Here is a 56,092-nt window from a genome sequence, read left to right as displayed (position 1 = left end):
ACGATGACCGGGGCGCCGGCCGCGCGGATCACCGCCACCACCAGCTCGGGGTCGATCGTGCCGCCGTCGAGGTTGTCGTGCCGGTCCTGCCCCGAGTTGAAGGCGCCCTTGGAGTTGTTCGCGTGCACCAGGTCGATCCGGCCGGTGATCGCCTTGACCCGGTCGACCAGCCCCAGCAGGTCCTCGCCGCCGGCGTGGGCGTGGCAGGTGTCCAGGCAGAAGCCCACCTCGTAGTCGCCGAGGGCGTCCCAGAGCCGGGCCAGCGCGTCGAGGTGCCGCGCGCAGGCGTTGTCGCCGCCGGCGGTGTTCTCGATCAGGACCGGGAGCGGGAAGCCGCCGGAGTCGGCCGCGTACGCGAAGGTCTTGCGCCAGTTGTCGAAGCCGACGGCCAGGTCGTCACCGGCGTTGACGTGGCCGCCGTGCACGATCAGCCCCTTCGCGCCGATGGCCGCCGCCGCCGTGGCGTGGCCGAGCAGCAGCTTCCGGCTCGGGATCCGGATCCGGTTGTTGAGCGTGGCCACGTTCACGACGTACGGCGCGTGGACGTACAGGTCGACGTCCGCGTCGCGGAGCCGCTCGGCGTCATCCCGGGCCTTCGGGGCCTTCCACCCCTGTGGATCGGCGAGGAAGAACTGCACGGCCTCGGCGTCCCGGGCGGCGGCCTCGGCCAGCGGGTCGGTCGGATCGACGTGGGCTCCGATTCGCATGCAGGGGAGCCTACGTCGCGCCCCCGACGTGCGGGGTGACGGCGGCGGCGGTGTCCCGGCTCCGGATCGGCTCGGCGCCGGGCCGGGCGCGGCGACCGGATGCGTCACCCGGCGGGCGGGCGGTCGTTGTGCGAGGTGGGATCGATGGTCGACGCTCCACCCGGCTGCAATCCACCCGCGGCCCGGGAGACCCCCGGAAACGGCTCGCCCCGCCGTGCGGCCCGGCACGGCGGGGCGGGATCCGACTCGCGCCACCCGACGACCGATCGGCGGAGCGGTTGGGGCAAATTCCTCATTTCCCCCAACAGGTGACGAGAGCCGTTGTATGGTCAGATCAGCCGACAACACGATAAAGCTCCGCGGGGCGTCCTCGATCCAACCTCATCGGTGTGGTCGTTCCTCCCCAGGTCCCACCCAAGGAATGCGGACGGGACGCCCCGCGGCCCCGTGGACAGGGGTCCACCTCCGGTGCTCGACGCCGGCGGTGGGCCCCTGTCACCGCGCCCGGCCGGTCCCGCCGACCGGCCCGGGCATGATCGTCCGGACCGGGTATCCTGGTCCGGTTGTCCGCGTTCGGCCGGGTCCCCCCGGTACCGGAGCGGGCCACGACGCAGACCTCCTGCCACGGAAGGACCGTGGCCGCATAGCCCACAGGAGGTGAGCACGTCTTGCGTCATTACGAGATCATGGTGATCCTCGACCCCAGCCTCGAGGAACGCACCGTCGCCCCGTCGCTCGACACGTACCTGAACGTGATCCGGACCGCGGGTGGCTCGGTCGAGAAGACCGACGTGTGGGGCCGCCGGCGCCTCGCGTACGAGATCAGCAAGAAGGCCGAGGGCATCTACGCCGTCATCGACCTGCAGGCCACGCCTGCGGCCGTGGCCGAGCTGGACCGTCAGCTGCGGCTCAACGAGTCCGTGCTGCGCACCAAGGTCATCCGGCCGGAGATGCGCTAAGCATTCAACCCCGGTTCGCCCGGATCAGCCTCATCGGCTCTGTCGTACGGCTCTGAGAGCCTGTACGGCGGGATCTGATGAGTGCGCGAGGAGATGGTCATGGCAGGAGACACCACCATCACGGTCATCGGCAACCTGACCGATGACCCCGAGTTGCGGTTCACCCCGTCGGGTGCGGCGGTCGCCAAGTTCCGGGTCGCTTCGACGCCCCGGTTCATGGACAAGACCACCAACGAATGGAAGGACGGCGAGCCGCTCTTCCTGGCCTGCACGGTGTGGCGGCAGGCGGCGGAGCACGTCGCCGAGTCGCTGCAGCGGGGCGCCCGCGTGATCGTCTCGGGTCGACTGCGTCAGCGGTCGTACGAGACGCGCGAGGGTGAGAAGCGCACCGTCATCGAGCTCGAGGTCGACGAGATCGGCCCGTCGCTGCGCTACGCCACGGCGAAGGTGCAGAAGATGTCGCGCTCCGGTGGTGGTGGCGGCGGTGGCTTCGGCTCCGGTGGTGGCGGTGGCCAGGGCGGCGGAGGCAACTTCGACGACCCCTGGGCCTCGGCTGCCCCGGCTCCCTCGCGCGGTGGTTCGGGCGGCAACTTCGACGAGGAGCCTCCGTTCTAATGGCGCCGAGCGCCCGCGATCGCAAACCAGGAGCACGTGCAATGGCCAAGGCTGCGGCACTTCGCAAGCCGAAGAAGAAGGTGAACCCGCTCGACAAGGACGGGATCACCTACATCGACTACAAGGACACCGCGCTGCTGCGCAAGTTCATCTCCGACCGCGGCAAGATCCGCGCTCGACGGGTGACCGGCGTGACCTCGCAGCAGCAGCGGCAGATCGCCCGCGCGGTCAAGAACGCCCGCGAGATGGCGCTCCTGCCGTACACGGCCACGACCCGCTGAGAGGAGGCACCGACATGAAGATCATCCTGACTCAGGAGGTGTCCGGCCTCGGTGCCCCGGGCGACATCGTCGAGGTGAAGAACGGCTACGGCCGTAACTTCCTGCTCCCGCAGGGCTTCGCGATCGCCTGGACCAAGGGCGCGGAGAAGCAGGTCACGGTCATCAAGCGGGCCCGCTCGGCCCGGGAGATCCGCGACCTGGACCACGCCAACGAGGTCAAGGCCCAGCTCGAGGGTCTCAAGGTCAGCCTGAAGGCCCGCGCCGGCGAGGGCGGCCGGCTCTTCGGTTCGGTCACCCCGGCCGAGATCGTCGACGCCGTCAAGGCGGCCGGCGGCCCGGTCCTGGACCGTCGTCGGCTGGAGGTGCCCGGTCACATCAAGTCGACCGGCACCTACCCGGTGCGCGTCAAGCTGCACCCCGAGGTGTCCGCCAAGTTCGACCTCAACGTCGTCCAGGGCTGACACCCGCCAGCACCACGCAAGGGCCCGCACCGGAACCGGTGCGGGCCCTCGCGCATGCGGACGCCGCGCGGGTATGGCGGCGCCGCGATCGCGCCGGGCCGCGCCGGGGCCGGACCGTCGCCAGGGCGGGGCCGGGGCCCGGCGGGGCGGTGGTCAGGCCGGGCCTGGGCGCGGTCAGCCGATCGGCTGACCGGTCACCGCGCTGATCATCACCGTGGAGAGACCGCCACCGACCACCGCCGCCGCCAGCGCCACCGTCGCCGACCGCCAGGTCGTCCCGACCCGGCGCAGCAGCACCGCGACGACCAGGCTGCTCACCAGCGCCAACCCGAACCGCGGCGCCCCCGCGATCAGCGAGGCGAAGGCGTGCGCCCGCGGCGAGTCACACCCCCCGCCGGTGATGTCGGTGACGCAGCCCGGCGGTGCCTGCCCGTCGAGCGTCAACAGCCAGAGGAAGACCAGCACCGCGGGGACCAGATAACAGGCGGCCGTGTAGACCAGCGGCCGGATCGGCCCGCTCGGATCCGGGTCCAGCAGGTCGTCCTCGAGCGGACGGCCCCACGACCCACCGCCGATCGTCTCCATCCGCCGCCGGATCGAGGCCCCGCCGGCACCTACCGGTTCCACCCCGCGTCGGGGCACCGCCCGCGGGCGCGGCGCGGTGTAGGCGACCACCGGTGACCGCGGCGCGGAGGGCGGCGCGGCCATCCAGCGCGGATCGTCGCCGGCCAGCCGGGTCCCGGACCAGAAACCCTCGGCCTGTTCCGCCGACGACCATCCGTCGGCCCCCCGGTCCCGCAGCCGAGTGGGTGGCACCGTCCGGTCCCATTCGTCCGTCTCCCCGTACCGGTCCCACTGGCCGGTGTCGGTGAACCGGTCCCACTCACCGGTGTGGTCGGACCGGTCCCAGCGCCCGGCGCCGTCCGCCTGGTCCCACCGCCCGCCGGTCGCCGAGCGGTCCCAGGCGTGCACCCCGGAGGCGTCCCACGGGTCTACCGCCGGCTGCTCGGCGGGATCCGGCTCGGCGGAACGGCCCCGCTCCCAGGAATCCGTCGCCGGTCGCGACCAGGAATCCGCCGCCGCCCGTCGGCTGCGCCGGCCCGGCCGCCCGGTGTCCCGTCGGTCGCGCTCCCCCTCCGTCGGGGTCTCCTCCTCCACACCCGACCAGATCACCTGCGGGCGACGGGACGGGGCGCGACGCGGCCGGCTCCGCGGGGCGGCACTGGAGACCGGCTGGTCCTCGGCGGACTCGGCGCGCCGGCTACCGACATACCCCTGGTCCTGCGGCACGTCGAGGGTCCACTCGGCGGTGTGCTCGCCGGCCGGTCCGACGCCGGTGGCCTGCGGCTCGCGCTCCCGGCGCCAGTCGCCGTCGGTGGACGTACGCCATCCGCCGTCCGACCGCGGGCGGTCGAGGTCGTCGTCGTCCGGGGCGGCGTGCCGGCCCCCGCCGTCCGCGCGGCTGACCCCCGACTCGAGAGCCCAGCGGGGCAGGTAGGCGTCGACCGGCTCCTGCTGGCCCCGCTCGCTGGCGCGGCGACGACTGGGGGTGCGGTAGCGCTCGGACGCGTACGCGTCGACCGGGAACGGCTCGGCGGGATCGTCCCAGGGGGCGATCGGCTGGCGCTCTCGCGGGCTGCCCTCCCCGCTTCCCCAGTCCCGGTAACTCACGGCCGGAGCGTGACCCTTCTCAACCGAAAGTGCAATCCGCTGTCCAGGTGTAGCCGTTCGCTGAGATAGTACGGGACGAACGGCCTCAAGGCTCGACCCGAAATCTTCCATCCACAGGGTGGGGATTGCAAAACCGCAGGTCAGAGCGATTTCGGCCGGAATTCCCCAGCTCTTGTCCACATGCTGTGCACACCCTGCGCACATGCCTGTGCACCGGCGTCCACAGGTTGTCCCGAGGCTCGTCCACCGGCGTTGTTGAGTGGCTCAGCTCGGGTTCCGTATCGTTGGCCCCCGACCGTCCGGCCGGTGGCCCCCGATCGACCGGAGGGTCGGCGGAAGTTGTCACACGCCGGCGGTAGACCTGGACCGGATCCGAACGCAGTGAGGGGGGACCCGTGTCGGTCACCGACGACATGCGGACGGAGCGCTCCGGTGGGCAGCAGCCCGCGCCGGCCCCGCGCGACGGGCACTTCGAGAAGACCCCGCCCCAGGACGTGGCCGCCGAGCAGTGCGTCCTCGGCGGCATGCTGCTCTCCAAGGACGCCATCGCCGACGTCGTCGAGATCCTGAAGTCCAACGACTTCTACCGCCCGGTGCACGCGACCATCTTCGACGCGATCCTCGACATCTACGGCCGGGGCGAGCCGGCCGACCCGATCACCGTCGCGGCCGCGCTCGCCGACTCGGGCGACCTGGCCCGGATCGGTGGCGCCCCCTACCTGCACACGCTGATCGCCAGTGTGCCCACGGCCGCGAACGCCGCGTACTACGCGCGGATCGTCGGCGAGCGTGCCGTGCTCCGCCGGCTGGTCGAGGCCGGCACCAAGATCGTCCAGCTCGGGTACGGCACCGGTCAGGGCGGCAGCCGGGATGTGGACGACATCGTCGACCTGGCCCAGCAGGCCGTCTACGACATCACCGAGCGGCGGGTCAACGAGGACTTCGCGGTGCTCGCCGACATGCTCCAGCCGACTCTCGACGAGATCGAGGCGGTGGGTGCCCAGGGCGGGGTGATGAGCGGGGTGCCGACCGGTTTCAGCGACCTCGACCGGCTCCTCAACGGCCTCCACCCGGGCCAGCTCATCATCGTGGCAGGCAGGCCGGGTCTCGGAAAGGCGCTCGCGCTCGACACCCCGCTGCCGACCCCCGACGGCTGGACCACCATGGGCGAGGTGGCCGTCGGCGACCGGCTGCTCGCGGCGGATGGCACCCCGACCACCGTCACCGCCGCATTCGAGGTGATGCACGACCGCCCCTGCTACGAGGTCGAGTTCTCGGACGGCTCGGTGATCGTGGCGGACGCCGAGCACCTGTGGAAGACGACCACCCGGGCCAGCCGTCGGCAGCCCGAGGCGCGCGCACGGCACTACTGGTCGGAGCCTTCGCTGGCCAAGGTGCGGGCGGCCGAGGCGACGGCCGGCGCCGAGCCGCGGCGCCTGGTCACCCTCGCGCAGACCCTCGAGCAGGTCGGTCCCGAGTTCCGAAACGTGCTGCACAGCGTCGCACGGCAGATCGGTGCCTACGGTCGGGTCGCCCGACCGGCGGCTCGGGCAGGCAAGGTGCGGAACTGGACCGCGCCCGGCTACCCCGCCGGGCCGCTCCTGAGCGGCCTGCGCGAGCGGGGCGAGCGCCAGGTCAACGCCGGCGCCCGGGTAGGCCACGACGGGGTCGTGACGACCGCCGAGATCGCCGCTACCCTGCGTACCGACACGGCCGACCGCCGACTGAACCACGCGGTCGAGAACTGCCGGCCGCTGCAGTTGCCCCCACGGGACCTGGTCGTCCCCCCGTACACCCTCGGCGTCTGGCTCGGCGAGGGGCACACCGGGGCGAGCCGCTTCACCACGGCAGACCCCGAAATGACGGACCTGGTCGCGCGGGACGGCTTCGTCGTACGTCCCAGTGGGCCGATGGTCTACACCATCGTGCTGCCTGTCCCCACCGCCACGGCTGACCGCACCTGTGCCGACTGCGGCTGCTCGACCCGGGCCCTGCGGGAGAATCCGACGATCCGGCGCTGCGCCGCGTGTCACGAGCGGAACGGTTCCTTCCTGGCACTGTTGCGCCGGATCGGGGTCGCGGCGGAAAAGCACATCCCGCCGGACTACCTCCGCGCCTCGGAGGCCCAGCGCCGGGCGCTGCTGGCCGGCCTGATGGACACCGACGGGACGGTGGCGGCGGCGGGCAACCTCCAGTACACCTCGACCTCTAAGCGGTTGGCCGAGGACGTCAGGGAGCTCGTGGCGAGCCTCGGCTACCGGTGCACGGTCGACACGAAGCGGGTGGCGGGCCGGACCGAGGCCTCGTCGACCGCGTACACCCTGAACTTCTCCACGCCCGACACGGTCTTTCAGCTGGACAGAAAGCGTACGGCGCACGCGGCCCGGCGGCTGACGTCGTCGGACGTCCGGACGACCTCCCGCTTCATCGTGGACGTCCGGCCGGTGGCGAGCGTGCCGGTCCGCTGCGTCACGGTGGACAACCCCGACCACCTCTACCTGGCCGGTCGGGCGATGATCCCCACGCACAACAGCACCGCGTCGATGGATTTCGCCAGGAACGCGGCCATCCGCGCCAATCAGGCGGCCGCGATCTTCTCGCTGGAAATGAGCAAGGTCGAGATCGTCATGCGACTCCTCTCGGCCGAGGCCCGGGTGCCGCTGCACGTGCTGCGCAGCGGGCAGCTCTCCGACGACGACTGGACCAAGCTGGCCCGCTGCATGGGCGAGATCAGCGAGGCGCCGCTCTTCGTCGACGACACGCCGAGCATGAACCTGATGGAGATCCGGGCCAAGGCGCGGCGGCTGAAGCAGAAGCACGACCTCAAGCTGATCGTGGTCGACTACCTCCAGCTGATGACCTCGCCGAAGCGCACCGAGAGCCGGCAGCAGGAGGTCGCCGACCTCTCCCGTGGCCTCAAGCTGCTGGCCAAGGAGGTCGAGTGCCCGGTCATCGCGGTGAGTCAGTTGAACCGTGGCCCGGAACAGCGGACCGACAAGCGTCCGCAATTGTCTGATTTGCGTGAGTCTGGCTCGATTGAGCAAGATGCGGATGTTGTCATCTTGCTGCACCGCGACGACTACTACGACAAGGAGTCGCCGCGCGCCGGCGAGGCCGATTTCATTATTGCTAAGCATCGGAATGGGCCTACAGATACAGTCACGGTAGCCGCGCAGTTGCACCTCTCGCGTTTTGTGGATATGGCTATAGTGTGACCATGTCGCCTACTCGGCTGTCCAACTTGCAACGGGAAGAAATCGTTGGTCTGGCGGCTGGTGGTGAAACCCTAACCAAGTTGGCCGAAACCTATGGAGTCACCCGCCAGGCGGTGCGTGGAATACTCCGTCGTCGAGGGGTGCCAGCCAGAAGCAGCGGGAAACTCACTGAGTTGCAACGTGCGGAAGTGGTCCAGCAATATTTGCGCGGTGCGGCCATGGCGGAACTCGCGGCTGCATACGATGTAACCGAGCCGTCCGTCCGCGGGCTTTTGGTTCGGCGTGGTGTCGTCCTTCGCAGAACCATCCACACGCTGCGAGATGACGCCTTTGATCATCTCACGCCTATTGCTTGCTACTGGATCGGTTTTCTTTTTGCAGATGGATCTGTCAGTTATCGTCAAGGCTATATGCCTCAGGTCTCCGTAGGCTTGGCCCAACGTGATCGTGACCACCTGGTGGCTCTGCGTGCCTTCCTAGGCTCGACGAGCAGCATCTCGGAGCCGAGCATCACTCGCGCGGCATGTCAGTTCTCGGTCCGGTCGGTTCGATTGGCTGGACGACTCATTGAGTTGGGCCGGTACGAGGGCGCTGTTGATCACCGGCTCGTGACATCTCGCGACTTCTGGCGGGGGGTGGTTGACGGAGACGGTTCGATAGGGAGATACAAGAGGTCTCAGAACAGTGCCCGGTCATTCTCTCAATTCAGGCTGGTCGGAAAATCTCGAATGCTCGAGCCATTTGCCGACTTCCTCGTCACCCAAGGTTTGGGTCGACTCTCTGTCCGACCCCACAAAACGATCTATAACATCGGAACGACGTGCAGGCCGGCCGAGAGGATCATCGCGCTGCTCTACGAGAACGCTGTGATGGCGCTGAGTCGCAAGGCAGAGGTGGCAGCGCAAATATTGGATGCCGCGAACCTAGATAGGTAGGGTTCGTGGCAGCCCGTAATGCAGGCAGACCGTGACGTTCGCCCAGCTGAACGGTCGCGCTTCGTCCACATGGCGATCGTCTGACCCTGGGGCCTGGCGATGAGTTTTCCGCCCCGTCGCCGTCACACCGGATGACAGCGCCGGTCCGCACCGACCGGCACGACCGGTGGCAGGCTGGGGGACATGGTGGACGGCGGCATCAGCACGATGCGTACCGAGGGCGACGCCGCGACCGCCGGCGACGAGCGGGCCGTCGCCCGCGTGACCGAACGGCACCGTGGTGAGCGGCGGGGTCAGCCGATCAGCGGGAACCAGCCGGCGGCCTCGCCCAGCTCCAGGCGGTCCCGGTCGGTCAGCGGCAGCCGCCCGGCCGCGCGGAGCAGGTAGTCCCGGTCGTCCCAGCCGGCCGGGCGGACGGCCTCGTCGCTGAGCAGGCCGTCCATGGTGGCCACCGCGACCCGGGTGGGCAGTTCGGCCGGGGGCGGCGCGTCGGGCAGCCCCACCACCAGGTCGAGGTGGTGGATCACCGCCTCGGTGGTCAGGGTGGCGAGCAGGTCGGGGACCCGCAGTACGTGCCCCTGGGTGGTGACGAACCCGTCCGGGTCGGCGGCGGCGGCCGCCCGCACGGCGGCGGGCGCGGTGTCCGACCAGATCCGCACCACTCCGCTGGGCCGGTCGAAGGCGGCCGCCGACCGGCGGGCCCACCACGCGTGTTTCGCGCTGACGTCGTCGCCGCCGCTGGGGAACGCGCGCCAGTAGCTGACGTCGTCCACGTCGGCCGGGCCGTCGGCGGGGCTGGCCAGCGCGACCAGCGCCCGCCGCGCGTCGCACAGGACGTGGAAGAGCAGGTCCGCGACCAGCCAGCCGCGGCAGCGGGTCGGCGTCTGGAGTGCCGTGTCGTCCAGCCCGGTGACCACGGCGGTGATCCCGTCGTACGCCTGCCGCAGCGCCTCGTGCTGCCGGATGGCCGTCATGTGGTGCAGCGTGCCACGACCGCGGCCGGTCGGCACGACGCCCCTGACGGGGAACGGCCGGGTCGGGGGCGTGCCGACCCGGCCGCGGCGGCCTCAGTCGAAGAGTTCGCCGAGGAAGCCGCCGTGGTGCTTCTTCCGCTTGTAGTGGCCGTGGTAGCCGTAGTGCTGCCCGTGGCCGTACGCGGGCTGCGCGTAGCCGTGGCCGGGCGGTGGCGGTGGCGGGGGGACGGCGCCGTACCCGGGCTGGTGCGGGGCGGGTGCGGGCGGCGGGGGCGGCGGAGGGTACCCGCCGGCCGGCTGGTTGGCCTGCGCGGGGGCAGTGTTCTGCCGGTTCCAGTTCGCCTCGGCCTCGAAGAGCTTCTCGAGTTCGCCGCGGTCGAGGAAGATGCCGCGGCACTCGCCGCACTGGTCGATGACGACGCCGCTGCGCTCGTACTGGCGCATGTCTCCGTGACACTTGGGGCAGGTGAGCTGCATGACACCGAAGGTACCCGGTGGGATCACGCGGTGGCGGTGAGCGCCTGCACCACCTCGTCGTCGGAGATCTCGCGGAAGTCGTCGTAGTACGCGCCGACCGCACCGAAGTCCGGCGGGGTGTCGGGGCAGACCACCTCGTCGGCCTCGGCGGCCAGCATCTCGTACGCCTGCTCGGAGCCGACCGGGACGGCGACGATCACCCGGGCGGCGCCCAGGTGCCGGGCCACCTGCACGGCGGCGCGGGCGGTGGCCCCGGTGGCCAGGCCGTCGTCGACGATGACCGCGGTGCGCCCGTTCAGGTCCAGCGGGGGTCGACCGGCCCGGTAGCGGCTCTCCCGCCGGTCCAGTTCGGCCTGCTCCCGCCGCCGCACCTCGGCCCGGTCGCTCTCGCTCAGCCCGCCGGCGATCTGCTCGTTGAGCACCTCCACCCCGTCGGGGCCGAGCGCGCCGTAGGCGAGCTCGGGCGCCCAGGGCATGCCGAGCTTGCGGACGACCAGCACGTCCAGCGGTGCGCCGAGCCGCTCGGCGACGATCCGGGCCACCGGGACACCGCCGCGGACCAGCCCGAGGACGACGACGTCCGGCTGTCCGGCGAGTTCGCTGAGTCGGTCGGCGAGCACCTGGCCGGCGTCGGTCCGGTCGCGATAGGTGGTCATGCCCTCAGGTTTACGCCCTGTCGCCGGGCTCCGCCCGGCACTTGCCGGGAAAGCCGGTCAGCCGGTGGTCACCGGGGCTTCGGCGGCCCGGGTCGGGGCGAGCGTGAGCGCGGGTGCCCAGACCAGCAGGGCCAGCGGGTAGAGCAGGTAGCCGAAGCGGGTCGAGGGCATCAGCAGGATCGCCGCGAGCAGCCCGTACCCGCAGATCAGCGCGGTGGCGGCGGCGGTGCGCGGCGGACGGCGGACGAGCCGGACGGCGATCGCCAGCCCGACCGCCACCAGCACCGCGGCGGCGAGCACCCGGCCGGCGGGCAGCAGCGTGGCGATCAGGTGGCCGGGGAACGGGGACTGCGCCGGACTGGTCACCAGCCCGTGCCCGAGCGGGAAGCGCAGCACGTTCTCGACCAGGGCGTCCCGGTCGACCAGCAGGGTGGGCACGAGCGCGGCCACCGGCAGCCCGACCGCGCCGAGGGCGGTGCGGACGCCGGCCCGGCGGGTGGCCGCCCAGCAGATCAGGACGATCGCGACCGGCCAGGCGAAGAGCTTCAACGCGCCGGCCACCCCCACCGCGATGCCGGCCCGGCCGGGCCGGTCGGCGGCGGCGAGCGTGAGGGCCAGCAGGCAGAGCGCGAGTACGGGCAGGTCGTCGCCGCCGGTGGCCAGGGTCAGCGCGCAGACCGGCAGCACGGTGGCGGCCTGTACGCCCCGCAGCACGGCGGCGTCCGGGCGGCCCGGCGCCGGCGCGGACCGGGCGCGCAGGGTGCCCACGGCCAGGGCGAGCACCAGCGCGGTGGCCAGGGCGAACCAGACCCGGGAGTCGGTCCACCAGGCGTCGACGGCGGCCCGGGGCAGCCCGAACAGCGCCATCCCCGGCTGGTAGGGGGTGTAGCCGAGCAACTGCTCGGCGGGGGGCAGCGCGGCGATCGCGTCGTGTCCCAGGTAGGGGCTGCCCTGTTCGGCGAGCCGGGCGCCGGCGTGCTCGACCACCAGCACCTCCTCCTGCGCCCGGTCGGTGCGCCCCGCCGCCCGCTGGATGCTCAGCACCGCCAACGGCAGCAGCGTCGCGCCGGCCCAGGCGAGGGCGGTCACCGCCACGCGGGCGGAGAGTCCGGCGGCGTCCGGCCGGCGCCACCGGAGCAGGAGCTGGCCGGTCACCGCGAGCGCCGCCGCCAGATAGCCCACGGCGGCGATCGCCCCCCAGGCGCGGTGTGGCGGGAGGGTGGAGGTGGCCGCAGTGACCGCGGCGAAGAGCGCCGACACCGCGTACAGGCCGAGGTCGAGGGCGAGGCCGCCGGCGGCGGAGTCCAGCGCCTGCCAGCGCCGGCGGCTGCGGGTCGTCCGGTGGGGGGTGGCGGTCACGCCGGCCAGTCTCGCAGACCGGGACCGCCGTACCGTCCGGCGCTCGGGGCGTCGGCCCCGGGGGCCCGGTCAGCGCCGCCGGGGCTCGTCGGCGGTCTGACCGGCGCTGGGCGGGGAGCCGCCCGTTCGCCCACGACCGCCCTGGCGACGGCCGGGCAGGCGGATCACCGCGCCCGCGTCGTGCAGCGGAGGCGCCAGCATGCCCGGGCGCCCGCCCGCGCCGCGCTGCAGGGCGGCGAGCAGCGACCCGGCGGGCAGCGGCCGGGCGAAGAGATGGCCCTGGCCGGCGACGCAGCCCAGCTCCCACAACGCCCGCCGCTGCGGCTCGCTCTCCACACCCTCGGCGACCACGGCCAGGTCGAGGCTGCGGCCGAGGTCCAGGGTGGAGCGGATCACCGCGGCGGCCTCGGCGGAGGTCTCCATCGCGGTCACGAAGCTGCGGTCGATCTTCAGCTCGTGCACCGGGATGCGGGAGAGCAGGGAGAGCGAGGAGTAGCCGGTGCCGAAGTCGTCGAGGGCGAGCCGGACGCCCGAGTCGCGCAGCCGGCTGAGCACGCGGTCGACCACGTCGAGCTGGCTGAGTGTCAGCGTCTCGGTCAGCTCCAGCACCAGCCGGTCGGGCGGCAGGTCGTGCGCCCGCAGGCGGGCCAGCACCGCCCCGGGGAAGCGGGCGTCGAGCAGGCTGCGCGGTGAGACGTTCACCGACACCGGCAGGTCGAAGCCGGCGGCGCGCCAACTGCCGGCCGCGATCAGCGCCTGGTCGAGGATCGCCTCCGCGAACGCGGGCAGCAGGCCGGAGCGTTCCACCGCCTCCAGGAAGCGCAGCGGGTCGATGATGCCGTGCGTCGGGTGGTGCCAGCGGGCCAGCGCCTCCGCGCCGGTGACCTCGCCGCTGCCCAGGTCCACGATCGGCTGGAAGTTGACGGTGAACTCGTGGTCGGCCACCGCCCGGGGCAGCTCGCCGTTCAGGGTGAGCCGGCCGAGGTCGGCGGTGTCCCGGGCCGGCGCGTACGTGGAGATCCGCTGGCCGGCCCGCTTGGCCTGGTACATCGCCACGTCGGCGCGGCGCAGCAGTTCGGTCATCCCGCCGGTGGCCGGCGCGACGGCGATGCCGCCGCTGGCCTCCACGCTGATCCGCATGCCGTCCAGGTGGAGCGGCTCGTGCAGGGCGGCCAGCAGGGCGTCCGCCCGGTGCGCGGCGACCGCCGGGGCCGGCAGCCTCCGCAGCAGTACGGCGAACTCGTCCCCGCCGAGCCGGGCCACCAGGTCGCCGGGGCGGGTCGCGCCGCGCAGCCGGTCGGCGACCTGCATCAGCACCCGGTCCCCGGCGCCGTGCCCGAGCGTGTCGTTGACCTCCTTGAAGTGGTTGAGGTCGATCAGCACCAGCGCGCTCACCCCGTCGGCGTGCCGGTCGGTGAGCTGCCGGGTGCCCTCGTCCAGCAGTTGGCGCCGGTTGGCCAGCCCGGTCAGGGCGTCGTGCGCGGCGGCGTGCGCGTGCTCCTCGGCGACCCGGGCCAGCTCGGCGTACGCCTGCGCGTTGCGCACGGCCGTGCAGAGGGCGGAGGCGAACGGCCGCAGCGTGTACCGCTCCCGCTCGGAGAGCTCGACCGGCCCGGCGAAGCGCAACCGCAGCACGCCGAGGTCGACGGCCCGGTCGTGCCCCTCCAGCGCCGCCGGGATGACGGTCCCGCCGACCGCGCTCGGCTCGGCGTCGCCGCCGTCGTGCCGGATGCCGGCGGTGGTGCCGCGCACGGTACGGCCGCCCTCGCGCAGCTCGATCTCGACCTCGTCGGCGGAGAAGAGCTCGGCGGCCTGGGTGACGGCGGTGGTCAGCACCTGGTCCAGGTCGACCACGTTGAGCGCGTCGGTGGTCCGCGCGAGCCGCTGCCAGGCCTGCTGTTCGGTGCGGGTCCGGATCCGGGTGGAGTACGCGAGGTGGAGGCTGAGCACCAGCGGTGGCACGGCGAGCAGCAGCCGCGGGTCGGCGCGGAGGATGAGCAGGGTGCAGACGGCCACGACGAAGCGGACGGCGAACCCGCCGATCCGGAGGTCGAGGTTGCTGCGGAACTGGCGTGAGATCCTGGTGCCCGAAGCGAGGGCGATGACGGGGATCGCGAGGAGGTCGTCCAGGAGGGCGGCGACCAGATAGGCGACGCCCAGCATCCCGATGACGTGTGTTGTCTTCGTCGGCGGCCCCCAGGGCAGGACCGCCAGCGTGGCACCGGCGCCGAAGGCCACGATGATGTTCTTGCTGACGCCGAAGAGCAGCTTTATCCGGGGCAGCCGCCACGAGGCGAGGGCGACGCCGACGCCGGTGCAGAGCACCACCCAGGACGTCGGTGCGATCGCCACGCCGAGGACGATCGCCGTTTCGTTCCAGCTGATGAGGTGCGTCGTGGATCGGATGCGGATCCGCGCCTTGACCAGTGTGCCCAGCGCGATCATGAGCGGCAGCGTCACCAGCGTCGCCACGTCAGCGGACGAGCGGGGTGGCGTGGACACCGAGACGGTCCAGAGTGCCGTGAGGGTCACGCCGGCGGCGAGCACGACGACGAGACCGACGAGCAGCCGGAGCCGCCGATCGGTCTCAATCTCGCGTCGCCTGGTAAGAGTCACACCACTCCCGGCTGACTACTTCACCTCTGGCCGCAGCCTAACGTGCGAGGGCCGCAGGCCCCACGTCGGATTTCAGCCCCAGTCGCTGCCGCGCATGTCCTGCCTCCTTCGACCCCCGACCCTGGGCAATTGTCAGCCCTGCGTCACTTGGTTAGTGAATGGAAGCTTAAGCCAGGAACATCAGCTTTAGGAGGGATATATGTGACATTATTCAATATTAGTCAACAGAGCAGCTATTCATAACTTTCCGTCCATCGCAGCTGTGCGGAGAGCGCCCGCCGCTTTCCTTTCCGTGTCCGATCGACTGCGGAACGCTGTCGTTCTCACCGTGGGTCCCGACGTGCTTTGTTGCCTGCTGTCAGTGTGCTGCGGAGAGGGCGGGGACTCATCCACGCTTCAGTTCGAGTGTCGGAACGGATCAGGGGAAGTGCCGGGGAGCGCCCCGTCCCCGTGCCCGCTTCCGGTGGCCACGGGACGTGAGTCGGCACGGTGAATTCTTCATGATCGACGAGCGTCGAGAAGGTGGCTGCCCGGGCACGCCGGGAAATCGGAGCCGGCGCGCCCGCGGAATGGTCCTCGGCCGACGTCGGGGTGCACATTGCTGCGTGGGTCCTGCCACTCGGAACCACCGAACAACACATTGTGCCGGCGATGTCGTGAGCGCTATCCGGGAACCGGCCGGCCGCCGCCGTGGGACGAGAGCGGCGGCACGCGTCGTACCCGACCGATAGGCTCGCGCCGTGACCGAACCCGCGCAGCTCACCCACGTCGACCGGGCCGGCGCGGCCCGGATGGTCGACGTCTCCGCCAAGCCGGTCTCCGGCCGGCTCGCCGTGGCCGCCGGCCGGCTCCGCACCACCCCCGAGGTGGTCGACCTGCTGCGCCGCGACGGCCTGCCCAAGGGTGACGCGCTCGCCGTCGGGCGGCTGGCCGGGATCATGGGCGCCAAGCGCACTCCCGATTTGATCCCGCTCTGCCACCCGATCGCCCTGCACGGGGTCAGCGTCGACCTGCGACTCACCGGGGACACGGTGGAGATCACCGCCACCGCGCGGACGGCCGACCGGACCGGCGTCGAGATGGAGGCGCTGACCGCGGTGGCCGTCGCCGGCCTCGCCCTGGTCGACATGGTCAAGGCCGTCGACCCGGCGGCCAGCGTGGACGCGGTCCGGGTGCTCCGCAAGGAGGGCGGCAAGACCGGCGAGTGGGTCCGGCCGGAGGACCGGCCGTGATCCGGGCCCGGGTGGTGGTCGCCTCCAACCGGGCGGCCGCCGGCGTCTACGCCGACACCAGCGGTCCGCTGCTCGTCGCCGGCCTGCGCGAGCTGGGCTGCCAGGTCGACGAGCCGGTCGTGGTGCCGGACGGCGACCCGGTCGGCGAGGCGCTGCGCACGGCCCGCGCCGACGGGGTCGACGTCGTGCTGACCAGCGGCGGGACCGGCATCACCCCGACCGACCGGACGCCGGACGTGACCCTGGCGCTGCTCGACTACGAGATCCCCGGCATCGCCGAGGCGATCCGGGCGCACAGCCGGGACCGGGTCCCCACCTCCGCGCTGTCCCGCGGGGTGGCCGGGGTGGCGGGCCGGATGCTGGTGGTCAACCTGCCCGGGTCGACCGGCGGCGCGAAGGACGGGCTGGCCGTGCTGCGGCCCATCCTCACCCACGCCGTCGACCAGCTCCGCGGCGGCGACCACTGACCGGGCGCGCCCGCCGGGCCGGCGATAGGCTCGCCGGATGAGCACGGAAACCGCAGCCGCGGCGGCCCAGGTCGCCGCGCCGCCGCCGGCCGGCTGGGAGGAGGCCCGCTCCCGGGTGTACGCCGTCGGCCTCGCCGCCGCGCTTCCCGCCCTCGACCGGCCGCTCGCCGACACCGACGGCCACACCCTCGCCGAGCCGTTGACCACCCGGACGAACCTGCCCGCGTTCCCCACCTCCAGCGTGGACGGCTGGGCGGTGCGCGGCGACGGCCCGTGGGAGGTGGTGGGGCGGGTGCTCGCGGGGAACAGCCCGCCGCCGCTGACCGCCGACGGCACCACCGTCGAGATCGCCACCGGCGCGATGGTCCCCGAGGGGACCGCCGCCATTCTGCGGATCGAGGAGTCCACCCGGACCGCCGACGGCCGGGTCGCCGGCACGCCCCGGCCGGGGCCGGAGTGGCGCGAGCCGGGTGAGGAGGCGTACGCCGGGGAGGAACTGCTTCCCGCCGGCACCCCGGTCGACCCGGCGCTGATCGGGCTGGCCGCCTCCTGCGGTCACGACACCCTGCGGGTCCGCCGGCAGCCCCGTGCCGCGCTGCTGGTCTTCGGCGACGAGCTGCTGACCTCCGGCCCGCCGGCCGCCGGCCGGGTCCGGGACGCCCTCGGCCCGGCGGTGCCCGCCTGGCTGCGCCGGTACGGCTGCCAGATCCGTCCGGCCGACGTGGTCGGCCCGGTGGCGGACACCCTCCCCGCCCACGTGGCCGCCCTGCGCGCGGCGCTCGCCGACGCCGACCTGGTCTGCACCACCGGCGGCACCATGCACGGGCCGGTCGACCACCTGCACCCGACGCTGGCGGCGCTCGGCGCCGACTACGTCGTCAACACCGTCGCGGTCCGCCCCGGCTTCCCGATGCTGCTGGCCCGGCTGGTCGACGCCGACGGCCGGGTCCGGTTCGTCGCCGGCCTGCCCGGCAACCCGCAGTCCGCCATCGTCGCGCTGGTCTCGCTGGTCGCGCCGCTGCTCGCCGGCCTGCAGGGGCGACCGATGCCGGCGCTGCCGCTGGCCACCCTCGCCGAGCCGGTGCCCGGCCGGGGCGACTACACCCATCTCGCCCTGGTCCGGCTGGACCGGGCCGCCGGCACCGCCCATCCGGTACGCCACGTCGGCTCGGCGATGCTCCGCGGCCTGGCCGGTGCGGACGGCTTCGCGGTCATCCGCCCCGGCACCAACGGCGAGGCCGGGGCGCGGGTGCCGGTCGTGCCGCTGCCGCTGGCCCCCGGGGAGCGGACGTGGTGAGCCCCGCCGGGACGCTGGCCCACGGCACGGTCACCGACCAGCCACTCGACCTCGCCGCCCACGAGGCGGCGGTGGCCGACCGGCGGGCCGGCGCGGTGGTCTCCTTCCAGGGCGTGGTCCGCGACCACGACCACGGCCGTCCGGTGACCAGCCTCGAGTACGAGGGCCACCCGAGCGCCGAGGCCGTGCTGCGGGAGGTCGCCGCCGAGATCGCCGCGGATCCGGATGTGTACGCGGTGGCCGTCTCGCACCGGATCGGCCCGCTGGCGATCGGCGACGTGGCCCTCGTGGCGGCGGTCAGCACCGCCCACCGGGCCGCCGCGTTCGCGGCCTGCGCCCGCCTCGTCGACGAGGTGAAGGCGCGGCTGCCGATCTGGAAGCAGCAGGTCTTCGCCGACGGCACCGAGGAGTGGGTGAACTGCCCGTGATCCGCCGACCGTCCCGGGCCGGGACGGTCAGCGGCGCCCGGTGAGCTGGGCGGCGCGGAGCGGCCGGTCGTGGTAGAACGCCGGCTCGGCACCCGGCCGCCAGGGCAGCGCCGCGACCAGCACGATCAGCGCGATCGCCAGCGAGTTCTCCATCAGCGCGCCGAACAGGCCGTCCTGGTAGTGCGACACCTCGGGCAGCTGGTGCTCGTACGGCCAGATGGGCGAGATCAGGAAGAGCAGGTAGAGCCCGATCGCGGCCACGGCGTGCCGCAGGCCGGTGAGCGTCGGGTACCAGATCGGCGGGCGCAGCGCGTTGACCCCCGGCACCCCGCCGGCCGTCGACGCCGTGCTGAGCCGGGGCAGCAGGCCGCGGCTCGCCTCGTGCCGGCGTACCGCGGCGTCGGCCAGCACGATGATCGCCGGGATGACCCAGACCAGGTGGTGCGACCAGGAGATCGGGCTGATCACGTTGGCGGTGAGCCCGACCAGGGTGAACGCGGTCAGTTCATCGCCGTCGGCCCGGGCCGCGGCGGCCCGGGACAGCCCGAGCGCCAGGACCAGCACCGAGAAGGCCAGCCAGAGCAGGCCGGGCGTCTCGATCGAGTCGTAGAGGCGCGCCAGCAGGCCCGCCAGCGACTGGTTGGGGGTCATGTCCGCCGCGCCGACCCGCTCGGTCTGCCACAGCACGCTGCTGAAGTACGTCCGCGACTCCTCGCCGACCAGCGCGAACGTCCCGAGGGTGACGCCGATCGTGGTGCCGACCGCGGTCAGCGCGGCCCGCCACTGGCGGGTGATCATCAGGTACGCGATGAAGAGCGCGGGCGTCAGCTTGACCGCGGTGGCCAGGCCGATCCCGGCGCCGGCCCAGGCGCCGCTGTAGACGAAGCGGGCCAGCGCCGAGTTGGCGGTGTCGTGATGGGTGCCCCGCTTCGCCCGCCAGCGCAGCCCGACCAGGTCCGCCATGACCAGGGCGAAGAGCAGCAGGTTGACCTGCCCGTAGCCGAGGCTCTCCCGGGCCGGCTCGATGGCGACGGCCATCGGCGTGGCGATGCCCACGGTGAACCAGAGGGGCCAGCCCAGCCGGTCCACGATCGGGCGCAGCAGCGCGGCCAGGACGACCGCGAGCGCGGCGATGCTGGCCAGCGCGTTGAGCCAGGCGGCGGCGTCCACCGGCAGCCAGGACATCGGCAGCATGACCAGGCCGGCGAAGGGCGGGTAGGTGAATCCCAGCGTCGTCGAGGGTGCGATGAAGTCGTAGAGCTCGTTGCCGCTCGCCCACCACACCACGGCGCCGTGGTAGATCTTCATGTCGAAGAAGTTGTACGGCCGCCCGAACGCGCCGATGGCGAGCCATGCGGCGTAGGCGACGGCGGCCACGATGCCGGTCCGTACGACTGTCCTGCGATCGATCCCACGCGTCACGCGGTGGACTGGAGCGAGGCGGTCCAGCCGTCTACCGACGGTCGCCGGCATGGCGGTGCCACCCCCGTACCAAGATCGTCCTGCCCGTCCAGGTCCTGCACGGAGCCTAGAACGGCGCCTCACGTCGTTGCCTCCCGCGTTATGCGACCGTGTCCGATCCCACACATGTTTTTGACATTTCCACCGCGTTAACGGGTGTCGGGTGGTTCAGGTAATTCGCGGCCTTGCGGGGGGAGGCGGCCGTATCGATGCAGGTCAGCCCGGGAGTCGACGGGCGGTGGCCGCCGATCGTACGGCGATCTTCGTCTCCCGGCGGGCGGTCCGGACGGCTCGCTGCATCGACCGTCGGGAGTGGCCGATCCGGTGGCCGGCGCGCCAGCGCAGCCCGGGCTTGCCCTCGGTGTCGGCGGCGGCGAGCAGTAGCCCGCCGAAGAGCCCGAGGTTCTTCAGGAAGTGGATCTGGTTGTTGCTCCGCATCGCCGGGTCGTCGTTCTTCCAGAAGGGATGGCCGGCCACGGTCGCCGGCACCAGGCTCCCGGCGAGGACCAGCGCGGTCGGGCGGGTGAACTTGCCGGTGGCGAGCATCAGGCCGCCGATGAGCTGAGTGGCCGAGTTGACCCGGACCAGCGTCTCGGCGTCGGTGGGGAACCGGGGGTGGACGTTCTTCTGGATCAGCGGAGCGAGCCGGTCGGTGACCGGCTTGGCGGCCGGCGCCAGACGACCGGGATTCTGCAGGTTGCGGGCGCCGCTGACCACGAAGATTCCGCTCAACATGACACGGGCGAGGGAGCGCACGGGTTTCATGGCTCAGTCATACCCCGTGTCGGGGTCCGCTATCCCGACAACACCCGAAAGGGATCGGCCGGCATGGACGTCCGGCGGGAGACGCGCCACACCGAATTCCAGCGACCGTCGCGGATGGACCGCCGCGGCCCGGTAACGTCGCGCGGGTGACGACCCTGCGGCTGCGACCAGAGGACCCGGCGGACGAGGCGCCGGTCGCCCGGGTGCTGGCCGCCGCCTTCGCCCGGCCCGACGTGGCCACCCCGCCCGAGGTTGGGCTGGTCGACGAACTGCGGCACAGCGACGCCTGGATCCCCGAGCTGGCCATGGTCGCGGAGCACGGCGGCGAGGTGGTCGGCTACGCGCTGCTGACCCGGGTCCGGGTCTGTTCGGACGGTGGCGCGGCGCCCGCGCCGGCGCTGGCGCTCGGCCCGGTGGCGGTCGCGCCGCACCGGCAGCGAATCGGCCACGGCGCGGCGGTGGTCCAGGCGGCGCTGGACGCCGCGACCGAACTGGGTGAGCGGCTGGTGGTGGTGCTCGGCGACCCCGCCTTCTACCGCCGCTTCGGCTTCGAGCGGGCCGACCGGATGGGGTTGACCAGTCCCTGGTCCGGGCTGGGAGAGCCGTGGCAGGCGCTGGTGCTGCCCCCGTCGGCCAGCGGCGAGGCGCCGCCACCGCGCGGCGAGGTGGTCTTCCCGCCACCCTGGGCCAAGGTCTGACCCGCGCGCCGGCCCGCGGTCAGGCCGGCTGGGTCCGCAGGTACCGGCCGAAGTGCGGGACGGTGAAGGCGACGGTGCCCCGCTCCCCGGAGTAGATCAGGCCCTTCTTGATCAGCGCGTCCCGGGCCGGCGACAGGCTGGCCGGCTTGCGGCCGAGCGAGCGGGCGATCTCCGCGGTGGGCACCGCGGCGTCCATGTCGTCGCGCCTGCTCTCCTCCCCCTCCACCAGGGAGAGCGTCGCCATCGCCCGCATGTACTCGCGCTCGGCGGGCGTGGCCCGCTCGAACCGGGAGCCGAAGAAGCCGACGGCCAGCTCCGCCTCGGCCTCCGGAGCGGCCACCCGGACGTCGGCGGCGGTGATCGGTGAGCGGGGGGCGTGGTCCCAGGTGGCCTTCCCGTACGCCTGGACGAAGTAGGGGTAGCCGCCCGACTTCTCGTAGAGCAGGTCGAGCGCCTTCTGCTCGTACTCGACCTCCTCGCGCTCGGCCGGCGCGCAGAGCGCCTGGTCGGCGGCGATCCGATCCAACCGGTCGATCCGTTGGTAGCGGAAGAGCCGCTCGGAGTACGACTTGGCGGCGCTGAGCACGGCCGGCAGGTGCGGCAGCCCGGCGCCGACCACGATCAGCGGCGCGCCGAGCTGCGACAGCTCGTGGCAGGCGGCGCAGAGCGCCGAGACGTCCTCCGCGCCGAGGTCCTGCATCTCGTCGATGAAGACGGCGATGCCGGTGCCCACGTCGGTGGCCACCGCCGCGGCGTCGGTGAGCAGCTCGACCAGGTCGATCTCGATGTCCCCGGAGTCGGCCCGGCCGCTGCTGGCCGGCACGTCGATGCCGGGTTGCCAGCGGTCGCGCAGCTTCGGCGCGGCCCCGCCGCGTCCGGTCGGCGCGGAGCGCTGGGCGAACGCCTTGAGCACGCCGAGGAAGCCGTCGATCCGGTCCGGCGCGCGGTGCCGGGGGGCGAGTTCGCGGACCGCCATGTGCAGGGCGGCGGCGACCGGCCGGCGCAGCGACTGGTCCGGGCGCGCCTCGATCTTGCCGGTGCCCCAGAGGTGGTTGATCGCCTGCGAGCGGAGGGTGTTGAGCAGGACGGTCTTGCCGACGCCGCGCAGGCCGGTGAGCATCAGGCTGCGCTCGGGGCGGCCTCGGGCGATGCGTTCCAGTACGACGTCGAAGACGTCCAGCTCCCGCCCCCGCCCGGCGAGCTCGGGCGGGCGCTGCCCGGCGCCCGGGGCGTACGGGTTGCGGACCGGATCCACGCATCGCAGAGTATCGGGCCGTCTAGCCACCGGGCTAGACATGGATAGATGGGCCTACCGGCGTGTCGGGACCGTCGAGACGAAACTAGGGCTGTCTAGCTCTCACGCTAGACAGCCCTAGTTTTGCCTACGGGCGGGGTCAGCGCTGCTTGAGGCAGAGGACGAAGTCGAGGGTGTCCAGCTCGCTGTCGAAGAAGTACCAGTTGGTGTAGCCATCCACCTTGGCGCACTTGGCCTGGGCGTCCTTCTCCCCGCTGGTCGCGCCGTCGAAGCGGCGCAGCACCTGGTACGTCTTCGCGCCGCACTCGCTGATCAGCAGCTTCGGCTTGCCGCCGGCCGGACCCTCGTTGCGGACGCACTGCCCGGCCTTGACGAACCGCGGATCCGCCGAGGACGCCGGCGCCGGCGCCGTGGTGGCCGGGGCGGGCTCGGTCGCCGCCGCAGCCGGGTCGGTGGCCGGGGCCTCGGTCGACCCCGCCTGCGGAGCGGCGTCGTCCCGACCCAGCAGGTAGACGGTGGCCGCGCCGCCGAGGAGGAGCACCGCCAGCACGGCGAGCACCGTGATCAGCGGACCCTTGCCGCGCTTCGGCGGGGGCGGCGGATCGGCGTACGGGTGACCGTCGCCGACGTACGGCGAGGCCGGCGGGTAGCCGGGCGACCCGGCCGGCGCGTACCCCTGACGGGCGGTCTGCTGGTAGGGCGGGTACGCGGCGGGGTAGGCGGACTGCCGGGACGGCTGCTCCTCCCAGCCCGTCGGCTCGTACCGCTGGGCGGGCGGCTCGCCCCACCCGCCCGGCTGCGGGTCGTACCGCGGGTCGGCCGGCGGGGCGTACGCGTCGTCAGGCCGCCGTCCACCCCACGGCTCCGGGGAGCCGCCGACCGGTGGTCCGAAGTTGGTCATGAACGCCCTCCTGCATGCGCAAAGGTTGAGAGGCCGGCCACCAACAGGGGACGCCGACGCCGTGGTCACCGTAGCCTGGTCCACCGATGAGCTCACGCCCCGCAAGTGCGACGTCCTCCGGACCCGGCCCCGCGCCGGACGGTCCCGTCGCCGTCGACCGTCCCGGCATGCCCACCCGACCTGCGCTGATCTGGACTGCGCTGGTCCTGGTGTACGTGCTGTGGGGCTCCACCTACCTGGGCATCCGGATCGCGGTCGAGTCGCTGCCGCCGCTCACCTCCGCGGCCGGCCGGTTCGCCGCCGCCGCGCTGGTGCTGGCGGCGGTGCTCCGGGTCCGGCGCGGCCCCGGCGCGCTCCGCGTCGACCGGCGGCAACTCGGCTCGGCCGCGCTGGTCGGGGTGCTCCTGCTGGCCGGCGGCAACGGCCTGGTCGTGCTCGCCGAGTCCGGTCCGGCCGGCGTCGCCGTGCCCTCCGGCATCACCGCGCTGCTGGTGGCGACCGTCCCGCTGCTGGTGGTGCTGCTCCGTACGCTCGGTGGCGACCGGCCCCGGCCCTGGACCTTCGCCGGGGTGACCGTCGGCTTCGTCGGCCTGGTCCTGCTCGTCCTCCCCACCGGCGGTTCGGGCGCCGTCCCGCTGGCCGGGGCGCTCACCGTGGTCACGGCGGCCACCTGCTGGTCCGTCGGGTCCTTCCTGTCCGGGCGGCTCCGGATGCCGGCCGACCCCTTCGTGGCCACGGTCTACGAGATGGTCGCCGGCGCCGTGGCCCTCGCCGTGACCGCCGCCGTGCGGGGCGAGTTGCGCGGCTTCTCCCCGGCCGAGGTGACCGGCCGCTCCTGGGCGGCGCTGGCGTACCTGATGGTGGCCGGTTCGCTGGTCGCCTTCACCGCGTACGTCTGGCTGCTGCACCACGCGCCGATCTCGCTGGTCGCCACGTACGCCTACGTCAACCCGGCGGTCGCGGTGGCGCTCGGCGCGCTGCTCGCCGCCGAGCCGGTCACCGCCCGGGTGCTGCTCGGCGGGGCGGTGATCGTCGCCGGGGTGGCGCTGGTGGTGACCACCGAACGTCCGCGCCGGCCGGTGGACGGGACAGCCGAGGAGCCGGCCCGCCGGTAACCTCCGGGCTTGTGTCCGCCGGGTTGGTGACCTGCGTCGCGCTGCTCGGCGCGCTGGCCGGCGCCGGCGCCCCTGCGGCCGCCCGTCCCCTCGTCGCCCGGTCGCCCGCGGAAGGCCCGCTTAGGGCGCGGCGCGGTCCCCAGCCAGGACTGGACCTGCCGGCGGCGGCCGGCAACGCCCCGGTCCCGCCGTCCGCCGCCCGGTCCCCGCGCTTCGCCCTCCGGTCCGCCCGATCCCTGCGGTCCGCCCGATCCCTGCGGTCCGCCCGGTCCCTGCGGTCCGCCGCGCGGTCCGTGGGGTTCCCGGCGGTGATGGCGGGGCTCGGTGCGCTGGTGTTCGGCGGACTCGCCGCCGCGTTGGGCATCGACCCGGCGCTGCCCGCGTTCCTCCTGGTGGCGGCGTGTGGACTGGTGCTCGCGGTGGTGGATCTGGCGTGCCTCAGGCTCCCCGATCCGCTGGTCGCCGCCGCCACGTTCGGCGGCGGACTCGGGCTGGCCGGCGCGGCGCTGGCCGCCGGCACCCCGGGCCGGCTGCTCGGCGCCCTGGCCGGGGCGGCCCTCTCCCTCGCGGCGTACGTGCTGCTGGCGCTGCTGCCCCGCGCGCGGCTCGGCTTCGGCGACGTGAAGCTCGCCGCGGCGTTGGGGTTGCCGCTCGGCTGGTCGGGCTGGCCCACCCTCTGGCTCGGACTGCTCCTGCCCCACCTGCTCAACGGCGTCGTGGTGCTGGCGCTGCTCGTCACCCGCCGGGTACGCCGGGACACCGCTCTGCCCTTCGGCCCGGCCATCCTCGCCGGCGCCTGGCTGGCCGTCCTGCTCTCCTGAGCCGTCCCGCCACCGGAACGGATCCTCGGGGAGCGATATGACTGTGCGGCATAAATATGCCTGAGAGTCATCTCGCGGATGGCGATGACCTCGGGTGCCGAGGTGACGGTGGGTCACCACCACCCGCCCCGTCCGAGTCCCCCGGCAAAGTTGCCCCCGGGTCGTTGCGGTGGCGACAGCGCCACCCCGTGGTCGGCCGTCCGCGGCCTACGGCCGTCGTCCGACGGGTGCGCGGTCAGATCAGGCGGAGCTGGCGGTCCTTGGGGCGGCGGGGCTCGGCGTCGCCGAAGCGTTCGAACAGGCCCGGGTCGATCACGTCGAGGAACGGCGAGGGCCGGCAGTCGCGTTCCGCGCCATGCCGGACCCGACGGGCGGCGTGGCTGACATAAAGCCGGTCCTGGGCGCGGGTCAGGCCGACGAAGAAGAGCCGCCGCTCCTCGGCCACCGCGTCGTCGTCCGGCTCCGAGCCGGGCCAGCGCAGCGGCAGCAGCCCGTCCTCGGCGCCGACCAGGAAGACCACCGGGAACTCCAGGCCCTTCGCGGCGTGCAGGGTGAGCAGGGTGACCGCCTCGGCGCGCGGGTCGAGCGCGTCCACCTCCGCGCCGGTGGCGAGCTGGGCGAGGAACGGCTCCAGATCGTCGCCGCAGCGGCGGGCCAGCGGGGTGAGCAGGTCGATCGCCGTCCGGACGTCCTCGGGGCGTACCGCGCCGGTGTTGTCCAGGGTGGGCACGGCGAAGCGCTCGGCGAGGACCTGCCCGGCGAGGCGGACCCGAGCGGGCAACGAGCCGTCCAGGCCGTCGGCGTGCCGCAGCTCGCGGGCGATCGCCAGCACGCCGGGACGGTCCCGCAGCCGGTCGTGCGAGCGCTTCTGCACCGGAATGTTCGCCCGGGCCAGCGCGTCCACGATCGGCGCGGCCTGCTGGTCGGTCCGGTACAGCACCGCGATGTCGGAGAAGGACAGGTTGGTCGACCGGCCGTCGATCCGGCCCGAGTCCAGCGACCGGTGGGAGAGGCCACCCACCAGCTCGTCGATCGTGCGTACCACGAAATCGGCCTCGTCGGAGACGGAGGCCGCGGGGTAGCGACCGACCAGCGGGGCCTCCGGGTCGAGCCGGGCCGGGTCCAGCCGGCGGCCCCGGACCAGCGACGACGGCGCGATGGCCTGCACCGCGGCGGCCAGGATCGGCGCCGACGACCGGTAGTTGCGGTTCAGCCGGACCAGCCGGGCGTCGGTGAAGTCCAGCGAGAAGCGCAGGAAGTAGCCGACGTCGGCGCCGCGGAACGAGTAGATCGCCTGGTCCGGGTCGCCGATCGCGCAGAGGTTGCCGTCGGCGGGGCTGAGCAGTCGCAACAACTCGTACTGGACGGCGTCGACGTCCTGGTACTCGTCGACGAAGATCCAGCGCCAGCGGTCGCGGTACTCGCGGACCAGCTTCTTGTCGGCCTTCAGCAGCGCGACCGGCAGGGTGAGCAGCTCGTCCAGGTCGACCAGGTCCTGCTTGCGCAGCAACGCGGTGTAGCGGGCCGCGTCGTCGCCCGCCTCCGCCCGGGCCGCCGAGCGGTCCGCGTCGTCGGCGATCCGGAAGTCCGCCGGCAGGTCGGCCGCCACGGCGTTCTCCCGGAGGATGCTCAGGCCCAGCGAGTGGAAGGTGCCCACGGTGACGTCCTCGGCCACCGGGCCGAGCAGACCGTCCAGCCGGTGCCGCAGCTCCTCGGCGGCTCGCCGGGTGAAGGTGATCGCCAGGCACTGCTCGGGGAAGACGTTCAGCTCCGCGCACAGGTAGGCGATCCGGTGAGTCAGCGTCCGGGTCTTGCCGGTGCCCGGACCGGCCACGATCAGCAGCGGACCGCCCGGCGCGGAGGCGGCCACCCGCTGCATCGCGTCGAGCCGGTCCAGCAGGCCGGTGCCCACCTCCTCCATGCCGGCGAGCATCGGCTCGAACGGCTCGTGCGGGGAGGGCGCCGGCGCGATCGGCGGCGGCGGTGGCGGCGTGGCCTTCCGCTTCGGCTCGGCCTTCGCCGCCGCCGGGCGCTTGGCCTTCGGCTTCGGCGCCGGCTCCGCGGGCCGTCGCTGCGCCGGCACCGGTACGTCGAAGAGCGTCTCCTGTGCTCGCGTGTTGCCGGCACCGCCCAGCTCGGCGGGGTCGAAGAGGGTGATCACGCCGTACTCGCCGTCGTAACCCGGCAGCCGGCGCACGTCGCCGCGGCGCAGCCGGCCGATCCCCTCGGCGAGCAACTCGCCGCCGACCCGGCCGACCTCGTCCAGCGGGGTGGCGGTGAGGATCTCCAGCTCCGGGCCGAGGGCCGCGACCAGCTCGTTGAGCTTCCCCTCGACCTTCTTGGCACGGGCGCCCACCTTGTTGATCTCGCCGAGGATCTCGGCCAGCGGCACCAGGTGCGTCACCTTGCGGGCATGCGCGGGCCGGTGCCCCTCGGGCCGGTCGGCCAGCTCCTCGACCCGGCTCAGGACGCCCACCGTCAGCGGCTTGCCGCACTCCGGGCAGCGCCCGCCCGCCGCCCGGGTCCGCTCCGGCGACCAGTTGACGCCGCAGAGCCGGTGCCCGTCGGCGTGGTACTTCCCCTCTTCCGGGAAGAACTCGATCGTCCCGGCCAGCCCCTCGCCGGTCCGCAGCGCCTCCCGGATGGCGAAGTAGTCCCGGGCCGAGTTCAGGACCGTGGCCTCCCGGGCCAGCGCCGGCGGCGAGTGCGCGTCGGAGTTGGAGACGAGCTGGTAGCGGTCGAGGCTGCCGACCCGCCAGTTCATCTCCGGATCGGAGGAGAGGCCGGTCTCCACCGCGAAGACGTGGTCGGCCAGGTCGGCGTAGCAGTCGGCGATCGCGTCGAAGCCGGACTTCGAGCCGAGCGCGGAGAACCACGGCGTCCAAATGTGCGCGGGGACCAGGTAGCCGTCCGGGCTGGACTCCAGGGTGATCTCCAGCAGGTCCCGGGAGTCCAGGCCGAGGATCGGGCGGCCGTCCGAGCCCAGGTTGCCGATCCGCCCGAGCGCGGTGTTGAACCGGGCCACCGCGTCCAGGTCGGGCAGGTAGATCAGGTGGTGCACCTTGCGGGTCCGGTCGCCCCGCTTGTAGATCGTGGAGATCTCCACGCTGAGCATGAACCGGACCGGGTCCGCCTCCGCCGTACTGGCCAGCCGGGGCGGCAGCCGGCGGGCGATGTCCCGCTCCGCCTCCCGGCTCAACCGGTACAGGCCCGGCTCGGCCGGGTGCAGGGTCTCCCGCAGGTGGTCGTACCAGGCAGGGTGGGTGAAGTCGCCGGTGCCGAGCACGCCGATGCCCTTGCGCCGGGCCCACCAGCCGAGGTTCGGCAGGGTCAGGTCACGGCTGCACGCGCGCGAGTACTTCGAGTGGATGTGCAGATCCGCGACGAATGGCGGGAGGCCACCGGGGGGTGCGGCGCTGAACGGAGGCACGCCGCATCCTGTCACGGCCGGTGCACCGCCCGCCCGCCGCCACGCTTACGCGTGACCTGAGCAATGCGGTGCTGGACTGCGCGGCGCGGGCGCGCTATGGGGTGCACAGCTCGACCAGGGTGATCTGCGGCGCGGCGCCGACCCGGACCGGCGGGCCCCAGAAACCGGCGCCGTTGGTGACGTAGACCTTGGTGCCGTCCACCTCGCCGAGGCCGGAGACCACCGGCTGCTGGAGCTTGACCAGGTAGTTGAAGGGCACCATCTGGCCGCCGTGGGTGTGCCCCGACAGTTGCAGGTCGACGCCGAACTTCGCCGCCTCGTGCGCGGCCACCGGCTGGTGCGCCAGCAGCACCACCGGCAGGCTCGGGTCGCGGTCGCCCAGCGCGGCGGCGTAGTCGGCGGGCGCGGCCAGGCCCGTGCCGGCGGCGGTGACGTCATTCACCCCGGCCAGGTCCAGCACGCCGCCCCGGGCGTGGATCTCCTGCCGCTGGTTCTGCAGCACCCGCAACCCGAGCCGGTCCACCTCCTGGACCCACTCCTCCACACCCGAGTAGTACTCGTGGTTGCCGGTGACGAAGAAGCTGCCGTGGCGGGAGCGCAGGCCGCGCAGCGGCGCCGCCGCCTCGCCCAGCTCGGCCACCGAGCCGTCGACCAGATCGCCGACGACGGCCACCAGGTCGGCGTCCAGCCGGTTGATCATTTCGACGATCCGCTCGGTGTGCGCCCGGCCGCGCAGCGGACCCAGATGGATGTCCGAGACGGTGGCGATCCGCAGGCCGTCCATGCCGGGCGGAAGCTTCGCCAGCGGGATCCGTACCCGGTCGAGCCGCGGCGGGCCCGTCGCGGTGCGGACGCCGTACCCGGTGATCCCGGCGGCGGTGAGCCCGGCGAAGATCGCTGCCCCGCGCGCGAGCAGCAACCGGCGCGCCGGGTCGTGGTCCGGTTGGTCGACCGCCGCGACGGCCGGCGGGTCGGCGGGGCCCGCGGCCCCGACCAGCGCGGGCTCCGGCGCGGCGGCGGTCGGCTCGGCGACCATCGCCCGGCGGCGCAGTACCAGCTTCCCCACCGCCATCGGCACTTCCAGCACCAGCAGCAGCACCAGCAGGTAGAACATCAGCGCCAGCCAGAGGTAGCCGGGCCAGGCCAGCCAGTACGCCCCGCCGCGGGTCCCCACCATGGTCGCCGGCACCAGCAGCGCCAGCACCAGCGCGGCGATGCCGCCGACCTTCCGCCAGCGGCCCGGGTCGGTGGTGTCCCGGACCAGCCGCTTCCAGAGATACAGGTGGATGAGGGCGGTGACGAGCACCGCGAAGCCCACGAAGGTCGCCATCGCCAGCACCGAGCCTCCTCAGCCGCCGGCGAACGGCGGCAGCACGTCGACCGTCGCCCCGGCCGGCAGCGGCACCCGACGATCATGGCAGGCGACGCCGTCGACCAGGAAACTCGCCACCCCCAGCACGGCGGCGAGCCGCTCGCCGTGTCGTTGCGCGAGCTCACCGACGACTTCGTCGAGCGAGCGCCCGGCGGGTGCGGTCTCCTCGGTGCGGCCGGCGGCGGCCCGCGCGCCGGCGAAGTAGCGGACGGTGAGCTCCACCGGTCAGCCTCCGATCGCCGACATCGGCCGGACGGGTTGCAGGAACGACGGGTCGTCGATGCCGTGCCCGGCGCGCTTGCCCCACATCGCGGTACGCCAGCGGGCCGCCAGCTCGGCGTCGTCCGCGCCGCCGCGCAGCGCCCCGCGCAGGTCCGACTCCTCGGTGGCGAAGAGGCAGGCGCGTACCTGACCGTCGGCGGTGAGCCGGGTGCGGTCGCAGTCGCCGCAGAACGGCCGGGTCACGCTGGCGATCACCCCGACCTTGGCCGGACCGCCGTCGACCAGCCAGGTCTCGGCCGGCGCGGCGCCACGCTCCGCCGGGTCGGCCGTCAGGGTGAACTCCCGGCCCAGCGCGGCCAGGATCTCATCGGCGGTGACCATCGTCGTCCGGTCCCAGCCGTGCTGGGCGTCGAGCGGCATCTGCTCGATGAAGCGCAGCTCGTAGCCGTGGTCGAGGGCGAAGCGCAGCAGCGCCGGCGCCCCGTCGTCGTTGACCCCGCGCATCAGCACCGAGTTGATCTTCACCGGGGTCAGCCCGGCCTCCGCCGCGCCGGCCAGCCCGGCGAGCACGTCGGCCAGCCGGTCCCGCCGGGTCAGCTCCGCGAAGCGGGCCCGGTCCAGGGTGTCCAGCGAGACGTTCACCCGGTCCAGCCCGGCGGCGCGCAGGCCCGCCGCCAGCCGCGCCAACCCGATGCCGTTGGTGGTGAGCGAGATCCGGGGCCGTGGTTCCAGCGCCGCCACGGCGGAGACGATGCCGACCAGCCCGGGGCGGATCAGCGGCTCGCCGCCGGTGAAGCGGACCTCGGTGACCCCGAGCCGCTGCACCGCGACCCGGACCAGCCGGACGATCTCCTCATCGCTGAGCAGCTGCGGCCCGGCCAGCCAGGGCAGCCCCTCGGCCGGCATGCAGTACGTGCAGCGCAGGTTGCACTTGTCGGTCAGTGAGACGCGCAGGTCCCGCGCGACGCGGCCGTACCGGTCGACGAGGACGCCGGGGGACGTCGGGGCGGCGGTCACCTGTCGACGGTAGCGCGTCCGGCCCCCCGCAGCGCGGCTCGGGCGACGGTACCGACCGCATCCCGGTACGTGGCGCCGAACAGGGCGGTGTGCACCAGCAGCAGGTGGAGCTGGTGCAGTGGCACCCGCTCCCGCCACCCGTCGGCGAGCGGCCACGTCTCCTCGTAGGCGGCCCGGATCCGGTCCAGGTGGGGAGCCCCGCCGAAGAGCGCGAGCTGGGCGAGGTCGGTCTCCCGGTGCCCGCCGTGCGCGGCCGGGTCGACCAGCCAGACCCGGTCGTCGGCACCCCAGAGCAGGTTGCCCGGCCAGAGGTCGCCGTGGATCCGGGCCGGCGGCTCGTCGCCGCCGAGGTCGGCGATCCGCTCGACGACCTCCTCCACCAGACCGGTCTCCGACTGGCTCAGCGCCCGGTTGTCCACCGACCTGCGCAGGTAGGGCGCGAGCCGGCGGTGGGCGAACCAACTGGACCAGGGGCCCGGGTCCGGGGTGTTGTCCTGCGGGAGCGCGCCGATGAAGCCGGGCCACTCCGCCCCGAACGCGGGCGCCCCGGCCCGGTGCAGCGCGGCCAGCTCCCGGCCGAACCGCTCGGCCGCCTCCGGCGTCGGCTCGCCGGGGTCCACCCAGTCGAGCGCCAGCAGCTCCGGCAGCGCCACGATCACCTCCGGTACGGCCACCGCGCCGGCCTCGCGCAGCCAGCGCAGCCCGGCCGCCTCGGCAGCAAAGAACCCCTCCGGCACCGGCCGTCCCGCCGTCTCCGGCCAGGTCTTGGCGAAGACCGAGTGGCCGTCGTCCAGGGTCAGCCGGGAGGCGGCGCAGATGTCACCCCCGGAGACCGGCGTCTCCCGGATCCGCTGGTGGGTCAGGAACGTCGGCAGGTGCTCCGGATGCGCCCGCAGGTACGCCAGGTCCATGAGCGCAAGGTAGCCGCTGCCACCGACGAAGGAGGGCCACGTCGCCCCGCCGATGCCCGCGAATCGCCGCCACCAGCGCCGATACTCTCCGTACCTGTGGACAACCGGCGTGTCGTCCACAGGGCCTGTCGGCCGGGCACCGGTCCGCCGCACGCTCCCGGCATGACACCGACCGACCGCCCCCGGCTCGCCGTCCGCTCACCCGCCGACCTCATCGCCGCCGTGCCGTACCTGCTCGGCTTCCACCCCGCCGACAGCGTGGTCGTGGTGGCGCTGCGCGGCCGGCGGGTCATCTTCGCCGCCCGGGGCGACCTGCCCGAGGCCGGGGCCGATCCCCGTCCGCCGGCCCGCCACCTGGCCGAGGTGATCGTCCGGCAGGGCACCGAGTCGGCCACGGTGATCGGCTACGGGCCGGCGCCCCGGGTGACCGGCGCGGTCGACGCGGTCGGCGAGGCGCTGGACGCGGCCGGGGTGATCGTCCTCGACGCGCTGCGGGTGACCGACGGGCGCTGGTGGTCGTACCTGTGCGCCGAACCCGACTGCTGCCCGCCGGACGGCACCCCGTACGACCCGGCGGCCAGCGAGGTCAGCGCCGCAGCCGTCTTCGCCGGTCAGGTCGCCCTCCCCGACCGGGCCGCGTTGACCGCGCAGGTGGCCCCGCTCGACGGGCCGGTCCGGGTGGCCATGCGCCGGGCCACCGCCCGGGCGCGGGGGCGGTTGGCGGCGCTGACCGAGGAGGCGGCGGAGACCGCGCTGGTCGGTGGCCGGTCGGTCCGGTCCGCCGGGGTGGCCGTGGTCCGCACCGCGTTCCGCCGGCACCGGCGGGGCGAGCGGCTGAGCGACGACGAGGTGGCCTGGCTGACCGTGCTCCTGACCCAGCTCCCGATACGCGACCACGCCTGGGAGCGGACCGACGGGCGGGACGGGGACATCGCCCTCTGGACCGACGTGCTGCGCCGGGCCGAGCCGGAGCTGATCGCCGCTCCGGGCAGCGTCTCTGATCAGCTAAGCGATCCTGGGTCGGATTGAGTTTCCGGGATCGTTTCCCATCGTGGTGGGGATGCATGGGCGTGGAGGTGGAATCCCGCGCCCAGGGCGGCCCCTCGCGGCCGGTGGCCGGTGGTGGGTGTGCTGATCGCGTTCACGCTCTGGTGCCGGTGGGCTGCGCGGGGCAGCTGGGTCCGGTCCGTTGGTGCGTGTCCCTCCGGACGCTTGCCTGCCGGGCCGTGAGGTCTGGCGGGGGAGGGTGCCCTGCGTCGCCTGGGCGCGGGGCGTGAGGTGTGGGGTCGGGCGGGGCCGGTCTTCGACCGGTCCTTGCGGCTGGCCTTGGTGGTCGGGGTGACGACGGCTTTGGCTTCGAGCTTGTCCACGACCGAGCGGATCACCATGGCATGGTTGGTGCGGTCGATGACGGTTTTGGCCTGATGGGCCAGGCCGCGGGCTGCGATGCGGCGCCAGGCGCCGTGGTCGCGGTCTCCCTGCCAGCCGCAGCTTTCTCTGTTGGGGCAGATGGCCCACTTCCAGCCCGCCGTGGTGGGCCGGTCGGGGGCTTTGCGGTGCCACAGCGGGGTCAGGCATTGCGGGCAGTGCTTTGAGGTGTTCCGGGCTGGGACGGTGACCACGGCGATACCGGCCTCGGCGGCGAGGTGCCGCATGCGGTCGGTGATCTGGCCGCGCACCTGCTGGGACAGGCGCGTGTTGTGGGTGCGGCCCATGCCCTTGGCTTCCATCGACCGCAGGTCTTCGAGGTAGATGACGGTCGTTCCGGCGGCAATCGCTTGGTCGACGGCCCAGCGGGCGGCGGCCCAAGCGAGCGCGTCGTTGAGGTGCGATCTGCGACCGGACACGTGCCGGATCTCGCCGCGCAGCACCTCGTGTTTCGCGGTCAGGTGTTCGTCGGGGCGGCCGTCGATCAGCCGCACGTACTGGTCGTCCTTGGCGTGCAGCCGCTCTGACAGGCGCCGGAGGCGGTGCTGCTTGGCGAGGACGCCGGCGGCGCGGAACTGGGCACCGGCCCCGAGGGAGGTGATCCGGCCGTTGTCGTGGAGTCGTACGGCCCCCGCGCTGAGGAGGGTGTTGAGTCCCCAGTCCACGCCGAGCGCCACCGTGTGCCCAGCGCGCTGGGCCTTCGGCACGGCGTGCGTGTACGCGACATCGGCTCGCACCTGTCGGCCGGTTACGCGGAGGGTGGGCAGGTGCACAACCGCGCCCGCAGGGACCGTGGACGGCAGCGTGATCGGGCACTGCACCCACGTCCAGTCCCGGTACGCCTGCGGATCGGGACGGGTGGGCAGCTGCAAGCGGAGCAGCGCCCTCGCCGGGTCGGTCTCGGAACGCTCGATCGTGGCCTGCTGCCCGTCGCACGCGGCGAGCAGCAGCATCCGCGGGATCTTCGGGGTGCCTTCGAGCTCGAACACGTCCACGGGCAGGCGGCCGTTGGCCTTGACGAACTTGGCGGCCTGCCGGGTTCGGCCCTTGATGATGCTGGACGGCAGATACTCCCCGCCAGGGATCGAGGCCCGCACCTGATCCCACTCGACCGGGGTGCGCTTACGCGGATCGGCCGGCCACGTCGCCAGCACCCCGGCGGTCAGATCAGCGCGCCACTTCGCCGAGCGCAGAGCACGCCCAGCCTGCTCCTGGGCCATGCGCACGATCCGATCATTGACCTTCACACCCTCAGGCGTGGCGGCGGTCCAGCCCAGGCGCCGCAGCGCCATCCACGCGTTCGACGGCAGTTTCCGACCGCCCGCGTCCTCCCCGGAGGCCAACACATCCACATCTGCGCTGTTCCAGTGCTCGCCCATCAGAGCGCAGACCATGCCCGCCACCAGGCCGGTACACCAGCCGACACGTTCGGCAAGCACGGCCTGGGACAGGACTTCGCCGGTCTTCTCGTCCACGCCTGCACGCACAAGGATGCGCGCGCACGCGGTGCGGGAGGTCTCGCCCTCGGCCAGCGGCAACTTCCGGCTCACCGGCCACCAGCCTGGCATTGCCCGGACTCGGCCAGCAGGCCACCCCGGTTCTCGGCCGATCGCATCCCGTACAGGCGCCCGACGAACGTGGCGACGACAGAAAAGTAGTCTTCGACGAGTTCTTCCCGCCCGCCGAGCTTCTTCGGCTGGAGCACTTCGAGGGCGGCCCCGTGCACGGCGAGCAGGTGTTCGAGCCAGCCGACACCGACCCTTGCAAGCCGGTCCTCATGCGTGACCCGGACCACGGTGATGCTTCCGTCGGCAACGGCCCGCAGCAGCCGGTTGAGGCCGGTCCGGTCCTCCCGCAGGCCCGAGGCCCGGTCACGGAAAACCTCGACGACCTCGCCGGTGGACGTGGGCCGCAGCTCGTTCTCGTGCGCCTCCAACGAAGACTCCCGCCCACTGGAGCCGCAGACGCGCACGTACAGGCCCTCCAAGCGAAAACGCTCACCGCCGGTAGAAACCTTCATCGCCTCGACATCAATCGAGGAGAACCGGCGCTCACGGCCAACCCAAGTCACCGGAATCTTCCCCGAGCCAGCCCAAAGACGAAGCGTCACGGGATGACCACCGAGACGCTTCACGGCCTTTGACAGCCGAAGAAATTCCACACGATCAATCTATGATCACCGAGGATTCTTAATCAAATCAGTCAGCCTGCTGGTGTTCGCCGCATGGCGGGCCGGCTACGGCGCCCTGGCGGCGGTGGCCCTGGAACGGGTGCTCGCCGCCCGTCCCGACTACTCCCTCGCGCTGCTCCTCGACGACCTGCTCCGGCGCGGCGTGCCCCCGTCCGAGCTGGACGGTTGGCCGGCCGTCGGTTTTCCCGGGGTGGTCCGCCGCCGGGCCTGCCGCCGCATCCCACGCCGGAGCGTCTGATGACGGGCGACGGTTCGTCCGCGCCGGCTGCCGCCGTCGGGCCGGGCGGATCTGCGGCGCCCGGCCCGTCACCGGCGACGCTGCCGGGTACCGCCCGCTGGACGCGGTCGGTGGCTCCGGCGTGGCGGTGCAGCCGGGCGACCAGGTCCGGGTCCGGCTCAGTCGACCTCGGTGAGCCGGTGGGCGCCGGCGTAGACGTTCATGGTCCGGCCGCGCAGGAAGCCGACCAGGGTCATGCCGGCGTCGTCGGCCAGCTCGGCGGCGAGGGTGCTGGGCGCGGAGACTGCCGCGAGCAGCGGCACGCCGGCCATCCACGCCTTCTGGGTCAGCTCGAAGCTGGCCCGGCCGGAGACCAGCAGCAGGTGCCCGGCCAGCGGCAGCCGCCGCTCCCGCACCGCCCAGCCGACCACCTTGTCGACGGCGTTGTGCCGACCCACGTCCTCGCGCAGCACCACCAGGTCGCCGTCCGGGGTGAAGAGGCCGGCCGCGTGCAGTCCGCCGGTCCGGTCGAAGGCCCGCTGGGCCGCGCGGAGCCGGTCCGGCAGGGCCACCAGCACCTCCGCCGGCACGGTCACCGGGTCGTCCCGCACCGCGAAGAGCGAGCGGGTCCGTACGGCGTCGATGCTCGCCTTGCCGCAGACCCCGCACGAGCTGGTCGTGTAGAAGTTGCGGGACGGGTCGGTGGCGGGCTCCGGCACGCCGGGGGCCAGCACCACGTCGACCACGTTGTAGGTGTTCGGCGTCTCCGCCCCGGCGCAGAGCTGGGCGGTGTGCACGTCGTCGGCGGACCGGATCAGCCCCTCGGTGAGCAGGAAGCCGATCGCCAGGTCCAGGTCGTCGCCGGGGGTGCGCATGGTCACCGCGAGCGGGCGCCGCCGGCCGGGGCCGGCCCGGCCGACCCGGATCTCCAACGGCTCCTCCACGGCCAGGGTGTCCTGCCTGCGGATCCGGGCGCGTCCGTCCGCCGCCGCGTCGAGGTCGATCCGGAGCACCCCGCGCCGATCAGTCGCCCGTCCCATCCCGCCATCCTGCCCCGCCCGGCCGCCCCGTCGCCCGGCGGGCGTACGGCGCGTGCCGCAGGGCGGCGGCCCGGCGCGTTTCGGCAGGGCGACGGTGTGCCCCGCGCCGCAGGGCGACGGCCCCGGCCGGTGCCGCAGAGCGAGGGCTGTGTCCGTGCCGCAGGGCGGCGTCCGGCGCGTTCCGCAGGGCGACGTGCGGCGGGTGCCGCACCCGGGTTGCGGCGAACGGCGATTATCGAGGGCTCGGACACGGCGACCTGCCGCACCCCGAGTGGACCAAGCCGCCGTGCGCACGGGCGCCCGGCGGCCGTGGGTGGCGGCTCGGGTTACCGTGGCCGGGTGACGGCGTACGCGGCGGTGCTGCTCGCGGGTGGTGCGGCGCGCCGGATGGGCGGGGTGGACAAGCCGGCGCGCCCGGTCGGCGGCCGGCCGATGCTGCACCGGGTGCTGGCGGCGGTCGCCCAGGCCGAGTCGCGGATCGTGGTCGGTGCGGCCGGTTCCGTCCCGCCCGGCGTGCGGGTGACCCGGGAGGAGCCGTCCGGCGGTGGCCCGGTCGCCGCCACCCGGGCCGGGATCGACCTGCTCGACCCGGGTACGGCCACCGTCGCCCTGCTCGCCGCCGACCTGCCGCTGCTCACCGCCGAGGCGGTCGACGCCCTGCTGCGGCAGCTCGCCGGGTCGACGGTCGACGGGGCCTGCTACGTCGACGGTGACGGGCGTCGGCAGCAGCTCTGCGGCGTGTGGCGGGTCGCCGCGCTGCGGGCCGCCCTGGACCGGCTCGCCGGGCAGCGGGGCGACACGCTCGACGGGGCTCCGGTGCGGGCGTTGCTGGCCGGGCTGGCGGTGCGGGAGGTGGCCTGGTCCGGCTCCGGCCCGCCGCCCTGGTTCGACTGCGACACTGACGATGACGTACGCCGGGCCGAGGAGTGGACACGATGACGGTGATGGACGACTGGGTCACGGCGGCCTGCGCCGAGCTGGGTCTCGACCCGGCTCAGGTGCCCGTGCCGGTCGTGCTCGACCTGGCCCGGGACGTGGCCCACCAGGTGCTGCGTCCGGGCGCGCCGGTGTCCGCGTACCTGCTGGGGCTCGCCGTGGGGCGCGGCGCCGATGCCGCCGGGGCGGCGTCCCGGCTCAGCGAGCTGGCCGCCAGCTGGCCGGTCGAGCTGGACGGCACCGGCCCGGCCGAATAGCCGATCGAGCTGGGCTCGGGGCGAACAGCCGATCGAGGTGGACGGCACCCGCCGGGCGAACAGCCGATCGAGGTGGGCGGCACCCGCCGGCGAACAGCCGATCGAGTGGACGGCACCCGCCGGGCGAACAGCCGATCGAGGTGGGCGGCGGCCCGGCCGAGTGGGCGGACAGCTGGACGGCGCCGGCCCGGCTCGGCCGTCGCGGCCCGGCGACCGGCCCGCTCGCCGGCGGGATGTGGCTGGTCGCGGCGGACCCTTGGCGGGCCGGTGTCCGATCCAGGTCGGCCTGATTCGGCCCCCACCGTCCGTGGGTAGGGTGACCATGACGGACGGAGGCGATCATGACGGCAGACCACCCCTCGGTGCCGACGGATGACCCGGCCGGCGGTGCGCCGGAGCAGTACGAGTCGATCCTGCTGGACGAGCCGACCACCGCCGACCTGCGGGCGAAGGTGACCGAGGCCTGGCGGGAGTTCGCTCGCGCGCTGGCCGACCGGCTGCGGGGCCTGCCCACCGGCGCGCACGTGGAGCTGACCCTCGACCCCACCGCCTCGGGCACCGGGGACGCCGTCTACTCGATCAGCGTGGACGCCGGCGCGGAGGGCAGGCTCGCCGCGCGGGCGGTCGGCAACGCCACCCTGCCGCAGGGCTACCGGCTGGATCGGGCCGCCGTCGCCGACATGATCGCGCTCGGCTGGTCCCCGCCCGGCGTGGTCGAGGGCTCCGGCGAGCAGTTCGGCCTGAGCTGCGACGTCTCCGAAGCCACCCGGCTCGCGGCGGTACTCTCCCGCACACTGCGCGACGTCTACGGCGCGCCGCACCCCGCCTTCCTCGTCTACCTGGTGCACGACGCCGAGGGGGAGCCGCTGCCGGTGGAGCCCATGGGCACGGCGCGGAGCGAGTTCGGGCCGGACCGGGACGTCGAGTCCGACCTCGACGAGGCGCTGGCCGCGGCGGCCACCGCCCAGGCCGGCGAGAACGACGTGCTGGCGCTGGAGGAGCGGGTCCGTACGGTCGTCTCCACCATGCTCAAGTCGACGTCCGACCAGTTGCAGGTCGACTCGGACGGTGACATCAACATCCGGGCCGGCTCCGCCATGGTCTTCGTCCGGGTACGCGACAATCCGCCCCTGGTCGACGTCTTCTCCCCGGTGCTCACCGAGGTCGAGCCGACCGAGCGCCTCTACGTGAAGCTCTCCGAGTTGACCAACCGGATGCCGATCGGCCGGCTCTACTGCGCCGACGACACGGTCTGGGCCTCCATCCCGGTCTTCGGCCGGAACTTCCAGCCCACCCACCTGATGCTCGCCGTCCAGGTGATGACCGGGCTGGCAGACGAACTGGACGACCGGCTGCACGGCGAGTTCGGCGGCAAGCGCTTCTTCGGCGAGGGGGACAAGCCGTCCCGCCCGCAGGATGAGCACCGCACCGGCATGTACCTCTAACCGCCCACGGCGGACCCGGGCGCGCGGACGCGGGCAGGCGCGCGGGCGGCCTCAGTGGAGGTCGAGGAGGGTCTTGCCGACGGTGGCCCGGGATTCCATCGCCGCATGCGCCTCGGCCGCTCGTTCCAGCGGGAAGCGCTGCCCGATCAGCGGTCGCAGCCGCCCGGCCGCCGTCTCGGCCAGCGCCCGCTCGGTGAACCCGCGTAGCGTCGGCGGGTCGGCGGTCGGGCGGAGCAGGGTCACGCCGCGGGCCGCCACGAGGTCGGCCGGCAGGTCGGCCCAGGCGCCGCTGGCCAGCCCGAAGCTCAGCATCCGCCCGCCCGCGTCCAGCAGGTCGAACGCGGCCCGGGCCAGCGCCCCGCCGACCCCGTCGAAGACCACGTCCACGCCGCCGGTGGCCGCCCGGACCTGGTCGGTCCAGTCCGGCCGGCGGTAGTCCACCACCACGTCGAGGCTCCGTTCGCGCAGCAGGGCGACCTTCCGGGCGCCCCCGGCGGCGGCGACGACCCGCGCGCCGGCCGCCGTCGCGAGTTGCGTCAGCAGGATGCCGACCCCGCCCGCCGCCGCCTCGACCAGCACCCGTTCGCCGGGCCGCAGTTGCGCCGTGTGCGCCAGCATGGTGGCGGTACGGCCGTCGGCGAACACCGCGACGGCCTCGTCCAGCGGCAGCCCGGCGGGCACCTCGACGGGCAGGTCGCGGTTCACCACGACCCGCTCGGCGTAGCCTCCCGAGCCGCCGGTCCCGCTGACCACCCGCCGGCCGACCAGTTCCGTCTCGACGTCGGGACCGACGGCGGCGATCACGCCGCCGACCCCGTTGCCGGGGATCAGTGGCGGCGTGGCGGGGAACGGCCCGAAGCCGGTCGCCCGGAACATGGTCTCCACGAAGGTGAGGTTGGCGTGGGCCACCTCGATCAGCACCTGCCCCGGTCCGGGCACCGGATCCTGCGCGGGCCCCGGCACCAGCACCTCCGGACCCCCGAACTCCCGCAGCCACACCGCGCGCACCTGTCCCCCTTCCGCCGTCCCGCCCCCACTGAACAACCTCAACCGGGATTCAAGTCAACCCCGCGACCGGCGAGCGGTGCGCCGCGTCGGGTGACCGGCAGCCGGCCGGTGGGTCCGGCGGTCGACGGGCGGCGAGAGGCCGGCCGCGAGCGTCCCGGCGGGCCTGGAGCGGCGGGTGGGGGCCGGAAGCCGGTGCGGCTCCCGGACCCCACCCGCCGGGGAGGGAGGTGTCAGGTCCAGGGCAGCCAGGCGAGGCCGCGCGCCGTCGCCGGGTCGACGACCGCCAGCCCGGTGTCGGAGACGGCCCACAGCCGGCCGTCGATCAGCAGGGACCGGCTGGCGGCGCCGCCCTGCGGCAGGGTGACCGTGCCGACGTCGGCGATTCCCGTGTCGGTCACGGTCAGCAGGCGGACGCCGCCGGTGTTCAGCGGCAGCGCCACCAGTCCGGTGGTCGGGTCGAACAGGAACGCGTGCGGGTCGAACTCCGCCACCGAGCCGCCGCCGGGCACGTGGTGGCGGGCCAGCCGGGCGGGTCGGGCCGGGTCGTGCACGTCGAAGAGCGAGACCTGGAGGCCCTGCGCCCGGCCCCGGTCGTCCGCCTCCTGGCCGACGCCGAGCAGGCGGTCGCCCGGCACCGGGTGCAGGTACGCCGACCAGCCGTTGATCTTCAACTCGCCGGTGAGCCGGGGGGCGGCCGGGTCGGTCAGGTCGAGCGCGTAGAGCGGGTCGGTCTGGCGGAAGGTCACCACGTAGCCGGTCCCGCCGAGGAAGCGTACGGAGTAGATCCGTTCGCCCCGGCCGAGGCCGTCGACCCGGCCGGTCTCCGTCAACCGGTCGCCCCGCCGGGCGAGCACGTGCACGGCCGACTCGGTCCCGGCCGCCGACCCCGCGCGGGTGGTCGCCACCCGCAGGTGGCCCTGCCACTCCGAGAGGGCGTACTGGTTGAGCAGCGTTCCGGGCACGCTGCCGGCGGCCGCGTAGCGGGGCCGGCCGGGGTCGGCGGTGTCGAACCGGTAGATGTCGGTGCGCTCCGGCCCGGGCCGCCGCATCCCGCCCCAACCGGGCCGCCAGCCGGCGCCGCCCGCGCCGGCGAGGTAGAGGCTGTCGGCGGTGCCGTAGACGGTGTCGGCGTCCGAGGCGACGGTGACCGGGTCGCCGTCGCCCAGCCGGCCGGTGGCGAGGTCGAAGCTGAGCACGGTCAGCAGGGCGGTGCCGCTGGTGGTGGCCGGCCGGCTCAGCCGGTCGCAGCCGACCCGGCCGCTGTGGCGCTCCCCGCCGGCCGTCCACTCGTAGCGGGGCAGCCAGGCGTCCAGGCCGGCCCGGGCGATGACCGCCCGGTTGACGGTGGTCCGCTCCGCGTCGCTGCGCCGCTCGTCGTACGGGAAGGAGAGCCGGGGTTGCGAGCGGACCACGACCCGGGCGGTCGCGCCGGTCTGGCGGGCGTCCAGCAGGCTCCCGTCGATCCGGTACGTCCCGACGACCGTGGGCCGCCCGGCCAGGTCGACCAGGAGCAGGCGCGGCCCCTCCGGCCCCTCCGGCCCCTCCGGACGGTCGGGGCTGGTCGGGCGGTCGGGGTCGGCCGGGCGGTCGGGGTCGAGCGGACGGTCGGTCGCCGCGACCACCTCCGGCGCGGGCCGGACCAGCACCAGCGCCCGGTCCCCGTGCAGCAGCAGGCTGCTCTCCGGCCACCATCGGCGGCCCGATTCCCCCGCGGAGAGGTCGAGCCGCCCGGTGACCACGCGGCTGGCGGCGTCCACCACCCGCAGCATGCCCTGGCTGACCACGACGATCCGCCGTCCGTCGGTCTTCACCAGGTCCGGCTCGTCCGCCCCCGGCTCGTGGCTGTTGGTGGTGGAGTGCTCCGGCGCTGCCGACCCGGCCTTGGCCCCGGCGCCGGGCGGCAGCGCCGACTGGGGCCGCGCGGCCGCGCCGGCGGGCATCGCCACGTCATCGGCCACTCCGGTACGCCAGCCCGCCCCGAAGCCCCACGGCCCGACGGCGGCGCCGGCGGCGGCGCGCAGCCCGGCCAGCGCCTCGGCGCAGGAGTCGTACCCGACGAGCCGGGGCGCGGCCGCGGGTGGCGTCGGGTCGGGGGTCGCCGCCCGGGGCGCGACGGCGCTCCCGGCGAGCAGGCTCAGGGCCAGCAGGGTTCCGGTCGTGGCGTAGGCGGTCACCGGTCTCATGCGCCCTTGGACGCCACCCCCCGCCGCCCGGTTCCGGCCCGATCGCGCCGGGCTTCCCTTCGGCGGCCGGCGCGGAAGGGCGAGCGAGGGCGGGGCGGCGCGACGCGGGACGGTCAGCCGCCGGAGGGGCCGACGCCGGGCGACTCGACCAGCCGGGACAGGACGATGGTGCTCCGGGAGGAGGTGACGAACGACTCGGCCCGCAGCCGTTCCAACGCCTCCTCCAGGTGGGCGATGTCGGCGGCCCGCAGGTGCACCAGCGCGTCCGCCTCCCCGGAGACGGTGTACGCGCCGACCACCTCGGGGTGCCGGCGGGCGGCCGCCCCGATCTGCGCCGGGGTGGTCCGGCCGGCGCAGAACAGTTCGACGAAGGCCTCGGTCGTCCAGCCGACGGCGGCCGGGTCGACCACCGCGGTGAAGCCCCGGATCACCCCGGCGGATCGGAGTCGGTCGACCCGTCGCTTCACGGCGGGGGCGGAGAGTGACACCCGGGTGCCGATGTCCGCGTACGACGCGCGGGCATCCGCCACGAGTAACGCAATGATTCGCTGGTCAACCGCGTCTATCTGCAACGTTCCGCCCCTGGGAAGCAATGGTTGTGGCTGTTACCAAAGTTGTACCGTACCTACTCTTGGTGACCGTGAACCAGCAGCGAGTCCCGCGAAAGCGGACATATCTCATGTGCTCGCCCGAGCACTTCGCGGTCGAGTACGCCATCAACCCGTGGATGGACGTGACCGCGCCGGTCGACGCCGAGCTGGCGGTCAAGCAGTGGGACCGGCTGCGGGAGACGCTCGTCGGCCTCGGCCATGAGGTGCACCTGCTCACCCCCGAGCGCGGGCTGCCCGACATGGTCTACGCGGCCAACGGCGCCTTCGTGGTGGACGGCACCGCCTACGGCGCCCAGTTCAAGCACGACCAGCGGGCCGCCGAGGCCGCCGCGCACCGGGCGTTCTACGAGGCGCAGGGCTGGCGGTTCATCGCGCCGAGCGAGACCAACGAGGGCGAGGGCGACTTCGCGTACCTGCCGGAGGCGCACGGCGGCCTGATCCTCGCCGGCCACGGCTTCCGTACCGAGCTGCCGGCGCACGCCGAGGCGCAGGAGGCGCTCGGCCGGCCGGTGGTCTCGCTGCGCCTGGTCGACCCGCGCTTCTACCACCTGGACGTGGCGCTGGCGTCGATCGACGACACCAACATCGTCTACTACCCGGGCGCCTTCTCGGCGGCCAGCCAGAGGGTGCTCACCCAGCTCTTCCCGGACGCGGTCGTCGCGGACGACGAGGACGCCCTGACCTTCGGCCTCAACCTGGTCAGCGACGGCCTCAACGTCGTGCTCAACAGCGAGGCCAGCCGGCTGGCGGGCAAGCTGAAGGCGGCGGGCTACCACCCGGTCCCGGTCGAGCTGGCCGAGCTGAAGAAGGGCGGCGGCAGCGTGAAGTGCTGCATCGCCGAGCTGCGCCACTGACCGTCCCGCACCGCACGCCGGTCACCCGAACGGGCCGGCCTCCCCACCGGGAGGCCGGCCCGTCGGCGTAACGGGAGGTGACTCAGCCGAGCGTGGCCAGCTCGTTGATCACGACGTTGGAGAGCAGCTGGCCGTCGCGCTGGACCCGGCGCAGGTACCACTTCTGCTGCGGGGTGCGCGGCTGGTTGAACTGCCAGGGCCCGCGTGGGCTGTCGATCTGGCCGATCTTGCCCAGCGCCAGGTTGACCTGCTGCGAGGTGGGGTTCCCCGGGACCAGCCGGATCGCCTTGTCGAGCACCTGCGCGGCGTCGTACGAGGCCATCGCGTAGGTGGTCGGGGAGGCCCGGTACGTGTCGCGGTACGCCGAGGCGAACACCCGGTTGGCCGTGTTGTTGAGATCGGCCGAGTAGTTGAGCGCCGTCTCGATGCCGTACTTCTCGATCAAGGCGTCCTCGCTCTCCAGCTCGCCGAGCACCGTGCCCTCGGTGAGGAAGCCGGGGGCGTAGACCGGGCCGCGGTACCCCCCGTCGTAGAGCTGCTTGACGAACTGGACCGCGGCGGGGCCGGCGTAGTGGCAGAAGATCACGTCGGGGCGCTGGTGCAGCGCCTGGCCGATGGCGGCGCCGTACGTCCCCTTGCCCGGGTTGGCGATGTCGGCGGTGAGGATCGGCGCGGCGGCGATGCGGCGGCCGTTCACCTCGTAGCCCTTCCGGAAGCCGTCGACGACGTCCCGGCTGCTCTGGCTGTCGGGGGCGATGACGGTGATCCGCTTGGTGGCGGGCAGGGTCTCGCGGAGGTACTGGCCGAGCGCCCGGCCGGGTTCGTCGAGCACGTACGAGGTGCGCCAGATGTAGACGACGCTCTGCAGGCTGGTCGGGGAGGCGTTCGAGCCGATCAGCGGGACCCGCGCCTGCTCGACGCTGTCCCGGATGCCCAGCATGACGGCGGAGCTGACCACGCCGGTGAGCGCCAGGACACCCTCCTTGAGCAGGCGGTCGACGGCGGCCTGGCCGCTCTTGGCGTTCTCACCCTCCTCGGCGGTCACCACGGTCGCCGGGTGCCCACCGAGCTGATGGTTGTTGAGGCTGAGGAAGAGCTGGAAGCCGTTGCTGATCTCTTCGCCGATCACCTTGTTCGGGCCGGTCCCGGGCACGATGAGGCCGATCTTGATCGGGTTGCCGGAGCTGGCGGCCGGGTCCTCGGAGTCGGAGCCGCAGCCGGCCGCCAGTCCGCTGGTACCGAGCGCGGCCAGCAGTTGAAGAGCCTGCCTGCGGTTCATCTGCGACACCGATTTCCTTCCGAAAGCTGTGCAGGGCTCATCGCCCCTCCGGCGTTCTACCTGCTTGGCGACGCTGCGTCAATGCCCGGAAGATCATCGTGCAGCGACCGCAATGCGTCCAGTACCCGGGGCCAGGCGGCGGAGTCCGGCGCGATCAGGCCGAAATGCTCACATTCGGGCAGCTCGACAAGGGTGGCGGGAGACCCGGCGGCCCGGGCCGCGGCGACCCAGGAGCGGCTGATCGCCACCGGCACCTGGCGGTCCTGCGTGCCGTGGATCACTACGCTGCGTACTCGGATCGGCACCAACGCCGATGGATCGGCCGTGGCGTACCGGTCGGGCACGTCCGCCGGGCCGCCGCCGAGGAGCGCGGCCACCGCACCCGAGTCCAGGTCGAGGCGGTACGCCTCGGCCAGGTCGGCCACCGGGGCCAGCGCCAGCACGCCGCCGACCGTCTCCGGCGCGTGCGCCGCGACGTAGAGCGCCAGGTGACCGCCGGCCGAGTGACCCACCAGGATCGGCGGTACGCCAGCCACCCGGCCCGGCAGCTCGGCGGCGGCCAGCCGGGGCAGCGCGGCCACCCCGGCCAGCACGTCGGTCAGGGTGTGCGGCCAGCCCCCGTCGGGCTGGCCGGTGCGCCGGTACTCGACCTGGGCGACGGGGTGGCCCAGCGCGGCGAGCGCCGCCGCCATCGGGCCGGTGTGGCTCCGGTCGTACTCCGCCCGCCAGAACCCGCCGTGCACCACCACGACCAGTGGACGGGCCGGGCCGTCGCCGGCGGGCCGGCGCAGGTCGGCGACCTGGTCGGGGTGGTCGCCGTAGGCGACCGTGGCGTCCGGCGCCGGAGCGGGCCGGGTCAGCACGGCGCGCGGGTCTGCGGGCATGACCGGGACGGTAGCGCGCCCGGCCGGGTGGTTCCGGCCCGGGACCCGGTCCCGCCGCGCGCGGGTGGCGGGCCCTGGGTAAAGATGGGACCCATGACCGAAGCGCCTTCCGGTGGACAGAACGACGAGCAGGGCACCGACGGGATCCCCGGCACGGTGGTGGTGGTCGGTCCCGACGGCCGGCCGGTCGGCACGATGCAGACCGAGGAGGGGCAGGGCGAGGACCCCACCCGCCTGGTCGAGCAGCCGGCCAAGGTGATGCGGATCGGCAGCATGATCAAGCAGTTGCTGGAGGAGGTGAAGGCGGCGCCGCTCGACGACGCCAGCCGGCACCGGATGCGCGAGATCCACGAGCGCTCGATCGTCGAGCTGAAGGAGGGGCTCGCCCCCGAGCTGCGCGAGGAGCTGGAGCGGATCTCGCTGCCCTTCACCGAGGACAAGGCGCCCAGCGAGAGCGAGCTGCGGATCGCGCACGCCCAGCTGGTGGGCTGGCTGGAGGGGCTGTTCCACGGCATCCAGGCGGCCCTGGTCGCCCAGCAGATGGCCGCCCGGGTGCAGCTCGAGCAGATGCGGTCCGGCCGGCAGGCGCTGCCCAGCGGCCCCAGCGGGGTCATGCCGGGGATGCCCGGCATGGGCCAGCCGCAGGGCGGCGAGGGGCACGGCACCGGCCAGTACCTCTGACCGGGCCCGGGCGCCGCGCGCACGCGGGCGCCCGGGCCCGGTCAGCCCACCCCGAAGACCTTCTCCAGGTACGCTGCCACGCCGTCCGCGGAGTTCGCCGCCGTCACCTCGTCGGCGATCTCCAGGACGGCGGGGTGCGCGTTGGCGACGGCCACCGCCCGGCCGGCCCAGGTCAGCATCGGTACGTCGTTCGGCATGTCGCCGAAGGCCAGCACGTCCCGCTGGTCGATGCCGAGCCGGGCGCAGTACCAGGCCAGCCCGGCCGCCTTGGTCACCCCGGCGGCGGAGATCTCCACCAGCCCGCTGTACGACGAGTGGGTCGCCTCGGCCAGCCCCGCCAGCGCCCCCGCCACCAGTTGGACGAACGCGTCCGGGTCCTGCTCACCGGCCCGGGCCAGCAGCTTGACCGCCGGGGCGGAGAGCAGCTCCTCGGGGGACTCGACCGCCCGGATGGCGTCGTGGTCGGCGTCCCAGCGCAGCGGGTAGTGCGCCTCGTGCCGCATCTGCCGGCTGTCCACGATCTCCACCGCGAAGCTCACCTCGGGCACCTCGGCCCGCAGCCGCCGGGCCACCTCCGCCAGCAGTTCGGGGGCCAGCGGGTCGGCCCGCAGCACCTCGTCGGCGACCGGGTCGTAGACCACCGCGCCGTTGGCGCAGATCGCCGGGAGCGGCTCGGCGAGCTGGTCGTACACGAGCTGGAGCCAGCGGATGGGGCGGCCGGTGACCAGCACGACCGGCGTGCCCTGCGCGGAGATCCGGGCCAGCACCGCCGCGGTGTGCGGGCTGAGCGTCCGGTCGTCCCGGAGCAGGGTGCCGTCGATGTCCGTGGCGATCAGCCGAGGTGCCTCTCCCATCACCGGGACAGTAGTCGGTCCAGGTAGACCGCGACGCCGTCGTCGTCGTTGCGCAGGGTGACCTCGTCGGCCGCGGCGCGGACCTCCGGGTGGGCGTTGGCGACCGCCACCCGCGCCCACCCGGCCCAGGCGAACATCGGCAGGTCGTTCGGCATGTCGCCGAAGACCAGCACCTCGGCCGGGTCGACCCCGAGGGTCTGCGCGACCACGCTGAGCCCGGTGGACTTGTCCACCCCGGGCGGGCAGATCTCGATGAAGCCGAGCCCGGCCTGGGTGAGCGTGGCCGTCTCCGCCGGGACGATCCGGCGGGCCGTGGCCAGCAGCTCGTCGACGTGGTGGTCGGCGGTCCGGGCGAACGCCTTGATCACGTCGGTGGAGAGACACTCCGCGCGGCTGCGCGCCTCGAACCGGTCCGGGTAGGGCCAGCTCGGGTGGTAGTCGCCCCAGAGCGGGGCCTCGTGCTCGTCGGAGGCCTCGACCATGACGGTGAGCGGGCCGACCGCCGCCTCCAGGTCGGCCAGGAGCCGGGCGAGCACCTCGCCGGGGAGGCGTTCGTCGCGCAGCACCACCGGACCGCTGGGGTCGCTCTGGTCGACCACCCGTCCCCCGCCGGCCATCACCAGGAAGTCGGCGGCGCGGATGTCGTTGCGGGTGAGCTCGGTCAGGCGCGGTCCGCGGCCGGTCGCGCCGACCACCGGGATCCCGGCGGCCCGCACCCGGTCGAGCACCTCGTGGGTGTACGCGGAGACGGTGTCGTCGCTGCGGACGAGCGTCCCGTCGAGGTCGGTGGCGATCAGCTTGGGCAGGCCCGGGCGGGTCATCGTTCCTCCTTCGCCCGCCGCCGTCGCGCCAGCCGTTGTGGTCGTCGGTGCCTCGGCCCACGACCGGCGGGCAGCAACCGTACCTCGCGGATCAGGTCGCAACCACGGCTTCCCGGCGAATCGGGCACCAACCCGCGGCGACCGTCCGGTGACGTTCCGGAGCTTCGCTGAGGCGGGCGGCTTGCAGGGCTCAGGCCGGCGGCTCAGGGCGGGCGAACGGCACGGTGGGCTGGACCGTCAGGTCGGCCGGTGCCGGCGGCAGGTCGTCCGTCCGCGCCTGCTCCCGGCGGCGACCCCGGCCGCGCGGCCCGGGTTCCGGCTCCGCCCCGGGTTCGGCGGTGGCCGGCGCGGGCGCGGTCCGGCCGGACAGCTGGAGCGCGGCCGCGAGCAGGACGGTGGCCAGGAACGCGGTCACCAGACCGCGGCCGTAGTCGACCTGGAGCCCCGCCTCGGGGGAGTAGAAGAGCGTCCGCTGGCCCGAGTCGTCGAGGGAGAACGCGCTGGCGACGAGCACGGCGAGCACCGCCGCCGCGAGGCCGAGACCGGCCACCCGGGCGTTGGGCCGGACCGCGGGGGTGCCGCGCAGGGCCAGCGCCACCGCGCCGGCGAGACCGAGCAGGCCGACCAGGTAGCCGACCCCGAGGCCGCCGACGTCGGCCACCCCGCCCGGGACCCGGATCGAGGTGTTTCCCTCCGGGCCGCCGTTCGGCACCGTCATCACCAGCCACTCACCGATCAGCGAGGCGACCGCGGCGACCGCGCCGAGCCCGGCCAGCACCAGCGGCAGCCGGTGGTCCCGTCCCAGCCCGGCCAGCGAGCGTCCGACCCGGCCGGACGGTTCGGGTTCCCCGTCGCCCCACTCCACGACGGTCGTCCCGTCGGACCGGTTGTCCTGCCTGGGGATGGGGAGATCCTGGGACATCGGGCCACCCTTCCGCACGTGGGCCTGCGCCGAATCATGACACAGCCGGCACGCGGCGACGGGTACCGCAAGTCCTACGGATCCGCCGACGAGTCCCGCAAACCAGCTCGTGCCGCACCACCATCCGAAGCGTCGTACGGGTGGTGTTGACTCGTTCCGTGCCTCGTCGTCGGGATCCTGCCGCCTTACGGGTGGTTGACCGCACGGCGCGTGTCGCGCTGCGGTTGACGCCCGGGCAGCGGCGGCGGTGCTTGGGGCTGCTGCGCTCGGCTGGTGACGTGTGGGCGTGTGTGTTGGAGGTCAACGCGTGGCGGCGGCGCCGCCACGACGCGCCGCTGGTCGAGCTGCCCCGCCTGCCACCGGCGGGTGCCGAAACCCCGGGGCAGGACCTTGTCCTGCCCGCACTGCGCCTTCTCCGGGCACCGCGACCTCGTCGCGGCCGCCAGCATCGCCACCCGCACGCCGGGCGGCGGATCCACCACCCCGGCAGCGGTCGTACTGCCGCAGGTGGTCACGCACCGTCGAGCCGGCCGGCACCTGCCCGGAGCGGGCCGGTCCCGACGTGACCCCCGCCGCCCACCCCGGGCGGCGCGAGGATCAGTTGGCCCGCGGAGGCCCGCCCCACCCACCGGTGGGGAGTCGCTCACCCCAAAGGTGAGGATCCATGACAACAACAGGAACACGTTGAACGTTGGTGGACACCGCACTAGCGTCGGGGCATGCCTATCCGTACCGCATCCGCAAGTTGGCAGGGCAATCTCACCGACGGGGCCGGCACCGTCCGCACCGGCAAGGGCGGGCTAACCGGGACCTACTCGTTCAAGTCGCGTTTCGAGGAGGGCGAGGGGACCAACCCCGAGGAGCTGATCGGCGCCGCGCACTCCGCCTGCTTCTCGATGGCCCTCTCCAAGCAGCTCGCCGACGCGGGCGCGACCGACATCGCGGTGGACACCACCGCCAAGGTCCACTTCGACAAGACCGACGCGGGCATGTCCGTGACGCGGATCGACCTGGAGACGGTCGGCCAGGTCCCCGGCATGGACGAGGCCCAGTTCACCAAGCTGGCCGAGGCCGCCAAGGAGAACTGCCCGATCTCGCGGCTGCTCTCCCCGGGCGCGCAGGTCAGCCTCACCGCCCGCCTCGCCGCCTGACCAATCCCGCCCCTGCCGCCGGCGCCTCGACCGGCGCCGGCGGTGGGCGTGCTCCCGGAGGAGTGCCCATCCGTACGCCGATGGGCACTCCTGCCGTGATTCGGTAGTGATCTTGATGGCTGGGAACGCGCCCCGGTCGGGGAGGATGGGGGCGTGCCGGTGGAGATGAGCCGTGAGCGGTTCGAGGAGCTGGTGGGCGAGGCCCTCGACGAGGTGCCCGAGGAGCTGCTCGGGCTGATGAGCAACGTGGTGATCCTGGTCGAGGACGACCCGCCGCCGGGCGAGGACCTGCTCGGCCTCTACGAGGGGCACGCGCTGACCGCCCGGGGCTGGGACTACTCGGGCGTCCTCCCGGACCGCATCCTCATCTACCGGCGCCCGATCCTGCGGATCTGCGACACCGAGGAGGACGTCGTCGACGAGGTGGCGGTGACCGTGGTGCACGAGATCGCCCACCACTTCGGCATCGACGACGCCCGGCTGCACGCCCTCGGCTGGGGCTGACCGGGCCCGCCGCTCCGCCCCGCTCGGCCGACGCCCGCCGTTGCGCGGGTCCCCTAGCCTGCGGGAGAGGCACACCCCGATGCAGGAGGAAACCCATGCGCAGCGCGCTGTTCTCTGCGGAGAACCTTGAGAAGGAGTCCCAGCAGCCGGGAATGCGGCTGCAGAACTCCAAGATGCTGAAGATCGAGCTGAACGGCGAGGCGATGGCCCGGGTCGGGTCCATGGTCGCGTACCAGGGGCAGGTGCAGTTCCAGGCGCTCGGCTCCGGCGGCATCGGCAAGTTCATCAAGCAGCGGCTGACCGGCGAGGGCGTCCCGCTGATGAAGCTCTCCGGCCGGGGTGACGTCTTCCTCGCGGAACTGGCCAAGGACGTGCACATCATCGACCTGGAGCCCGGCGACGCCCTGTCGATCAACGGCTCCAGCGTGCTCGCCTTCGACTCCACCCTGCAGTACGACATCAAGATGGTCGGCGGCGCCGGCATGGCGTCCTCGTCCGGCCTGTTCAACTGCGTCTTCACCGGCCACGGCCGGATCGCGGTCACCACCAAGGGCACCCCGGTGGTGCTCAACGTCGACCAGCCGACCTACGTCGACCCGCAGGCGGCGGTCTGCTGGTCGGCCAACCTCCAGACCGGCTACCACCGCGCCGAGCAGCTCGGCCTGGGCACGCTGCTCGGCCGCAGCACCGGTGAGGCGTTCACCATGAGCTTCGCCGGCCAGGGCTTCGTGGTGGTGCAGCCCTCCGAGGAGCCGCCGGTGCCGGGCAGCGGCGCCCAGCAGCAGCAGGGCGGTCTGCTCGGCGGCCTGCTGCAGTGACCGTCCGGTCCGCGGGGCCGCCCCGACCGGGCGTCCCGCGACCGTCAGCTCAGCTCGCCGGCGCGCAGCCGGGCCAGCCAGGCCGCCGCGTCGGCGTAGTCGGCGTCGGAGAGGCCCGCCGGTGCGGGGACCGGCCGTTCGGCCGCCGCCTCGCTCCAGCGGTGCCGGGGGTACGACCCGAGGAAGCGCACGTCGGCGCAGACCCGGCGCAGGCCCTGCAACGCCTCGCCGAGGCGGACGTCGGCGACGTGGCCGGTGCAGTCGAGGAAGAAGACGTACCGGCCGAGCGCCTCGCCGGTCGGGCGGGACTCGATCCGGGTCAGGTTGATCCCCCGGACGGCCAGTTCCGTCAGCACGGACAGCAGGGCGCCCACCCGGTCGTGGGCGATGTAGACGGCCAGCGAGGTGACGTCGTCCCCGGTGGGCGGCGGGGGCGGGCCGGGCCGGGAGACCAGGGCGAACCGGGTCACCGCGTCCGGGTGGTCGGCGATCTTGTCGGCGAGCACGGTGAGCCGGTGCCGGGACGCCCCGATCGGGGCGCAGATCGCCGCGTCGTGCTCGCCGGCCGCCGCACCGGCCGCGGCGGCGCCGTTGGAGAGCACGTCGACCACGGTGGCGTCGGGCAGGTGGTCGCGGAGCCAGTTCCGGCACTGGGTGGACGCCTGCGGGTGGGCCGCCACGCTGCGTACCTCGGCGAGGCTGGCCCCCGGACGGGCGGCGAGCACGAACTCCACCGGCAGGATCACCTCGCGGGTGATCACCAGCGGCTCGCCCTCGGCCATCTCGTCGAGGGTCACCCCGACCGCGCCACCGATCGAGTTCTCCAGCGGCACCAGGGCGGCGTCGGCGTCCCCGGCCCGTACGCTGTCCAGCGCCTCGCCCACGCTGCGGGCCGGCGTACGGCTGCCCCGCTCGGCGGCGGGCACGGTACGCAGCGCCTGCTCGGCGAAGGTGCCCTCGGGCCCCAGGTAGACGTAGCGGGTCGGCGGTGTTCCGGGCATGGCGACCAGCCTACGCACCCGGGGTGCCGTCGCAGGCCAACGTCCGGATGCCGGGCGGCCCGGCGGCGCGTACCTGCGCCCCGCAGACGTCCGTCCCGGCGGTGACCAGCTCCAGCGCCCCCGGCCGGCCCCGGGTGACCACCTGCAGCTCCTCGTGCCCGGTCACGTCGAGCACGGTGTACTGCCAGTCCCCGGCGCAGAGCGGCCCGGTCCGGACCCGGACCCGGACGTCCCGGGGCAGCACCCGGGCCGTACCGCGCAGCAGTGCGATCACCCGGTCGCCGGACAGGCCGGCCGGGCAGGGCGCGGCGACCAGGTCGGTGCTGGTGGGGGTGGCCGTCGGGGTGGTGGGTGCCGTCGGGGTGGGCGTGGCGGTCGGGGTGGGGGTGCTCGTGGCGGTCGAAGCGGTGGCTGTCTGCTGGGCCGGTCGACGCAGCTCGGGCGGGGTGCCGCAGCCGGCGAGGGGCAGCAGGGCGAGCAGCGTGACCGGGACGGTCAGCCGCCGGCGGATGAGGGGGCGGGTTGCGGTGGGGGGCACGGTCCGATCCTAGGAATCAACAGACATCAGTACGACCGGGTGGCCGAGCCCATCGTAGGAGGATCACGCGGCGGGGTGAAGGTCACCTGTGCACGCGGTGCCCGGCCCGCTCCAACGCGGCCGTCGCCTCCGCGAGCCGCACCGCGGGCACCAGCACGTGGTCGGTGTCGTACGTGGAGAACGCCACCACGTTCACCCGGGCCCGGGCCAGCGGCTCGACCAGCGCGGTGAGGGTGCCGGTGACGGCCAGGTCGAGCGGGCCGACGATCCGCAGGCACCGCCAGTCCGTCTCCACCACCGCCTGCTCCGGCACCCGTCGGGCGGGGCAGATCACCGAGATCCCGTCGATGCTCCAGCTCACCGTCACCACGTCGTGGTCGCCCAGTCCGCCCCACAGGGTCGGGGAGAGGCTGGAATCCGCCGGTAGTCGACACACGGCGTACCCGCCCGGCAACAGAGCGACATCGAGCATGAGGGCACCATACGTCCTCGGTGACGGTCGGCCCCAGCACCGCCGGGTGCGGCGACCGCCACCCGTTGTCGCAGCTCAGACCTCGGAAAAGAAGGTGAGTGAGCCGGCGACCGAGTCGTTGGTGAGCACCGGCGTCGAGATCGCGTCCACGGTGGTGCCCGGCGCGTCGGCCCCGGGCCCCTGGACCCGGAGCAGTCCGCGGGCGAGCCGGCCGGAGTGCAGGGCGAGCAGTGGCGGAATCTTGTCCGTCTCCTGCTCGGTCAGCTCGCTGCGGTTGGCCGTGAAGTCGACCAGGCGCAGGCCGCCCTCGAGCAGGGGCCGCCCGATCACGTCGTCCGGCGCGCCGAGGCAGAGCAACTCGCAGCCGGACGCCGAGATGGCCACCACTGTGGTGTCGGCGTCGATCAGCAGGCAGGGCTCGGCGGCGTGGGAGACCGTGCTCGACCACTGCCCGAAGTTGTCGGACTCCTGCCCGGTGGGTGTCCCCGCGGCCGGCGCGAACACTTCCGAGAGCGAGAGCTCGACGTGGGCCACCGCGCCTCCTATGTACACCGACGGTCTGTCCACGCTAGCCGGTCGCCGCGACGACCGCTCGACCGCGTTCCGGCGCACCGGAGATCGGTGCTCCTCGGCTGCCCGGGCGCCGCTGGCGGCGTGGGACAGGTGTCGGTGAGGCGGGTGCCCGGAGACCGGGCAGCCGGCGACGGCGCGGATCGACGGAATGGTCGAGGCGGATCCCCGGACCGGTGGCGTCGCCGGTGACGTTACCGGCGGGCGGCCGGCTTGTCAGCGGCCGTTCGGCCCTCGTCGTACCACCGGTAGTCGCCTGCCGGACGGTACGTGCCGTTGAGCCAGGTGTTCGGGTGCTGGGCGACCCGGGACAGCTTCTCCGCGGTGGCGGGGCTGATCCGGTTGCCGCCGGCGACGAGAAGGCGGTCCAGCTCCCGGTGGGTCGCCATCAGGCAGTCCTTCGGCAGGCCGTACACGCTGATCACGCCGGAGCCGACGAAGGTCAGCACCGGGGTCACCGGGATCGGCAGGCCGACCGCCTCGGAGAGGGCCTTGCTCGCTCGCTTCGCGTCCCGGCGCGCCTCGGCCACATAGGGCGGACGCTTGCCGTTGATCTGCACGACGTCGCCGGCGACGAGCACCCGGGCGCGGCCGTGGTCGGCGATGGTGACCGCGAAGAGGCCGCTCGGGCCGATGGCCAGGAATCCGGCCCGGTCGTCCCGGTCCCGGTCGAGCAGGACGTCCACGGCGTCCGTACGCGGCCACTCGATGACGTGCCAGGCGGGACCGAGGTGGTCGAGCTGGCCCAGGGCCCGGGCTCCGGCCGCCTCCAGCCGGCGGGCGCCCCGCTCGGCCCGACGGCGGCGGGCCCATTCCAGTGGGGTCGGTCGGGTCGGTTCGAGCACCGAGGCGGACTCGATCCTGGGCTGTGGCACCGCGACCGGCGGCAGCGCCCGGGTGGGTACGGCTCGACGAGCGGGAAAGACAGTCATCGCGACCTCCGGCAAAAGGTCCCTCGAAGTTATGTCTCCACTACCCTACGTTGCGGACCCCGGTGTTCGGCAAGTTGGAGCGCCGGAATGAGTGCGGATGAATGCCATATTCATTGAGCCTTTCCGCGTAACGGGTCGTGGCGTTGGGTGATCAGGTTGTGCGGTTGTGGTCGAAGT

54 protein-coding genes and 2 pseudogenes (1 of these 56 cut by a window edge) are annotated in these 56,092 nt (G+C 73.7%); 23 read left to right on the top strand and 33 right to left on the bottom strand.

The features are described 5' to 3' along the window. Window positions 1-707: the 5' portion of a deoxyribonuclease IV gene (locus ACFOYX_RS24930; RefSeq protein WP_109803704.1), read on the bottom strand. It extends 85 nt beyond the left edge of the window; only the first 707 of its 792 coding nucleotides appear in the window; the start codon lies at window positions 705-707; its stop codon lies off the left edge, out of view. 668 nt (window positions 708-1,375) lie between these two features. Between ACFOYX_RS24930 and rpsF the strand changes: the two genes are divergently transcribed. From rpsF to rplI, 4 genes are all read left to right on the top strand, one after another. Beyond that, window positions 1,376-1,666 carry a 30S ribosomal protein S6 gene (gene rpsF / locus ACFOYX_RS24925; protein WP_089011932.1) on the top strand — a complete coding sequence of 97 codons (291 nt, stop codon included), beginning with the start codon at window positions 1,376-1,378 and terminating at the stop codon, window positions 1,664-1,666. Between the two features lie 81 nt (window positions 1,667-1,747). After that, window positions 1,748-2,281, top strand: coding sequence for a single-stranded DNA-binding protein (locus ACFOYX_RS24920; protein WP_238454233.1), 534 nt, complete (start codon window positions 1,748-1,750; stop codon window positions 2,279-2,281). A gap of 41 nt (window positions 2,282-2,322) precedes the next feature. Then, on the top strand, window positions 2,323-2,562 hold the full coding sequence (gene rpsR, locus ACFOYX_RS24915) for a 30S ribosomal protein S18 (protein ID WP_013289355.1): 240 nt from the start codon (window positions 2,323-2,325) through the stop codon (window positions 2,560-2,562). Between the two features lie 14 nt (window positions 2,563-2,576). Then, window positions 2,577-3,023, top strand: coding sequence for a 50S ribosomal protein L9 (gene rplI / locus ACFOYX_RS24910; RefSeq protein WP_109803703.1), 447 nt, complete (start codon window positions 2,577-2,579; stop codon window positions 3,021-3,023). A gap of 174 nt (window positions 3,024-3,197) precedes the next feature. Here rplI and ACFOYX_RS24905 read toward each other — a convergent pair whose 3' ends face one another. Continuing rightward, window positions 3,198-4,694 (bottom strand): hypothetical protein, encoded by a 1,497-nt coding sequence (locus tag ACFOYX_RS24905; protein WP_322439838.1) that lies wholly within the window; start codon window positions 4,692-4,694, stop codon window positions 3,198-3,200. A 413-nt stretch (window positions 4,695-5,107) separates the two neighbouring features. Between ACFOYX_RS24905 and dnaB the strand changes: the two genes are divergently transcribed. Then, complete coding sequence (dnaB, locus tag ACFOYX_RS24900) at window positions 5,108-7,909, top strand: replicative DNA helicase (RefSeq protein ID WP_322439869.1); 2,802 nt, start codon at window positions 5,108-5,110, stop codon at window positions 7,907-7,909. Window positions 7,910-7,980: 71 nt separating this feature from the next. Here dnaB and ACFOYX_RS24895 read toward each other — a convergent pair whose 3' ends face one another. The 6 genes from ACFOYX_RS24895 to ACFOYX_RS24870 form a co-directional block, all read right to left on the bottom strand. Further along, a complete protein-coding gene (locus ACFOYX_RS24895; protein ID WP_322439839.1) occupies window positions 7,981-8,247 on the bottom strand; it encodes a hypothetical protein in 267 nt (88 codons plus the stop codon). Window positions 8,248-9,137: 890 nt separating this feature from the next. Next, the gene (locus ACFOYX_RS24890) at window positions 9,138-9,818 is read right to left on the bottom strand and encodes a maleylpyruvate isomerase N-terminal domain-containing protein (RefSeq protein WP_322439840.1); all 681 of its coding nucleotides are present in this window, start codon (window positions 9,816-9,818) and stop codon (window positions 9,138-9,140) included. Between the two features lie 93 nt (window positions 9,819-9,911). Beyond that, window positions 9,912-10,295, bottom strand: a complete 384-nt coding sequence (locus ACFOYX_RS24885) for a zf-TFIIB domain-containing protein (protein ID WP_322439841.1) — start codon at window positions 10,293-10,295, stop codon at window positions 9,912-9,914. 23 nt (window positions 10,296-10,318) lie between these two features. Next, entirely contained in the window at window positions 10,319-10,951 is a 633-nt protein-coding gene (locus ACFOYX_RS24880) for a phosphoribosyltransferase (protein WP_109801833.1), read from the bottom strand. 57 nt (window positions 10,952-11,008) lie between these two features. Next, a complete protein-coding gene (locus tag ACFOYX_RS24875) occupies window positions 11,009-12,310 on the bottom strand; it encodes a glycosyltransferase 87 family protein (protein WP_109801832.1) in 1,302 nt (433 codons plus the stop codon). Window positions 12,311-12,379: 69 nt separating this feature from the next. Continuing rightward, window positions 12,380-14,926, bottom strand: coding sequence for a putative bifunctional diguanylate cyclase/phosphodiesterase (locus ACFOYX_RS24870; protein WP_377534421.1), 2,547 nt, complete (start codon window positions 14,924-14,926; stop codon window positions 12,380-12,382). Between the two features lie 740 nt (window positions 14,927-15,666). Here ACFOYX_RS24870 and moaC point away from each other — a divergent pair. The 4 genes from moaC to ACFOYX_RS24850 are packed head-to-tail and all read left to right on the top strand — an operon-like array spanning window position 15,667 to window position 18,350. Then, window positions 15,667-16,158, top strand: a complete 492-nt coding sequence (gene moaC, locus ACFOYX_RS24865) for a cyclic pyranopterin monophosphate synthase MoaC (protein WP_322439843.1) — start codon at window positions 15,667-15,669, stop codon at window positions 16,156-16,158. Beyond that, entirely contained in the window at window positions 16,155-16,625 is a 471-nt protein-coding gene (locus ACFOYX_RS24860) for a molybdenum cofactor biosynthesis protein B (protein WP_109802688.1), read from the top strand. Before moaC ends, ACFOYX_RS24860 begins: the two co-directional genes overlap by 4 nt. Window positions 16,626-16,662: 37 nt before the next feature. Next, on the top strand, window positions 16,663-17,922 hold the full coding sequence (locus tag ACFOYX_RS24855) for a molybdopterin molybdotransferase MoeA (RefSeq protein WP_322439844.1): 1,260 nt from the start codon (window positions 16,663-16,665) through the stop codon (window positions 17,920-17,922). Continuing rightward, window positions 17,919-18,350, top strand: coding sequence for a molybdenum cofactor biosynthesis protein MoaE (locus tag ACFOYX_RS24850; protein WP_322439870.1), 432 nt, complete (start codon window positions 17,919-17,921; stop codon window positions 18,348-18,350). The genes ACFOYX_RS24855 and ACFOYX_RS24850 overlap by 4 nt, the downstream gene beginning before the upstream one ends. 27 nt (window positions 18,351-18,377) lie before the next feature. Here the strand turns inward: ACFOYX_RS24850 and ACFOYX_RS24845 are convergent, their stop codons facing one another. Together ACFOYX_RS24845 and ACFOYX_RS24840 are read right to left on the bottom strand one after the other, a co-directional pair. Beyond that, window positions 18,378-19,823, bottom strand: coding sequence for a glycosyltransferase 87 family protein (locus ACFOYX_RS24845; RefSeq protein WP_322439845.1), 1,446 nt, complete (start codon window positions 19,821-19,823; stop codon window positions 18,378-18,380). A 204-nt stretch (window positions 19,824-20,027) separates the two neighbouring features. Then, the gene (locus ACFOYX_RS24840; RefSeq protein ID WP_322439846.1) at window positions 20,028-20,576 is read right to left on the bottom strand and encodes a DoxX family protein; all 549 of its coding nucleotides are present in this window, start codon (window positions 20,574-20,576) and stop codon (window positions 20,028-20,030) included. Between the two features lie 146 nt (window positions 20,577-20,722). Here ACFOYX_RS24840 and ACFOYX_RS24835 point away from each other — a divergent pair, with 146 nt between their 5' ends. After that, a complete protein-coding gene (locus ACFOYX_RS24835) occupies window positions 20,723-21,274 on the top strand; it encodes a GNAT family N-acetyltransferase (RefSeq protein WP_109802679.1) in 552 nt (183 codons plus the stop codon). Between the two features lie 19 nt (window positions 21,275-21,293). Here ACFOYX_RS24835 and ACFOYX_RS24830 read toward each other — a convergent pair whose 3' ends face one another. Together ACFOYX_RS24830 and ACFOYX_RS24825 are read right to left on the bottom strand one after the other, a co-directional pair. Then, window positions 21,294-22,529, bottom strand: coding sequence for an ATP-binding protein (locus ACFOYX_RS24830; RefSeq protein WP_322439847.1), 1,236 nt, complete (start codon window positions 22,527-22,529; stop codon window positions 21,294-21,296). A gap of 139 nt (window positions 22,530-22,668) precedes the next feature. Next, window positions 22,669-23,097 carry a hypothetical protein gene (locus tag ACFOYX_RS24825; RefSeq protein ID WP_377534457.1) on the bottom strand — a complete coding sequence of 143 codons (429 nt, stop codon included), beginning with the start codon at window positions 23,095-23,097 and terminating at the stop codon, window positions 22,669-22,671. Window positions 23,098-23,597: 500 nt separating this feature from the next. Between ACFOYX_RS24825 and ACFOYX_RS24820 the strand changes: the two genes are divergently transcribed. Together ACFOYX_RS24820 and ACFOYX_RS24815 are read left to right on the top strand one after the other, a co-directional pair. Next, window positions 23,598-24,545, top strand: coding sequence for an EamA family transporter (locus ACFOYX_RS24820; RefSeq protein WP_322439848.1), 948 nt, complete (start codon window positions 23,598-23,600; stop codon window positions 24,543-24,545). 11 nt (window positions 24,546-24,556) lie between these two features. Continuing rightward, window positions 24,557-25,366, top strand: coding sequence for an A24 family peptidase (locus tag ACFOYX_RS24815; protein ID WP_322439849.1), 810 nt, complete (start codon window positions 24,557-24,559; stop codon window positions 25,364-25,366). A gap of 235 nt (window positions 25,367-25,601) precedes the next feature. Here ACFOYX_RS24815 and ACFOYX_RS24810 read toward each other — a convergent pair whose 3' ends face one another. The 5 genes from ACFOYX_RS24810 to ACFOYX_RS24790 form a co-directional block, all read right to left on the bottom strand. Beyond that, window positions 25,602-28,796 (bottom strand): UvrD-helicase domain-containing protein, encoded by a 3,195-nt coding sequence (locus tag ACFOYX_RS24810; RefSeq protein ID WP_322439850.1) that lies wholly within the window; start codon window positions 28,794-28,796, stop codon window positions 25,602-25,604. Between the two features lie 94 nt (window positions 28,797-28,890). Next, the gene (locus tag ACFOYX_RS24805) at window positions 28,891-30,126 is read right to left on the bottom strand and encodes a metallophosphoesterase (protein WP_322439871.1); all 1,236 of its coding nucleotides are present in this window, start codon (window positions 30,124-30,126) and stop codon (window positions 28,891-28,893) included. An 18-nt stretch (window positions 30,127-30,144) separates the two neighbouring features. Further along, window positions 30,145-30,390: a MoaD/ThiS family protein gene (locus ACFOYX_RS24800; RefSeq protein WP_322439851.1), complete on the bottom strand. Its 246-nt coding sequence runs from the start codon at window positions 30,388-30,390 to the stop codon at window positions 30,145-30,147. A 3-nt stretch (window positions 30,391-30,393) separates the two neighbouring features. Beyond that, complete coding sequence (moaA, locus tag ACFOYX_RS24795) at window positions 30,394-31,407, bottom strand: GTP 3',8-cyclase MoaA (protein WP_238454326.1); 1,014 nt, start codon at window positions 31,405-31,407, stop codon at window positions 30,394-30,396. After that, window positions 31,404-32,318, bottom strand: a complete 915-nt coding sequence (locus ACFOYX_RS24790) for a fructosamine kinase family protein (RefSeq protein ID WP_322439852.1) — start codon at window positions 32,316-32,318, stop codon at window positions 31,404-31,406. The genes moaA and ACFOYX_RS24790 overlap by 4 nt, the downstream gene beginning before the upstream one ends. A gap of 162 nt (window positions 32,319-32,480) precedes the next feature. Between ACFOYX_RS24790 and ACFOYX_RS24785 the strand changes: the two are divergent. Next, window positions 32,481-33,308 (top strand): annotated as a pseudogene (locus ACFOYX_RS24785) (DUF4192 domain-containing protein); the annotation flags it as partial. An 11-nt stretch (window positions 33,309-33,319) separates the two neighbouring features. Here the strand turns inward: ACFOYX_RS24785 and ACFOYX_RS24780 are convergent. Together ACFOYX_RS24780 and ACFOYX_RS24775 are read right to left on the bottom strand one after the other, a co-directional pair. Next, window positions 33,320-35,296, bottom strand: coding sequence for a zinc ribbon domain-containing protein (locus ACFOYX_RS24780; protein WP_322439853.1), 1,977 nt, complete (start codon window positions 35,294-35,296; stop codon window positions 33,320-33,322). Then, window positions 35,293-35,907, bottom strand: coding sequence for a recombinase family protein (locus ACFOYX_RS24775; protein ID WP_322439854.1), 615 nt, complete (start codon window positions 35,905-35,907; stop codon window positions 35,293-35,295). The genes ACFOYX_RS24780 and ACFOYX_RS24775 overlap by 4 nt, the downstream gene beginning before the upstream one ends. Before the next feature lie 43 nt (window positions 35,908-35,950). Here ACFOYX_RS24775 and ACFOYX_RS24770 point away from each other — a divergent pair. After that, window positions 35,951-36,175 (top strand): annotated as a pseudogene (locus ACFOYX_RS24770) (DUF4192 family protein); the annotation flags it as partial. 158 nt (window positions 36,176-36,333) lie between these two features. Here the strand turns inward: ACFOYX_RS24770 and fdhD are convergent. After that, window positions 36,334-37,194 (bottom strand): formate dehydrogenase accessory sulfurtransferase FdhD, encoded by an 861-nt coding sequence (gene fdhD, locus ACFOYX_RS24765; RefSeq protein ID WP_109805250.1) that lies wholly within the window; start codon window positions 37,192-37,194, stop codon window positions 36,334-36,336. A gap of 309 nt (window positions 37,195-37,503) precedes the next feature. Between fdhD and ACFOYX_RS24760 the strand changes: the two genes are divergently transcribed. From ACFOYX_RS24760 to ACFOYX_RS24750, 3 genes are all read left to right on the top strand, one after another. Then, complete coding sequence (locus ACFOYX_RS24760; protein WP_322439855.1) at window positions 37,504-38,133, top strand: NTP transferase domain-containing protein; 630 nt, start codon at window positions 37,504-37,506, stop codon at window positions 38,131-38,133. After that, the gene (locus tag ACFOYX_RS24755) at window positions 38,130-38,387 is read left to right on the top strand and encodes a DUF6457 domain-containing protein (protein WP_109805255.1); all 258 of its coding nucleotides are present in this window, start codon (window positions 38,130-38,132) and stop codon (window positions 38,385-38,387) included. Before ACFOYX_RS24760 ends, ACFOYX_RS24755 begins: the two co-directional genes overlap by 4 nt. Before the next feature lie 341 nt (window positions 38,388-38,728). After that, on the top strand, window positions 38,729-39,832 hold the full coding sequence (locus tag ACFOYX_RS24750; RefSeq protein WP_322439856.1) for a hypothetical protein: 1,104 nt from the start codon (window positions 38,729-38,731) through the stop codon (window positions 39,830-39,832). Window positions 39,833-39,883: 51 nt separating this feature from the next. On the opposite strand, the gene ACFOYX_RS24745 is transcribed toward ACFOYX_RS24750, so the two are convergent. The 3 genes from ACFOYX_RS24745 to ACFOYX_RS24735 all read right to left on the bottom strand — a co-directional run bounded on the left by ACFOYX_RS24745 (window position 39,884) and on the right by ACFOYX_RS24735 (window position 43,595). Then, a complete protein-coding gene (locus tag ACFOYX_RS24745) occupies window positions 39,884-40,840 on the bottom strand; it encodes a zinc-binding dehydrogenase (protein ID WP_322439857.1) in 957 nt (318 codons plus the stop codon). Window positions 40,841-41,070: 230 nt separating this feature from the next. Next, window positions 41,071-43,023: a beta-propeller domain-containing protein gene (locus ACFOYX_RS24740; RefSeq protein WP_377534407.1), complete on the bottom strand. Its 1,953-nt coding sequence runs from the start codon at window positions 43,021-43,023 to the stop codon at window positions 41,071-41,073. A 113-nt stretch (window positions 43,024-43,136) separates the two neighbouring features. Then, window positions 43,137-43,595 carry an Lrp/AsnC family transcriptional regulator gene (locus ACFOYX_RS24735; RefSeq protein WP_109800426.1) on the bottom strand — a complete coding sequence of 153 codons (459 nt, stop codon included), beginning with the start codon at window positions 43,593-43,595 and terminating at the stop codon, window positions 43,137-43,139. Window positions 43,596-43,654: 59 nt separating this feature from the next. Here ACFOYX_RS24735 and ddaH point away from each other — a divergent pair, with 59 nt between their 5' ends. Then, a complete protein-coding gene (gene ddaH / locus ACFOYX_RS24730; RefSeq protein ID WP_336635457.1) occupies window positions 43,655-44,488 on the top strand; it encodes a dimethylargininase in 834 nt (277 codons plus the stop codon). An 82-nt stretch (window positions 44,489-44,570) separates the two neighbouring features. Here the strand turns inward: ddaH and ACFOYX_RS24725 are convergent, their stop codons facing one another. Further along, window positions 44,571-45,776: an ABC transporter substrate-binding protein gene (locus tag ACFOYX_RS24725; protein WP_322439859.1), complete on the bottom strand. Its 1,206-nt coding sequence runs from the start codon at window positions 45,774-45,776 to the stop codon at window positions 44,571-44,573. A gap of 47 nt (window positions 45,777-45,823) precedes the next feature. Further along, window positions 45,824-46,651: a S9 family peptidase gene (locus ACFOYX_RS24720; RefSeq protein ID WP_109800423.1), complete on the bottom strand. Its 828-nt coding sequence runs from the start codon at window positions 46,649-46,651 to the stop codon at window positions 45,824-45,826. Window positions 46,652-46,735: 84 nt separating this feature from the next. On the opposite strand from ACFOYX_RS24720, the gene ACFOYX_RS24715 reads away from it, so the two are divergent. Next, entirely contained in the window at window positions 46,736-47,332 is a 597-nt protein-coding gene (locus tag ACFOYX_RS24715; protein ID WP_109800422.1) for a bacterial proteasome activator family protein, read from the top strand. 41 nt (window positions 47,333-47,373) lie between these two features. On the opposite strand, the gene ACFOYX_RS24710 is transcribed toward ACFOYX_RS24715, so the two are convergent. The 3 genes from ACFOYX_RS24710 to ACFOYX_RS24700 form a co-directional block, all read right to left on the bottom strand. Further along, window positions 47,374-48,186: an HAD family hydrolase gene (locus ACFOYX_RS24710; protein WP_109800421.1), complete on the bottom strand. Its 813-nt coding sequence runs from the start codon at window positions 48,184-48,186 to the stop codon at window positions 47,374-47,376. Further along, on the bottom strand, window positions 48,186-49,007 hold the full coding sequence (locus ACFOYX_RS24705) for an HAD family hydrolase (protein WP_109800420.1): 822 nt from the start codon (window positions 49,005-49,007) through the stop codon (window positions 48,186-48,188). Before ACFOYX_RS24705 ends, ACFOYX_RS24710 begins: the two co-directional genes overlap by 1 nt. Window positions 49,008-49,197: 190 nt before the next feature. Next, on the bottom strand, window positions 49,198-49,929 hold the full coding sequence (locus ACFOYX_RS24700) for a hypothetical protein (protein ID WP_109800419.1): 732 nt from the start codon (window positions 49,927-49,929) through the stop codon (window positions 49,198-49,200). A 273-nt stretch (window positions 49,930-50,202) separates the two neighbouring features. Between ACFOYX_RS24700 and ACFOYX_RS24695 the strand changes: the two genes are divergently transcribed. The 4 genes from ACFOYX_RS24695 (at window position 50,203) to ACFOYX_RS24680 (ending at window position 52,402) form a co-directional block, all read left to right on the top strand. Then, window positions 50,203-50,733, top strand: coding sequence for a zinc ribbon domain-containing protein (locus ACFOYX_RS24695; protein WP_369292970.1), 531 nt, complete (start codon window positions 50,203-50,205; stop codon window positions 50,731-50,733). Next, entirely contained in the window at window positions 50,649-51,080 is a 432-nt protein-coding gene (locus ACFOYX_RS24690; protein WP_322439861.1) for an OsmC family protein, read from the top strand. Before ACFOYX_RS24695 ends, ACFOYX_RS24690 begins: the two co-directional genes overlap by 85 nt. A gap of 159 nt (window positions 51,081-51,239) precedes the next feature. Continuing rightward, window positions 51,240-51,584: a metallopeptidase family protein gene (locus tag ACFOYX_RS24685; protein ID WP_201749494.1), complete on the top strand. Its 345-nt coding sequence runs from the start codon at window positions 51,240-51,242 to the stop codon at window positions 51,582-51,584. A gap of 95 nt (window positions 51,585-51,679) precedes the next feature. Continuing rightward, window positions 51,680-52,402 carry an AIM24 family protein gene (locus ACFOYX_RS24680; protein WP_109800416.1) on the top strand — a complete coding sequence of 241 codons (723 nt, stop codon included), beginning with the start codon at window positions 51,680-51,682 and terminating at the stop codon, window positions 52,400-52,402. Window positions 52,403-52,446: 44 nt separating this feature from the next. On the opposite strand, the gene pheA is transcribed toward ACFOYX_RS24680, so the two are convergent. The 5 genes from pheA to ACFOYX_RS24655 all read right to left on the bottom strand — a co-directional run bounded on the left by pheA (window position 52,447) and on the right by ACFOYX_RS24655 (window position 55,915). Beyond that, window positions 52,447-53,403, bottom strand: coding sequence for a prephenate dehydratase (pheA, locus tag ACFOYX_RS24675; RefSeq protein WP_322439862.1), 957 nt, complete (start codon window positions 53,401-53,403; stop codon window positions 52,447-52,449). 10 nt (window positions 53,404-53,413) lie between these two features. After that, a complete protein-coding gene (locus ACFOYX_RS24670) occupies window positions 53,414-53,902 on the bottom strand; it encodes a hypothetical protein (protein ID WP_322439873.1) in 489 nt (162 codons plus the stop codon). 121 nt (window positions 53,903-54,023) lie between these two features. Next, a complete protein-coding gene (locus ACFOYX_RS24665) occupies window positions 54,024-54,413 on the bottom strand; it encodes an ACT domain-containing protein (protein ID WP_109803778.1) in 390 nt (129 codons plus the stop codon). Window positions 54,414-54,488: 75 nt separating this feature from the next. Next, on the bottom strand, window positions 54,489-54,947 hold the full coding sequence (locus ACFOYX_RS24660; protein WP_322439863.1) for a PAS domain-containing protein: 459 nt from the start codon (window positions 54,945-54,947) through the stop codon (window positions 54,489-54,491). 230 nt (window positions 54,948-55,177) lie between these two features. Beyond that, window positions 55,178-55,915 (bottom strand): hypothetical protein, encoded by a 738-nt coding sequence (locus tag ACFOYX_RS24655; RefSeq protein WP_322439864.1) that lies wholly within the window; start codon window positions 55,913-55,915, stop codon window positions 55,178-55,180. Window positions 55,916-56,092: the final 177 nt, after the last annotated feature.

The sequence above is a fragment of the Micromonospora sp. GCM10011541 genome (assembly GCF_042650725.1).
Classification (GTDB): Bacteria; Actinomycetota; Actinomycetes; order Mycobacteriales; family Micromonosporaceae; genus Micromonospora; species Micromonospora sicca.
The sequence above is the reverse complement of the archived record's forward strand: the minus strand, read 5'-3'. Positions and strand labels throughout refer to the sequence as shown.

Bases quoted from the DNA above. Each gene is read 5' to 3' on its own strand.
- rplI (WP_109803703.1), top strand. From the start codon at position 2,577: ATGAAGATCATCCTGACTCAGGAGGTGTCCGGCCTCGGTGCCCCGGGC.
- ACFOYX_RS24855 (WP_322439844.1), top strand. From the start codon at position 16,663: ATGAGCACGGAAACCGCAGCCGCGGCGGCCCAGGTCGCCGCGCCGCCG.
- dnaB (WP_322439869.1), top strand. From the start codon at position 5,108: ATGCGGACGGAGCGCTCCGGTGGGCAGCAGCCCGCGCCGGCCCCGCGC.
- ACFOYX_RS24680 (WP_109800416.1), top strand. From the start codon at position 51,680: ATGCGCAGCGCGCTGTTCTCTGCGGAGAACCTTGAGAAGGAGTCCCAG.
- ACFOYX_RS24710 (WP_109800421.1), bottom strand. From the start codon at position 48,186: ATGGGAGAGGCACCTCGGCTGATCGCCACGGACATCGACGGCACCCTG.
- ACFOYX_RS24840 (WP_322439846.1), bottom strand. From the start codon at position 20,576: ATGAAACCCGTGCGCTCCCTCGCCCGTGTCATGTTGAGCGGAATCTTC.
- ACFOYX_RS24885 (WP_322439841.1), bottom strand. From the start codon at position 10,295: ATGCAGCTCACCTGCCCCAAGTGTCACGGAGACATGCGCCAGTACGAG.
- ACFOYX_RS24690 (WP_322439861.1), top strand. From the start codon at position 50,649: ATGCCTATCCGTACCGCATCCGCAAGTTGGCAGGGCAATCTCACCGAC.
- ACFOYX_RS24880 (WP_109801833.1), bottom strand. From the start codon at position 10,951: ATGACCACCTATCGCGACCGGACCGACGCCGGCCAGGTGCTCGCCGAC.
- ACFOYX_RS24740 (WP_377534407.1), bottom strand. From the start codon at position 43,023: ATGAGACCGGTGACCGCCTACGCCACGACCGGAACCCTGCTGGCCCTG.
- fdhD (WP_109805250.1), bottom strand. From the start codon at position 37,194: ATGGGACGGGCGACTGATCGGCGCGGGGTGCTCCGGATCGACCTCGAC.
- ACFOYX_RS24890 (WP_322439840.1), bottom strand. From the start codon at position 9,818: ATGACGGCCATCCGGCAGCACGAGGCGCTGCGGCAGGCGTACGACGGG.
- rpsR (WP_013289355.1), top strand. From the start codon at position 2,323: ATGGCCAAGGCTGCGGCACTTCGCAAGCCGAAGAAGAAGGTGAACCCG.
- ACFOYX_RS24845 (WP_322439845.1), bottom strand. From the start codon at position 19,823: ATGCCGGCGACCGTCGGTAGACGGCTGGACCGCCTCGCTCCAGTCCAC.
- ACFOYX_RS24895 (WP_322439839.1), bottom strand. From the start codon at position 8,247: ATGATCAAAGGCGTCATCTCGCAGCGTGTGGATGGTTCTGCGAAGGAC.
- pheA (WP_322439862.1), bottom strand. From the start codon at position 53,403: ATGCCCGGAACACCGCCGACCCGCTACGTCTACCTGGGGCCCGAGGGC.
- ACFOYX_RS24790 (WP_322439852.1), bottom strand. From the start codon at position 32,318: ATGGACCTGGCGTACCTGCGGGCGCATCCGGAGCACCTGCCGACGTTC.
- ACFOYX_RS24750 (WP_322439856.1), top strand. From the start codon at position 38,729: ATGACGGCAGACCACCCCTCGGTGCCGACGGATGACCCGGCCGGCGGT.
- ACFOYX_RS24820 (WP_322439848.1), top strand. From the start codon at position 23,598: ATGCCCACCCGACCTGCGCTGATCTGGACTGCGCTGGTCCTGGTGTAC.
- ACFOYX_RS24705 (WP_109800420.1), bottom strand. From the start codon at position 49,007: ATGACCCGCCCGGGCCTGCCCAAGCTGATCGCCACCGACCTCGACGGG.
- ACFOYX_RS24805 (WP_322439871.1), bottom strand. From the start codon at position 30,126: ATGGCGACCTTCGTGGGCTTCGCGGTGCTCGTCACCGCCCTCATCCAC.
- ACFOYX_RS24665 (WP_109803778.1), bottom strand. From the start codon at position 54,413: ATGCTCGATGTCGCTCTGTTGCCGGGCGGGTACGCCGTGTGTCGACTA.
- ACFOYX_RS24720 (WP_109800423.1), bottom strand. From the start codon at position 46,651: ATGCCCGCAGACCCGCGCGCCGTGCTGACCCGGCCCGCTCCGGCGCCG.
- ACFOYX_RS24700 (WP_109800419.1), bottom strand. From the start codon at position 49,929: ATGTCCCAGGATCTCCCCATCCCCAGGCAGGACAACCGGTCCGACGGG.
- ACFOYX_RS24715 (WP_109800422.1), top strand. From the start codon at position 46,736: ATGGGACCCATGACCGAAGCGCCTTCCGGTGGACAGAACGACGAGCAG.
- ACFOYX_RS24755 (WP_109805255.1), top strand. From the start codon at position 38,130: ATGACGGTGATGGACGACTGGGTCACGGCGGCCTGCGCCGAGCTGGGT.
- ACFOYX_RS24655 (WP_322439864.1), bottom strand. From the start codon at position 55,915: ATGACTGTCTTTCCCGCTCGTCGAGCCGTACCCACCCGGGCGCTGCCG.